This window comes from Microbacterium sp. (assembly GCF_035687345.1).
In the GTDB taxonomy this organism is placed as follows: domain Bacteria; phylum Actinomycetota; class Actinomycetes; order Actinomycetales; family Microbacteriaceae; genus Microbacterium.
This window is the reverse complement of record NZ_DASRXZ010000019.1, coordinates 1-57,671: the sequence shown is the minus strand read 5'-3', so window position 1 is coordinate 57,671 and position 57,671 is coordinate 1. Positions and strand designations below refer to the sequence as shown.

The 57,671-nt window shown below is 68.3% G+C and carries 43 protein-coding genes and 3 tRNA genes (1 of these 46 running past the window's edge); 21 read left to right on the top strand and 25 right to left on the bottom strand.

The features are described from left to right. The 3 genes from VFF97_RS02045 to VFF97_RS02035 form a co-directional block, all read right to left on the bottom strand. Window positions 1–482, bottom strand: the 5' portion of a protein-coding gene (locus VFF97_RS02045; protein WP_325031826.1) for a Na(+)/H(+) antiporter subunit C. The gene continues 61 nt to the left of window position 1, outside the view; the window shows 482 of its 543 coding nt (coding positions 1–482); it begins with the start codon at window positions 480–482; its stop codon lies off the left edge, out of view. Beyond that, window positions 479–3,406 (bottom strand): Na+/H+ antiporter subunit A, encoded by a 2,928-nt coding sequence (locus VFF97_RS02040; RefSeq protein ID WP_325031825.1) that lies wholly within the window; start codon window positions 3,404–3,406, stop codon window positions 479–481. The genes VFF97_RS02045 and VFF97_RS02040 overlap by 4 nt, the downstream gene beginning before the upstream one ends. 147 nt (window positions 3,407–3,553) lie before the next feature. Next, a complete protein-coding gene (locus VFF97_RS02035) occupies window positions 3,554–4,618 on the bottom strand; it encodes a LacI family DNA-binding transcriptional regulator (RefSeq protein WP_325031824.1) in 1,065 nt (354 codons plus the stop codon). A gap of 61 nt (window positions 4,619–4,679) precedes the next feature. Between VFF97_RS02035 and VFF97_RS02030 the strand changes: the two genes are divergently transcribed. The 6 genes from VFF97_RS02030 (at window position 4,680) to VFF97_RS02005 (ending at window position 11,743) form a co-directional block, all read left to right on the top strand. Then, entirely contained in the window at window positions 4,680–5,909 is a 1,230-nt protein-coding gene (locus tag VFF97_RS02030) for an MFS transporter (RefSeq protein ID WP_325031823.1), read from the top strand. A gap of 152 nt (window positions 5,910–6,061) precedes the next feature. Then, window positions 6,062–6,799: an alpha/beta hydrolase gene (locus VFF97_RS02025; RefSeq protein WP_325031822.1), complete on the top strand. Its 738-nt coding sequence runs from the start codon at window positions 6,062–6,064 to the stop codon at window positions 6,797–6,799. A 45-nt stretch (window positions 6,800–6,844) separates the two neighbouring features. Beyond that, entirely contained in the window at window positions 6,845–7,540 is a 696-nt protein-coding gene (gene nucS / locus VFF97_RS02020; protein WP_325031821.1) for an endonuclease NucS, read from the top strand. A 128-nt stretch (window positions 7,541–7,668) separates the two neighbouring features. Beyond that, a complete protein-coding gene (locus tag VFF97_RS02015; protein WP_325031820.1) occupies window positions 7,669–8,352 on the top strand; it encodes an HAD hydrolase-like protein in 684 nt (227 codons plus the stop codon). Continuing rightward, window positions 8,345–9,610: a hypothetical protein gene (locus VFF97_RS02010; RefSeq protein WP_325031819.1), complete on the top strand. Its 1,266-nt coding sequence runs from the start codon at window positions 8,345–8,347 to the stop codon at window positions 9,608–9,610. The genes VFF97_RS02015 and VFF97_RS02010 overlap by 8 nt, the downstream gene beginning before the upstream one ends. Window positions 9,611–9,670: 60 nt before the next feature. Continuing rightward, a complete protein-coding gene (locus VFF97_RS02005; protein WP_325031818.1) occupies window positions 9,671–11,743 on the top strand; it encodes a DUF2156 domain-containing protein in 2,073 nt (690 codons plus the stop codon). Between the two features lie 95 nt (window positions 11,744–11,838). Here VFF97_RS02005 and VFF97_RS02000 read toward each other — a convergent pair whose 3' ends face one another. Further along, window positions 11,839–12,045, bottom strand: coding sequence for a cold-shock protein (locus tag VFF97_RS02000; RefSeq protein WP_179487317.1), 207 nt, complete (start codon window positions 12,043–12,045; stop codon window positions 11,839–11,841). 336 nt (window positions 12,046–12,381) lie between these two features. On the opposite strand from VFF97_RS02000, the gene VFF97_RS01995 reads away from it, so the two are divergent. Further along, on the top strand, window positions 12,382–13,020 hold the full coding sequence (locus tag VFF97_RS01995; RefSeq protein ID WP_325031817.1) for a GntR family transcriptional regulator: 639 nt from the start codon (window positions 12,382–12,384) through the stop codon (window positions 13,018–13,020). Between the two features lie 40 nt (window positions 13,021–13,060). Further along, window positions 13,061–13,552 carry a GNAT family N-acetyltransferase gene (locus VFF97_RS01990; protein WP_325031816.1) on the top strand — a complete coding sequence of 164 codons (492 nt, stop codon included), beginning with the start codon at window positions 13,061–13,063 and terminating at the stop codon, window positions 13,550–13,552. A gap of 156 nt (window positions 13,553–13,708) precedes the next feature. Here VFF97_RS01990 and VFF97_RS01985 read toward each other — a convergent pair whose 3' ends face one another. Further along, on the bottom strand, window positions 13,709–14,350 hold the full coding sequence (locus tag VFF97_RS01985) for a class I SAM-dependent methyltransferase (RefSeq protein ID WP_325031815.1): 642 nt from the start codon (window positions 14,348–14,350) through the stop codon (window positions 13,709–13,711). Between the two features lie 285 nt (window positions 14,351–14,635). Here VFF97_RS01985 and VFF97_RS01980 point away from each other — a divergent pair, with 285 nt between their 5' ends. From VFF97_RS01980 to VFF97_RS01970, 3 genes are all read left to right on the top strand, one after another. Next, window positions 14,636–16,984, top strand: a complete 2,349-nt coding sequence (locus VFF97_RS01980; RefSeq protein WP_325031814.1) for a DUF262 domain-containing protein — start codon at window positions 14,636–14,638, stop codon at window positions 16,982–16,984. 177 nt (window positions 16,985–17,161) lie between these two features. Then, entirely contained in the window at window positions 17,162–18,313 is a 1,152-nt protein-coding gene (locus VFF97_RS01975) for an ATP/GTP-binding protein (protein WP_325031813.1), read from the top strand. A 560-nt stretch (window positions 18,314–18,873) separates the two neighbouring features. Then, entirely contained in the window at window positions 18,874–19,533 is a 660-nt protein-coding gene (locus VFF97_RS01970; protein WP_325031812.1) for a CFI-box-CTERM domain-containing protein, read from the top strand. Window positions 19,534–19,591: 58 nt separating this feature from the next. On the opposite strand, the gene VFF97_RS01965 is transcribed toward VFF97_RS01970, so the two are convergent. The 7 genes from VFF97_RS01965 to VFF97_RS01935 form a co-directional block, all read right to left on the bottom strand. Then, on the bottom strand, window positions 19,592–21,676 hold the full coding sequence (locus VFF97_RS01965; protein ID WP_325031811.1) for a DEAD/DEAH box helicase: 2,085 nt from the start codon (window positions 21,674–21,676) through the stop codon (window positions 19,592–19,594). Beyond that, window positions 21,669–22,976 carry a BREX system ATP-binding protein BrxD gene (gene brxD, locus VFF97_RS01960; protein WP_325031810.1) on the bottom strand — a complete coding sequence of 436 codons (1,308 nt, stop codon included), beginning with the start codon at window positions 22,974–22,976 and terminating at the stop codon, window positions 21,669–21,671. The genes VFF97_RS01965 and brxD overlap by 8 nt, the downstream gene beginning before the upstream one ends. After that, the gene (gene pglZ / locus VFF97_RS01955; RefSeq protein ID WP_325031809.1) at window positions 22,976–25,654 is read right to left on the bottom strand and encodes a BREX-2 system phosphatase PglZ; all 2,679 of its coding nucleotides are present in this window, start codon (window positions 25,652–25,654) and stop codon (window positions 22,976–22,978) included. The genes brxD and pglZ overlap by 1 nt, the downstream gene beginning before the upstream one ends. Further along, the gene (locus tag VFF97_RS01950; protein ID WP_325031808.1) at window positions 25,651–29,226 is read right to left on the bottom strand and encodes a hypothetical protein; all 3,576 of its coding nucleotides are present in this window, start codon (window positions 29,224–29,226) and stop codon (window positions 25,651–25,653) included. The genes pglZ and VFF97_RS01950 overlap by 4 nt, the downstream gene beginning before the upstream one ends. Beyond that, window positions 29,223–32,807: a BREX-2 system adenine-specific DNA-methyltransferase PglX gene (pglX, locus tag VFF97_RS01945; RefSeq protein WP_325031807.1), complete on the bottom strand. Its 3,585-nt coding sequence runs from the start codon at window positions 32,805–32,807 to the stop codon at window positions 29,223–29,225. The genes VFF97_RS01950 and pglX overlap by 4 nt, the downstream gene beginning before the upstream one ends. Continuing rightward, window positions 32,804–36,997 (bottom strand): protein kinase domain-containing protein, encoded by a 4,194-nt coding sequence (locus VFF97_RS01940; protein ID WP_325031806.1) that lies wholly within the window; start codon window positions 36,995–36,997, stop codon window positions 32,804–32,806. Before VFF97_RS01940 ends, pglX begins: the two co-directional genes overlap by 4 nt. A gap of 44 nt (window positions 36,998–37,041) precedes the next feature. Next, window positions 37,042–37,125 (bottom strand) — tRNA-Leu (locus VFF97_RS01935). A gap of 188 nt (window positions 37,126–37,313) precedes the next feature. Between VFF97_RS01935 and VFF97_RS01930 the strand changes: the two genes are divergently transcribed. The 7 genes from VFF97_RS01930 to pknB all read left to right on the top strand — a co-directional run bounded on the left by VFF97_RS01930 (window position 37,314) and on the right by pknB (window position 46,234). Continuing rightward, window positions 37,314–38,060 carry a DUF3662 and FHA domain-containing protein gene (locus tag VFF97_RS01930; RefSeq protein WP_325031805.1) on the top strand — a complete coding sequence of 249 codons (747 nt, stop codon included), beginning with the start codon at window positions 37,314–37,316 and terminating at the stop codon, window positions 38,058–38,060. After that, entirely contained in the window at window positions 38,057–38,584 is a 528-nt protein-coding gene (locus VFF97_RS01925) for an FHA domain-containing protein FhaB/FipA (RefSeq protein ID WP_325031804.1), read from the top strand. Before VFF97_RS01930 ends, VFF97_RS01925 begins: the two co-directional genes overlap by 4 nt. An 18-nt stretch (window positions 38,585–38,602) precedes the next feature. Next, window positions 38,603–39,844: a PP2C family serine/threonine-protein phosphatase gene (locus tag VFF97_RS01920; RefSeq protein WP_325031803.1), complete on the top strand. Its 1,242-nt coding sequence runs from the start codon at window positions 38,603–38,605 to the stop codon at window positions 39,842–39,844. Beyond that, complete coding sequence (locus VFF97_RS01915; RefSeq protein WP_325031802.1) at window positions 39,841–41,238, top strand: FtsW/RodA/SpoVE family cell cycle protein; 1,398 nt, start codon at window positions 39,841–39,843, stop codon at window positions 41,236–41,238. The genes VFF97_RS01920 and VFF97_RS01915 overlap by 4 nt, the downstream gene beginning before the upstream one ends. Next, window positions 41,235–42,692, top strand: a complete 1,458-nt coding sequence (locus tag VFF97_RS01910) for a penicillin-binding protein 2 (protein ID WP_325031801.1) — start codon at window positions 41,235–41,237, stop codon at window positions 42,690–42,692. The genes VFF97_RS01915 and VFF97_RS01910 overlap by 4 nt, the downstream gene beginning before the upstream one ends. Continuing rightward, the gene (locus VFF97_RS01905; RefSeq protein ID WP_325031800.1) at window positions 42,689–44,440 is read left to right on the top strand and encodes a serine/threonine-protein kinase; all 1,752 of its coding nucleotides are present in this window, start codon (window positions 42,689–42,691) and stop codon (window positions 44,438–44,440) included. Before VFF97_RS01910 ends, VFF97_RS01905 begins: the two co-directional genes overlap by 4 nt. 72 nt (window positions 44,441–44,512) lie before the next feature. Beyond that, the gene (pknB, locus tag VFF97_RS01900; protein WP_325031799.1) at window positions 44,513–46,234 is read left to right on the top strand and encodes a Stk1 family PASTA domain-containing Ser/Thr kinase; all 1,722 of its coding nucleotides are present in this window, start codon (window positions 44,513–44,515) and stop codon (window positions 46,232–46,234) included. A 37-nt stretch (window positions 46,235–46,271) separates the two neighbouring features. Here the strand turns inward: pknB and VFF97_RS01895 are convergent, their stop codons facing one another. From VFF97_RS01895 to VFF97_RS01885, 3 genes are read right to left on the bottom strand one after another with little or no spacing between them, the layout of a single operon-like run. Beyond that, window positions 46,272–46,919 (bottom strand): glutamine amidotransferase-related protein, encoded by a 648-nt coding sequence (locus tag VFF97_RS01895; RefSeq protein WP_325031798.1) that lies wholly within the window; start codon window positions 46,917–46,919, stop codon window positions 46,272–46,274. Continuing rightward, window positions 46,916–47,071: a hypothetical protein gene (locus VFF97_RS01890; RefSeq protein ID WP_325031797.1), complete on the bottom strand. Its 156-nt coding sequence runs from the start codon at window positions 47,069–47,071 to the stop codon at window positions 46,916–46,918. The genes VFF97_RS01895 and VFF97_RS01890 overlap by 4 nt, the downstream gene beginning before the upstream one ends. Continuing rightward, window positions 47,071–47,886, bottom strand: a complete 816-nt coding sequence (locus VFF97_RS01885; RefSeq protein WP_325031796.1) for a class E sortase — start codon at window positions 47,884–47,886, stop codon at window positions 47,071–47,073. Before VFF97_RS01885 ends, VFF97_RS01890 begins: the two co-directional genes overlap by 1 nt. A gap of 52 nt (window positions 47,887–47,938) precedes the next feature. Here VFF97_RS01885 and VFF97_RS01880 point away from each other — a divergent pair, with 52 nt between their 5' ends. Then, a complete protein-coding gene (locus tag VFF97_RS01880) occupies window positions 47,939–48,178 on the top strand; it encodes a cell division protein CrgA (RefSeq protein WP_325031795.1) in 240 nt (79 codons plus the stop codon). 143 nt (window positions 48,179–48,321) lie between these two features. Here the strand turns inward: VFF97_RS01880 and VFF97_RS01875 are convergent, their stop codons facing one another. Next, window positions 48,322–49,242, bottom strand: coding sequence for a rhomboid family intramembrane serine protease (locus VFF97_RS01875; protein ID WP_325031794.1), 921 nt, complete (start codon window positions 49,240–49,242; stop codon window positions 48,322–48,324). Between the two features lie 29 nt (window positions 49,243–49,271). Continuing rightward, window positions 49,272–49,829, bottom strand: coding sequence for a peptidylprolyl isomerase (locus tag VFF97_RS01870; RefSeq protein ID WP_325031793.1), 558 nt, complete (start codon window positions 49,827–49,829; stop codon window positions 49,272–49,274). Window positions 49,830–49,924: 95 nt separating this feature from the next. Here VFF97_RS01870 and VFF97_RS01865 point away from each other — a divergent pair, with 95 nt between their 5' ends. Then, the gene (locus VFF97_RS01865) at window positions 49,925–50,509 is read left to right on the top strand and encodes a DNA helicase (RefSeq protein WP_325031792.1); all 585 of its coding nucleotides are present in this window, start codon (window positions 49,925–49,927) and stop codon (window positions 50,507–50,509) included. Next, on the top strand, window positions 50,506–51,003 hold the full coding sequence (locus tag VFF97_RS01860) for a YbaK/EbsC family protein (protein WP_325031791.1): 498 nt from the start codon (window positions 50,506–50,508) through the stop codon (window positions 51,001–51,003). The genes VFF97_RS01865 and VFF97_RS01860 overlap by 4 nt, the downstream gene beginning before the upstream one ends. On the opposite strand, the gene VFF97_RS01855 is transcribed toward VFF97_RS01860, so the two are convergent. The 8 genes from VFF97_RS01855 to VFF97_RS01820 all read right to left on the bottom strand — a co-directional run. Next, window positions 51,000–51,425 carry an NUDIX hydrolase gene (locus tag VFF97_RS01855; protein WP_325031790.1) on the bottom strand — a complete coding sequence of 142 codons (426 nt, stop codon included), beginning with the start codon at window positions 51,423–51,425 and terminating at the stop codon, window positions 51,000–51,002. The genes VFF97_RS01860 and VFF97_RS01855 overlap by 4 nt on opposite strands. A gap of 111 nt (window positions 51,426–51,536) precedes the next feature. After that, the gene (locus VFF97_RS01850; protein ID WP_325031789.1) at window positions 51,537–52,835 is read right to left on the bottom strand and encodes a type II toxin-antitoxin system HipA family toxin; all 1,299 of its coding nucleotides are present in this window, start codon (window positions 52,833–52,835) and stop codon (window positions 51,537–51,539) included. Continuing rightward, window positions 52,832–53,104, bottom strand: coding sequence for a helix-turn-helix transcriptional regulator (locus VFF97_RS01845; RefSeq protein WP_325031788.1), 273 nt, complete (start codon window positions 53,102–53,104; stop codon window positions 52,832–52,834). The genes VFF97_RS01850 and VFF97_RS01845 overlap by 4 nt, the downstream gene beginning before the upstream one ends. A 163-nt stretch (window positions 53,105–53,267) precedes the next feature. Then, a tRNA-Ala gene (locus VFF97_RS01840) sits at window positions 53,268–53,343 on the bottom strand. An 11-nt stretch (window positions 53,344–53,354) separates the two neighbouring features. Next, window positions 53,355–53,431: transfer RNA gene (locus VFF97_RS01835), tRNA-Ile, on the bottom strand. Between the two features lie 83 nt (window positions 53,432–53,514). Continuing rightward, window positions 53,515–53,919, bottom strand: coding sequence for a DUF3566 domain-containing protein (locus VFF97_RS01830; RefSeq protein WP_325031787.1), 405 nt, complete (start codon window positions 53,917–53,919; stop codon window positions 53,515–53,517). Continuing rightward, window positions 53,916–56,576 carry a DNA gyrase subunit A gene (gyrA, locus tag VFF97_RS01825; RefSeq protein ID WP_325031786.1) on the bottom strand — a complete coding sequence of 887 codons (2,661 nt, stop codon included), beginning with the start codon at window positions 56,574–56,576 and terminating at the stop codon, window positions 53,916–53,918. Before gyrA ends, VFF97_RS01830 begins: the two co-directional genes overlap by 4 nt. 32 nt (window positions 56,577–56,608) lie before the next feature. Then, window positions 56,609–57,671 (bottom strand): toprim domain-containing protein (locus tag VFF97_RS01820; RefSeq protein WP_325031785.1); only part of this gene is annotated, 1,063 nt, incomplete at its 5' end.

Below are 57,671 nucleotides of genomic sequence, written 5' to 3'. Positions count from 1 at the left end.
TCGCGGATGCCCGAGACATCGCGGCTCTGCAGCACGACGATCGGCGAGGTCTCGACCCCGACGAAGTCGGTCGTCGCGTCGTCGTCGGCGTCTTCGATCTCGGTCTCGTCGTCCATCGCCTCTTCGGCACCGCGTCCGCGCACGGCGACGTCTTCGGCATCGTCCTCGACGGTGTCGGCCTGGCCGAGCTGCCATGAGCGGTAGATCAACGCGAGGAGGAACGCCGAGACCGCGAAGGTGATGACGATGGCCGTGAGGGTGAGCGCCTGCGGAAGCGGATCGGTCATCTCGTCGGTGGAGCCCGACCCGAAGAACGGGGCGATCCCCGGCTGACCGGCGACGATCAGCAGCAGCAGGTTGGTCGCGTTGCCGAGCAGGAGGAAGCCGATCAGGACTCGCGTGAGGCTCCGCTCGAGCATCGCGTAGACGCCGCACGCGAAGAGCACCGCCATGATGATGATGAGGACGAACGACACGCTCATGCGACGACCTCCGTCGAGCGTGTCTCGCCGGCCTGCCTGTCGACCTCGGCGCCGAGACTGCGGAGCACGTCGAGCACGAGCCCGATGACCACGAGGTAGACGCCGATGTCGAAGATCGTCGATGTGACGAACTCGAGGTGCCCGAGCACGGGCAGCTCGATCTCGAAGAACGCGCTCGTGAGCGGCGCCGCGCCGAAGAACACCGGCACGATCGCGCAGGCGACGGCGATCGTCATGCCCGCACCGAGCAGACGGCCGGCGTCGGTGGGTGCCGCGGCGCCCAGCTCGTAGCGTCCGCCCGCGATGTACCTCATGACGAGGGCCATGCCCGCGATGAGCCCGCCCGCGAAGCCGCCGCCGGGGAGGTTGTGCCCCGCGAACAGCACGTACAGCGACACGACGATGATCGTGTGGAAGAGGATCCGCACGATGACCTCGAGCATGAGCGAGCGGTTCTCGGGTCTCACGCGCTGACCGCCGACGAGCCACGCCATGCGGCCGCTGCCGCGCACGTCGCCGCGCTGCTGGAGCCCGTCGGAGGTCTCGACGAGCGGACGGAACGAGCGCGCCGCCACCTTCGGCAGGGGCGCGGTGAACGACAGGGTGTCGGCCCGGTGCGTGACGAACACGAGCGAGGCGACGCCGGTCGCCGCGAGGATCAGCACCGACAGCTCGCCCATCGTGTCCCAGCCGCGCAGGTCGACGAGTGCGACGTTGACGACGTTGCGCCCGTGGCCCAGCTCGTACGCGAGCTCGGGGAACGCCTCCGAGATCGGCTCCGCCACTCGCGACGCCGTTGCCACGATCGCGACGACCGCCATCATGGCGCCGACCATCGCACCGAGCACGGCTCGTGCGATCGGCGCGACGGACGCGTTGTGCTCGCCCAACCGCGAGGGCAGTCGCCGCAGCACGAGGGCGAAGGCGACGAGCGTCACCGTCTCGACGAGGATCTGTGTGAGTGCGAGGTCGGGCGCGCCGCTCGTCGCGAACAGCACGACCATCCCCATGCCCGTGACCGACACGAGCACGACGCCCGTGTAGCGCTTGCGCGCACGCACCGCGATGAGCCCCGCCGTGATCATGACCGGCGCGACCGCGAGCTGAACGGGTGTCTGATACGCGTCGAGCGCCGCGCGCCAGTCATGACCGGCGAAGAGCGCGGTGCCCTCGGCCGCGATGAACACGACGAAGATCGTGCCGACGTAGACGGGCAGCGACCCGCGCTGCGTGAGGCTCGTCGTGACGACCGACGCGCGCGCGATCGCCCGCAGGACGAGGTTGTACACGTCGGGGGCGGTGAACGGCAGCATCCGCTTCGTCCATCCGGTCGCGACCGTGAGCCAGAAGACGCCCGCGCCGACGACGAGTGTCGCGAGCGAGATCCAGAGGGCGGGCTCGAGCCCGTGCCACAGGGCGAGGTGGGCCGGATGCTCCGGCACCGCGACGCCCGTCGAAGACTCGGGTGCCGTGTCGGCGTACGGCGCGAGCACCTCGTCGACGAAGGTGACGGCGAGGCCGGCGACGACTCCGAACGACGACAGCACGACCGGAGCGGCGAGGAACCCTATGGGCGGGTCGGGCCACTCCGTCTCGGGGAGCGGGTTTCCTGCGGCGTCCTTCTTGGTCCAGAACGCGCCCCACAGGAAGCGGATGCCGTAGGCCGCGGTCAGCGCGGAGCCGAGGGCGATGCCCGCGACGGCGACGAGACCCCACACCGCGCCGTTCTCCGCCTCGTAGAGCAGCGACGCGAGCGCGCCCTCCTTCGCGACGAAGCCGATGGTGGGGATGATGCCCGCCATCGACGCGATCGCGAGGAACGAGAACGTCGCCATGACGGGCGCTTGGCGTCCGACCCCGCTGAGCTCGCCGATGTCGCGCGTGGACAACTGTCGGTCGATCACGCCGACGACGAGGAACAGCGCTGACTTGAACAGGGCATGGGCGATGAGCAGGGCGAGACCTGCGAGGGCGACATCACGGATGCCGTAGCCGAGCACCACCGTGAGCAGACCGAGCTGGCTGACCGTGCCGAACGCGAGGATGCGCTTGAGGTCGGCCTCGCGGAGCGCCTGGATGCCGCCGAGCAGCATCGTGAAGATGCCGAGCGAGATGACCACCGGCCTCCACACCGGCGAGGCTGCGAACACGGGCGCGAAGCGCGCGATGAGGTAGATGCCCGCCTTCACCATTGCCGCGGCGTGCAGGTAGGCGCTCACGGGAGTGGGCGCCGCCATGGCGCCGGGCAGCCAGAAGTGGAACGGGAAGATCGCGGACTTGCTCAGCGCGCCGACGAGGATGAGCACGAGCGCGGCGTCGACCACGGGACCGGTCGGCGCCTCGGCGAGGATCGTCGAGAGGCTCGACGTGCCGGCGTCGACCACGAGCAGCACGACGCCGATCAGCATGACGAGGCCGCCGAGCGTCGTCACGAGGAGCGCTTGGAGTGCCGCTCGTCGACTGGCGGCGCGTCGGTTGTAGTAGCCGATGAGCAGATACGACAGGACGCTCGTGACCTCCCAGAACATCACGAGCACGACGAGGTCGTCGGTGAGCACGAGCCCGTACATCGCGCCGGCGAACGCGAGGAGCACGGCGGAGAACTGCCCGAGGTTCTCGGTCTTGTCGCGGAAGTACCAGCGGCAGTAGAGCATCACGAGCGCGCCGACGCCCGTCACGATGAGGGCCATCACCCAGCCGAGGGTGTCCATCCGCATCGAGAGCTCGATGCCGAGCGGCCGGATCCAGCGATATGCCTCGAACGGAATGTCGCCCGCCAGGACCGCCGGCGTCAGGGCCGCGGCGTGCACGAACGCGGCTGCCGGGACGAGCGCCGACACGAAGAAGGCGCGAGCGCCGATGCGTGCGACCAGCCACGGCATCGCGAGGGGGAGAAGTGCGAACGCCGCGAGGAAGGCCAGCATCTAGGCCTCCTCGTGAGACATCGCGGCGCGACCGGAGTGAGCTGCGCGGGGCGGTCGGGGTGTCTCGAACATTCTACTGGGACGTCGAAACGCCCGATGACTGGGGAGGAGCGGATGGAAGGCGAAATCGCCGACTTCCGCCCCTCGTCAGTCCCCCCGTGCCGGCCCCGTGGTGTTGCCTTCGCGGAACTCGCACGTGAACCGGATCGACGCGGCGGCCTCGCCGCTGATCATCGCGGCGACGGCCGCACCCGCCGCCCGTCCCTTGTCTGTGGCGGGCTGCACGAGGGTCGTGAGCTCGTACGGCGCGAGCCCGTCGACGACGATTCCATCGAAGCCCGTGACGCTCACGTCCTCCGGGATGCGCAGTCCCGCCTCCCCCGCCGCCCGGACCACGCCCGCGGCGAGCAGGTCGCTCTGCGCGATGACGGCCGTGGGCCGGGTCGCGGGATCGGCGAACAGCTCGCGGCCGGCAGCCAGCCCCTCGTCGATGAAGCTGCCCGCGGCGGCGAAGGCCGGGGCATCCGGATACACGTCGCGAACACCCGCCAGCCGGTCGCGTGTGACCTCGATCGTGATGTCCTCCTCGTCGTCGGACGTGAGCCGTCCTCGGGCCCAGCCCGACCGCGGCGCGAGCGTCACGGTCGCGACGCGCGTGTGCCCGAGCATCCGCAGATGGCTCGCCGCCTGCCGCTGCGCCTCACGATTGTCGAGCTCGATGCGCGGGATGCCCTCGCCCGCGTCTCCCTCGACGACCACCACCGGGATGCCCCGCGCGCGGACGACGTCGAGCGACTCGCGCAGCAGTCCGCTGCATCCGATGAGCACCGCGGCGTCGATCGGCGCGGTCGTGAGCGACGGCGCGGCGCCTTCCCTGCTCCACGAATCGCGGTCGCGCAGCAGGAGCAGCCCCGCGCCGATCGGAGCGACAGCATCGGCGAGGCCGTCCATCATGAGCGTCTTGACGGGGTCGAGGAACGCGGTGCCGAGATGCTCCTCGAACACCACCCCGACGATGCCCGAGCGTCCGAGTCGCAGCGACGCGGCCCGCGGGTCGGGTCCGGTGTAGCCGAGGGCGGATGCCGCGGCCAGCACGCGCTTGCGCGTGGCATCCGACACCGGGGTCTTGCCGCTGAACACGACCGAGGCCGTCGACGGCGAGACCCCTGCCTCGCGCGCGACGTCGGCGATCGTTGCCCGGCGCGTACTCATCTTCCGTCGATCGTACTCTGCCCGGTGCATCCGGATCGAATCGATTCGGTAGACTCCACGCATGGAGTCGACGCTCACCCGGTCGCAGCTCGTCCGCTGGCGCACCGCGATCTTCGCGATCTTCCTGGCGAGCGGTCTGAGCATCGCCACCTGGGCGGCGCGTGTGCCCGCGATCAAAGACGCGGTCGGCGTCGACCGCACGCAGCTCGGCCTCATGCTCTTCATCGGCGGCGTCGCGTCGATCGTAGGCCTCTCGGTGAGTTCCGTCGTGCTCGCGCGCTGGGGAGCGCGGCGCGGAATGCTCGTGATGATGATCGTCTTCGCCGCGGGCGTCGCGATCATCGGCCTCGGCTCCGACGCACTGCACTCCGCGCCCGTGGTCGTGCTCGGACTGGTCCTGTGGGGATTCGGCAACGGATGCCTCGACGTCATGATGAACGTCGAAGGGGCCGCGATCGAGAAGCACGTCGGCAAGACGATCCTCCCGCTGTTCCACGCGTTCTTCAGCTTCGGCACCGTGATCGGCGCGGGCTTCGGCGTACTCGCGATCGCGTGGGGCGCCAACGTTCTCACGCACCTCGCGATCGTCGCGGTGCTCATCGTCGTCGTGGCGATCGTCAGCATCGCGAACGTCCCGGCCCGGGAGGCCACGATGGACCCCGAGACCCCGGCCGAGAGGGCGGGTTGGCGCGAGCGTCTGCGCGTCGCCCTGTCGGCCTGGAAGGAACCGCGCACGTACGCGCTCGGCGTGGTGATGCTGGGCATGGCGTTCGCCGAAGGCGGCGCGAACGACTGGCTCGCGCTCGGCGTCGTCGAGGGCCACGGCGCCGACGAAGCGCTCGGGGCGGCCGCCCTCGCGGTCTTCTCCGTGTGCATGACCGTCGTGCGCGTGTTCGGCGGACCGCTCGTCGACCGCTTCGGTCGCGTCGCGACGCTGCGCGTGCTCGCCGTCACCGCCACGGTCGGACTGCTGCTGTTCATCCTCGCGCCGTCGATCCCGCTCGTGTTCGTGGGTGCGGCGCTGTGGGGCGCGGGTGTCTCGCTCGGGTTCCCGCTCGGCATGTCCGCCGCGGCCGACGAACCCGCGAAGGCCGCCGCGCGCGTGAGCGCCGCAGCCACGATCGGCTACGTCGCGTTCCTCGCGGGTCCTCCCGCGCTGGGCTTCATCAGCGAGCAGATCGGTCTGCTGAACACGCTCTACATCATCGTGGCACTCATCGTGGCATCCGGTCTCGCCTCTCCCGCGGCGAAGCCGCTGCCCGGTTCGAAGGTCGGCGCAGGGCACCACTGAACCTGCCTCTGCTACCGTGCTCTGAGCCGTGCAGCAGCGTGAGGAGGTGGTACCCGTGAACGAATCGACGTGGGTGCTCCTCGCAGGAGCCACGGTCGGGCGGTAGGTCGTCCGGGAGCGCCATCTCTCAACCGCTCCCGAAAGGCACGACCGTGCACTTCACCTCTGAACGCCGCAACGGCGACCTCATCGAACGCCAGTTCGTCCTGGGCGAGATCCCCGGCATGCTGTGGACTCCCGCCCGCGCCGCCTCGCCTGTTCCCCTCATCCTCCTCGGCCATCCGGGCGGGCTGAACCGGATGCTGCCGCGACTCGCCGCCCGCGCCGAGCCCGCCGCGGCACAGGGCTTCGCGTCCGTCGCCATCGAGCTTCCCGGCGCCGGCGACCGACCCGCTTCCGCCTCCGCCGCGGATGCGCGCGCCGCCCTGCAGCGGGCGATCGCGGCCGGTGAGCGGCCGAGTGAGGAGGTCATCGACCGCCTCATCCTCCCGCTCGTCGAGCAGGCGGTGCCGGAGTGGCGGGCCACCATGGATGCGCTCCTCGAACTGCCCGAGATCGGAGGCCCCGTCGGCATCTCGGGCGGGGTCATCGCGATCGGGGTGCGGCTGGCTCACGTCGAACCGCGGATCGCTGCGGCCGTCCTCTTCGCGGGCAGCTACGTGCCGCGCTCCATCATCGAAGAGGCCCGGCGGGTCACGATCCCGCTGCATGTCCTCCTGCAGTGGGACGACGAGGGCAACGACCGGCAGCTCGCACTCGAGGTGTTCGACGCTTTCGGGTCGACGGAGAAGCAGCTCATCGCCAACATGGGCGGCCACACCGGGGTCCCGCACCACGCGGGGGAGAACGCGAGCGGCTTCTTCGCGCGGCACCTCGTCGGGGTGCGGTGAGTCGGACGGCGAATCCGACGCGCCGGTCGCGGGTAGGCTCGTGGCGTGCGTCTCGTCATCGCCCGCTGCTCGGTCGACTACACCGGACGCCTCACGGCGCACCTCCCGCTCGCGACGCGCCTGCTCGTGCACAAGGGCGACGGGAGCCTGCTCGTCCACTCCGACGGGGGCTCGTACAAGCCCCTGAACTGGATGTCGCCGCCGTGCACGCTGACGGTCGAAGTTCCGGATGCGGCATCCGCCGCCGAAGGCGTCATCGAGCAGTGGCGCGTGATCCACGCGAAGACGGGCGACGCACTGCTCGTGCGCATCCACGAGCTGCTGCACGACTCGTCGCACGACCTCGGGATCGACCCGGGTCTGGTCAAGGACGGCGTCGAGGCCGATCTGCAGCGGCTGCTCGCCGAGCAGGTCGACGTGATCGGCGAGGGGCTCACGCTCGTGCGGCGGGAGTTCCCGACCGCGATCGGTCCGGTCGACCTGCTGCTGCGCGATCCCGCCGGCGGGACGATCGCCGTCGAGGTCAAGCGTCGCGGAGACATCGATGGTGTCGAGCAGCTCACCCGCTATCTCGAGCTGCTCGGGCGCGACCCGCACCTCGCTCCCGTGAAGGGCGTCTTCGCGGCGCAGGAGATCAAGCCGCAGGCGAAGGTGCTCGCGACCGACCGCGGCATCCGGTGCGTCACCCTCGACTACGAGGGCATGAAGGGTATCGAGTCCGGGGCGCCCCGCCTCTTCTGAGTCCCCGCATCTCGCACCCCCCAGGGCCGAGTGCACGACTTCGCGTCGAGTGCACGACGTGCCGACGCACGCGACCCGTGCTGTGGACGGGAAGTCGTGCATCCGCCGGTGACGCCTAGGCTGGAGGCATGCCGACCCGACCTCGCTGGACCTGTGTGCTGTGGGATGTCGACGGCACGATCGTCGACGCATCCGAGGGCATTCTGCGCCGGCTCACGGTCACGCTCACGCATTTCGGCAAGCCCACCCCGACCCGCGCGGAGCTCGTGCACTGGATCGGCCCGCCCATGTACGACTCGTTCCAGGTGAACGTCGGGATGACTCCGGCGGAGGCATCCGAAGCCGTCACGTTCTATCGGACGCTCGGCGCGTCCGAGGGGTACACGGCCGGCGCGCAGCTCATCGACGGCATCGGCGAGCTCATCGCCGAGCTCGCCGCGAACGGCGTGACGCAGGCGACCGCGAGCTCCAAGCCCGAGCGACAGGTCGACGCGCTCATGGAGCACTTCGGTCTCGCGCCGTACTTCGCGACGATCGTGGGCGCGAGCGACGACGAGCGCACGCTGAGCTCGAAGTCCGAGGTCATCGGCGAAGCGCTGCGCCGGCTCGAGGAGCTCGAGGTCGACACGAGCCGCACGGTGCTCGTGGGCGACCGTCACCACGACATCGACGGCGCGGCCGACCACGACATCCCCGTCGTGTTCGTGCGCTGGGGATTCAGCTGGCCGCACGAGTCCGAGGGCGCGCAGGCCACGGTCGACACGGTCGCCGAGCTGCGCGAGATCCTGCTGGTGGCCGATGCCGATGGGTGAGATCGTCGCGGCCCTGCTCGGGTGGCTGATCCCGGCGCTCGTGGTGTTCGGCATCACGGCGATCGCCATCGCGGTGCTGGCGTGGGGCATCCGTCGCGCCCGTCGTTCGCCGCGCGCCCGGGCCGCGGCAGAAGAGGTGCGCGCCCGGGCGGGCGCAGCGCTGGTCCGGCTCGACGACGCCGTGAACGAGCTGGACCTCGAGGTCGGCCTGTCCGGCGCGCTGTACGGGGGCGACGCCCCGACGTCGCTGCGGCGAGCGCGCCTGACCGCCCAACACGTGCGGGACGAGTCGTTCGAGGAGTTCCAGGAGATCTCGAAGCCGGATGCCTCGCCCGTCGACATCCGTCGTGTGTCGTCGCGCATCGAGCGCCGCGCGGACGCCGCGATGGCGGGCATCGACCGCGCTCGCACCGACCATCGCGCGTGGATGGCCGCGAACGTCACGGCGGCGTCGCAGGTCGCCGGCGCGCAGTCCCGCCTCGAGGCGCTTCGCGCGTCGATGGGCGATCCCGCCGCGCTCGTCGCGGAGCTGTCGGACCGCTTCGCCGAAGACGAGTGGCGCGAGGCAGCGCGGGCCGCGCGCGCGGCGGTCGCAGCGGTCGAACAGTCCGAGGCGCTGCTGGCCGAGGCATCCGAGCACGCTGCCGACCCGACGCGGTCGGCGCTTCCCGATCTCGCCCGGGCCGAGCGTGCGCTGCGCACCGCCGAGACCGAGTCGCGCATCCTCGAGGAGAACCACCGCCTCGTCACGCAGGCGGCCCAGGCCCTCGCCGGCGAGTTCGCCTCGGCACGGTCGGCGCTGCGGCTGGCGTTCATCACGCGAGACAACCTCGAACCGCCCGACGCCGAACGGCTCGGTCGCGAGTTGAGGGCGATCGAGGAGGAGCTGACGAAGCTCGAGCCGGATGCCGCACGCCGCCCCACCCGCACGATCGACGCGATCGCCCGCCTGCGCGACCGGCTCGACCTCTCCCTCGGCGACGCCCGCACGGCTCAGCAGCGCCTGCGCGGCGCGCGCACGGCGCTCCCCGGCACGCTCGCAGCCGCGCGTGGAGCGATCGCCCAGGCCGAGGCCGCGATCGCTCACGCGCACGCCGGAGCCGACGCCCGATCGCGGCTTCTGTCGGCCCAGCGGGAGCTCGCTGCGGCGCGTCAGTCGCACGATCCGGTCGAGGCTCTCGACGCCGCGCGCCGGGCGATGCGCGACGCCGAAGACGCGAAGGCCCTCGCCGATTACGCGCGCCTGAGCCGCTCGTAAAGTCCTGCCACGGGAGCGGGGTCTCCCGCGCATCCGGCGGATCTCACCATAATGAGGGGCATGACGGATGCCTCGCCCCGTCCGAATCGCCTGGTCACCGCTCTTTCCCGGCTGCCGGCGACGCTGTCTCTCGTGGCCGCGATCGTCGTCGTCGGGGTCGTCAGCGCGGGGTTCTGGTCACCGTTCGAGGACAGTCCGGCGTACGAGGTCGTCGCATACGGACTGCCCGCGCTCGAGGCCGGACGCTGGTGGACTCCGGTCACGGGCACGTTCTTCGCGAACCAGCCGTGGGTCTACGTCTTCACGATCTCCGGCTTCGCGGGCATGGCCTACCTCGAGTGGCGGCGCGGGTGGCGCGCAGCGCTCGGCTACTTCTGGGTCGGCCAGCTGTTCGCGGTGTTCGCCGGTGCACTCGTGCTCTGGCTGCTCGCGTTCCTGCCGTGGGAGTGGGCGCAGACCGAGGCGGCGTCGCTCGATGTCGGGCCGTCGGGCGGGACGATGGCGTGCATCGCGGCGGCCGTCGGCCTCTTCGTGCAGCCGTGGCGCGTGCGGGCGTGGCTCGTGCTCCTCGCGTTCGTCTTCATCGCGATGCTCTTCTGGGGCGAGCTCGCCGACGTCGAACACCTGCTCGCCGTGCTCCTGGTGCTCGCGGTCGACCGCTCGCTGCGGGTGCAGCGCACGACGACGCGCGAACAGCGGCTCATAGCGTTCGTCTCGATGCTCGTGCTCGGCGCGATCCAGGTCATCGCGGTGCTCGTTCCGACGAATGGGCCGTTCGGTCCGACCGCGCCGGTGAGCGGCGGCTTCCTCGACGCCGCGTTCGACGGCCTCGTGATCCTTCTCGTCGCGAACGGTCTCCGGCGCGGGCGCCGCTGGGCGTGGGTCCTGTCGATCGTCCTCGCGGGCATCAACATCGCGATCGGCCTGCTCATCGCGGTGGCGATCGTGGTTTCGAGCGAGGCGCAGGTCGAGGTCGTGATCGACGGCGAGACCGAGCTCGCGCTCGCGGCCGGAATCATGTGGCTTCTGCTGCTCGCCTATCTCATCGCCGTGCGGCACGCGTTCCGCGCGGGGCGCCGATCCGAGCTCGGGCTTCGGCCGGCGCCCGACGTCGACGACGTGAAGGAGATGCTCCGCGCGCACGGCGGCGGAACCCTCTCGTGGATGACGACGTGGGAGGGCAACTCCTACGCCCGCACGACCCACGGCATCGTCGCGTACCAGCGCCGCGCGGGGATCGCTCTCGCCCTCGCCGATCCGCTCGGGCCCGCCGAGTCCCGAGCGGAGTCCGTGCAGGAGTTCATCCGCATGGCGGAGTCCGCGGGGCTCGTGCCCTGCTTCTTCAGCGCCGACGAGGCGACGCGCGATGCGGTGCCGGCGACGTGGCGCAGTCTCGTCGTCGCGGACGACACGATCGTGGACCTGCCGGGGCTCGAGTTCACCGGCAAGCGCTGGAACTCCGTGCGGTCGTCGCTCAACCGTGCGGGACGGGAGGAGATGACCTTCCGGATGACGCGGCTCGCCGACGAGCCCTGGGGCATCCAGGCGCAGCTGCGCGCGATCTCGGAGATGTGGGTGGGCGACAAGGGGCTGCCCGAGATGGGTTTCACCTTGGGGACGCTCGTCGAGGCCGAGGACCCCGAGGTGCGTCTCGCGCTGGCGATCTCGCCGCACGGAGACGTCGACGGATTCCTGTCATGGCTGCCGGTCTACGGCGAAGGCGGGATCGTCCGGGGATGGACCCTCGACCTCATGCGCCGACGCGAAGGCGGCTTCGGCCCCGTGATGGAGTTCCTCATCGGGTCATCGGCGCGCGTCTTCTCGGACGAGGGCGCCGAGATCATGTCGCTGTCGGGTGCGCCGCTCGCGCACGACTATCCGCCCGACGCAGGCATGCTCGCCACACTGAGCGACAAGCTCGCCGAGATGCTCGAGCCGGTCTACGGCTTCCGGTCGCTGCACCGCTTCAAGCAGAAGTTCCACCCGCGGTACGAGACGATGTATCTGCTCTTCCGCGACGAGAGCGACCTCACCCGCATCGGCGCGGGTCTCACCCGGGCATTCCTGCCCGACGCGACGCTGCGTCAGTTCGCCGGCGCGGGCATGGAGCTCGTCCGCGGCGGTCGCGACTGAACCGCGACCGCTGCCGCCGGATGCCGCGCGATGCGCACGGCGAAAGGCGGCGGCATCCGCTCACAAGGATCGGATGCCGCACGCCGGCCCGTCACTCAGATTGGACGGATGTTCTCTGCCTGGAGACCCTTCGGCCCCTGTGCGATCTCGAACTCGACGCGCTGGTTCTCTTCGAGAGAGCGGTAGCCGCTCGCCTGGATCGCGCTGTAGTGCGCGAAGACGTCGGCTCCTCCTTCATCGGGCGCGATGAAGCCGAATCCCTTCTCGGAGTTGAACCACTTGACGGTGCCCTGCGTGCTCATGAAATGCCGTTCTTTGCTTGCCCGCGCCTCCTGCACGAGTCCGATGCCCACGCTATCGATCGGCAGGGGTGCGCGGGAGGTGCGTGACGGATGGTGACACAAACGTTGCAAGAGCAGACGAGGGGGGAGGAACGGATGCCCCGCCGGCGCACGCGGGCCCATCGTACGCCCGGGCCGAGCGAACTCAAGGCCCGGGCGTCGACGGATCCCCCCGGATAGGCCACGCCCACGCGTGACAGCGTCACTCTACCGATATATCGGCGCAACTGCGAGTTCGGCATCGGTCTGTGGAAAGCTCGGCCCGGGGTTGCGGCATCCGTCTACACTGGTCGCGGCATGCCCGCGTCCCCCGATCCTCGCCAGAACAGCGGCACCGCCCTCGGAGATGAGGTGTACTCGGTGCTCGGTGAGGCGATCCTCGAAGGCCGCCTCGCTCCCGGTGAGCGGTTGCGCGACCACGAGCTCGCCCAGCGACTCGGCGTGTCCCGCACGCCCGTGCGCGAGGCCCTCCAGCGGCTCGAGGTGATCGGCCTCGTCGAGGTCTCGCCCAACCGCTACACCCGCGTCTCGACGCCGACGGCTCGCTCGCAGCAGTACACGCAGGAGTTCGTCACGCTCCTGATGGGCAACGCCGCACTCCTCGCACTCCCGCGGTGCGACGACGAGGCACTCGAGAGCCTGGTGGCGCAGGCCGACGAGATCGTCGAGGCTTCGCGCAGCGACGACCCGGCGCGCATCCTCGCCGCGAGCGCTCACTTCTTCCCGGCGCTCACGCACGCGACGGGCAATCCCGCCTTCGTGCGGGTCCTCCGCGAGGCGGAGTTCGCGCTGCGCCGCAACCTCGTCGGCTGGAGTCCGCCGATCGCGGACGAACCGACCCGCACCGCTCTGTACATGGAGTTCCGCGACGCGATCGCGGCGCGCGACGGAGCGGCGGCCGAGGTCGTGCTGCGGCGACTGCATCCCCTCGCCTGACGACTCTCACGCGGGGTGTCCCTCGCCTATGTTGTAGATCGTGGGCCATATCGAACTGCGCGACGTGCACGACGACGACCTCGACGCGATCTTCGAGATGATGCGCGATCCCGAGGCCGTCGCGCTGGCCGCCTTCACGGCCGCCGACCCGGACGACCGCGAGGCCTTCGACGCGTGGATGAGCCGGAATCTCTCGTCGCCCGACACCTCGGTGTTCGTCATCACCGAGAACAGCGGGTTCGCCGGCTCGATCTCCGCGTTCACGATCGAGGGCGAGCGCGAGGTCAGCTTCTGGCTTCCGCGCCTCGCGTGGGGTCGCGGCATCGCCACCGAAGCTCTGCGACAGCTCATCTCGCGCGAGCCGATCCGCCCGCTCTTCGCACGCGTCGCCGCCCACAACCACGGCTCGATCGCGGTGCTGCGGAACGCCGGTTTCGCGGAGGTCTCGCGCAACACCGCGTACGCGCCGGGCCTCGGGCGTGAGACCGAGGAGATCGTGTTCGCGCTGATGCCCGCCGTCGACGGGGTCTGACGCACGTCCGGTCGCGGGCGCGGCCCGAGATTGCACAATTCACTTTGCGTCGGCGCCTTCGGTCGTCGTTCGGGCGATCTCGACGGCGGAGGCCAATCGCAGCGACGTCGGAAAGTGACCGAGATTGCGGGTATCGCCACCGGACGCCGCGTCCGATCATCGTTCGCGCAATTTCGACAGATGCGCCGCAGAACGCCCAGGGCTTCCGCAATCGGGGGAGCCCTTCTCAACGTGCGGGTATGTACGACGCGAGGACCGACCAACCCGGACTTGGTGGACGGTCATCTCGGTTGCCGCGGCGAGTGAGGCCTCTGTGATCCGCGGATCCAGGTCATTCGTAGGTGGCGCCTTGCCGTCGGCGAAGTGCATCACGACGGCTCCCCGCTTTCCGCGTGCGGCGAGCTCCTGCAGTTCAGCCAGGGACAGGTACGAAGCTGAGCCGCCGAGCGACACAACGCTGTCGAACCGTGCCCCGCGCAGGACCCGCTCTTCCTGAGCTGCGGCCTGAGTCATGGGGTGGAGCCCGGCGACGATGGGATGCTTCGCCACGAGCGCGTTCAACATCGCCGTCGACGGATCGATGCCGACGTACCGGGCCGGGTCGATCAGTCCGCGCGTCACCGGCCAGCCAGTACCGCAGCCAATGTCGACTGTGCGCCATACTTGCTCGCCGAATATCGCCCTGATGAGAGCCGTGGTCTGGGAACATTTCCTCCAGTGCTTCCAGCCCATGGGGGTGCGCAGGTAGATGCGGGTCCGTTTGTGGAACTTCATCGACTCAACGAATGTCTGGATCACATGCGCTGCGCGTACAAAGTCAGCGGGCTCGAGTCCGGGCGTGCGAGGCGAAGCGAACGTATTCGTGCGGTGCGCTGTCGGCGTAGGTGGTGGCGAACTGCCAGTCGAGTTCCGGCTCGAGATCAAGCCACCAGTTGAGGCCTGCGCGAGTTATCACCATCGTCCCCGGGTTCCACGGCCCACGGAGTCCGTGCCCCCGCCATCCTCGACGGCGCCTCCGCCATGGAGCCGTCGGCGCGAGGGAGGTGCGTGCGATCTGTCCCCTGCTCATGGAATCCTGTCGACATGATCGACGGGATCTCCGGCGACGACGCAGCCGTCTCTGCATCCGTCGGTGAATTGGTCACCCGCCGATTGAGTCAGACCGACCGATGGAACCTCGCGCTGGTGCAGCGTGACGAAGTGTGGGATGAGCTCCGGATGCGGCACCTCCTGGATTCGCTTCTCGCCGATTATCCGATCGGCGCGATATTGCTGAGCACAGTTCGAGACCACACGCGCGAGCTCATCGTTCGACCGGACGGGTCGCGTGCGGAGTCGGATGCCGAGTCGGGATCGTGGCAAGTCCTCGACGGCCAGCAGCGGATCAATGCGATGTTCTCGATCTTCACGGACCAAGGGAACTACGGGCATTTCCTCCTCGACATGCTGATGGAGCGTCCTTCTCCCGCCCCGGCGCAGGGAAGAGGCGCCAAGGAGCGAGCCATCCCCCACATCCGTCACCTCCGCGATCCGGATCAAGAGTTGGAATCGCGGGGCCGATTTGTGGACCTTTCACGTTGGGCCGACTGGGCCGGACAGCGCAATTTCCCAACGATGCAGGTCGACGAATCGACCATAGGGGAGCTTCTCCACGGCCTCGACCCGCGCTTCGATCGAGAGGTCCCCGCCGAGGAGCGGTCGATCGCGGTTCGCAATCTCAACCGACTCATCCGCGCGTGGACCAGACGGTCGGTGCCGATACTCCGTGCCCGAATGGACACTCCCCTCGACGTTCTGGAGGTCTTCAGCAGGATCAATCTGGGCGGTGTGAATGTAGCGGGAGCAGACGTCTACTTCGCCGGCGTGAAGACCTTCTGGCGTGACGCCGAGGCCAGGCTGGACGAGGCGCTGAGAGAGGCGCCGATGCTGAGAACCCGGCTTGGCGCGCTGCGTTTCCTGTCGAGGCTGGCCAGCCGCGCAATCGGACACGGTGACGTTCTGCCGCTCACCGTCGACCGGTTGACCGGTAAGAAGGGCGACCTCCTCCACGCCGCTCTGGCAGAAATCACCGAGCCTGGCTCGGTCGTCCGGGCAAGACTGGCATCCTTCGCATCGTGGTACGCCGAGGAGTCGAGCCTCGGATACGTTCTGCACCAAGTCACACCAGACCTTTGGGATGACGTACTCGCGTGGGCGGTGGCATTTCCAGGATCCGACGCTGAGTTGTACCGCGCGAGCCTCGACGCTCTGGATGCCTATCTTCTGGGAGCGACGATGTTCCGGTACCGCTCCGTGATGGGAGACACGTTCCGGCGAATCGCGTTTCATGAGGCGCTTGATGCAGGGAGTGCCGGCTTGCATTTCCCGCTGGCAGAGATCGTCTCCGTCGTGCGTGCGAAGACACGGTTGCGAGGCTCGCGCGGGCGCGCCGTGGCCGGCACCGAGTCACAAGAAGAGTTGGCGAACCTCGCGAGCCGCAACGGATGGATCCTCACCGCGCTCGCTCAGCGAATACCGTACCGTTCCCAGCCCGACGACGACTTCGACTGGGACCACATCTTCCCGCAGGCGCAGGCTCACCGCATGTGGGCCCCCGGGCGGGGAGGTCGCCGGCGCCACCATCCCGACCGGCATCTCATCAACTCGACCGGCAACTTCTGGGCACTGAACAGCTCAGCCAACCGAAGCCTTCAGGACATCTCCGGCCGAAAGAAGTTCGATCTGCTGCTCTCGTGGTTGCAGGACGGAGAAGCGTGGCGGGTCTGGGAGCCGGACCGCTGGTCGATCAGCGCCGAGGAGATCGAGGACTTCATCCGCGTCGACGAAAAGCTCAACGGAGATCCCGCCAGCATCGATGAGGCGATGGTCATCTTCAAGGCGACTGTGATCGGGAGGTCGCGACGACTCCTCGATGAAGCGCTCGCGCGATTCCCCCTCGTGCGGACCATGGCGGACGACCCGCAGGCACCCATGCATGACCCTGGACCGAAGCAGCGTGACTACCGTGATGCGCTCGGCCTGTCCGTGGGAGACCTCACCTTGGTGACGCTGGATCGCACCGAAGCACGGGCACGCCTACGTGAGCGCGCACGCCACCTCGGGAAGTTGATCGAAGCCGACTTGCGGGTACTGGGCCTGCTTAGGCAGTCGTGGCCCTGGGAGCCGAAGGGCGGCGGCGCTAGTGAGATGGCATTCGCAGCCTTCGAACTCGTGGGTGGCAACTGCATCGAGTTGATGCTCAAATGGGACGCAACCTCAGGGGCGCGTTTCGAACTCAAGGCGTACCCGAGCAGGGGACGACCGAGCAGACCGCACCTCTATGCGGAATTCGCTGAGATCCCACTCGAATCGCAATGGACATCAGATGACCACGTCGTCGTCGATGAGTTCCTGCGCTCGGTGCGCCGACTTCAGGAGATCCACCCACGCTAGCGGCGCCGCACCGCCTCGGGGGAAGAGACATGCCCCTGCCCAGTAGCCCTAGCCGGAGCCTCCTACTCGGCCTGTCCTGCAAGATGTTGCCTACCGGGAGCTACGGTGACGGGCCGACCGGCGGGCCTCTCGGTAGCGATTGCAGGAAACGCCCGCGCGGTGCCCTACCTTGTTCTAATGCAGGCAAAGAAGTCGTCCCTCGAGCAACACATCGCAGTGTTCGGCGAGAGCGGAAGCGGGAAGACAGTACTGGTGTCGTCGTTCTACGGCGCCGCGCAGGAAGCTTCGTTCCGCAGGCAGAGCCTCTATCAGGTGGTTGCGGATGACATCGGGCAGGGGGCTCGTCTCAACCGCAACTACCTCGGCATGCGAGACATGAACGTAGCGCCGATCCAGACAATTGCGGCCGGGGCCTCGTATGCGTTCTCCATGAAGCTCAAGGAGCCAACGAATTCCAAAGCGGCGAAGGCACACCCGTTCCACGCGCTCCGGCTGGTCTGGCACGACTACCCGGGTGAGTGGTTCGAGCAGGGCGTCAGCGGCACGGAGGAAGCACAACGTCGTGTCGACACGTTCCGGTCACTGCTCGGCTCCGACGTCGCACTGCTCCTCGTCGACGCGCAGCGCCTACTCGATCACGCCGGCGAGGAGGAACGCTACCTGAAGTCGCTGTTCAGTAACTTCTCGAACGGGCTTCTCGCACTCAAAGACAAGTTGCTCGAAACAGGGGAACCGCTCGTCAGATTCCCCCGGATCTGGATCATGGCGCTCTCCAAGGCAGATCTCATGCCGGAGATCGACGCGTACAAGTTCAGGGACCTGCTGGACTTGAAGGCAGCCGACGACGTCGATGAGTTCCGAAAAGTGCTTGCCGGATTCGTCCAGGACCCGAGCGCGATGTCGGTCGCTGAGGACTACCTACTACTCTCGTCCGCCAAGTTCGAACCCGGCCGCATTGAGGTCGCCGATCGAATCGGTCTCGACCTCGTCCTCCCCGTCGCTGCAGTCCTCCCGCTGGAGCGACACGCACGTTGGGCGGAGCTCCAGAAATTCCCCGGTAAGGTCGCCGAGGCCCTCTTCGACGGAGGTGCTCGTCTCCTCGCAGCCGCGCTGGCCAATAAGTCGAGAGATGGAATTCTGGGCACGATCCTCAACGTCATCGGAAAGGATGTTGTGGAGGAGGCCGTCGAGCTGGCGGGCGACACGCTCCGAGAGGTCAACCGGACAGCGCTCGCCAAGCAAAATTACCTCACAGCCACGCTGACGCAGTTCCGAATGGATCTGAACCGGGGCGAGGAGGAACACACTCTGCTGCGGAGCATCAAATGACGTTGGAGCCCGGCTCCTACATCTGGGCAACCCGCGGCCACTCCTGGGGGTTCCGATTCGTCCGCGATGGCGGATTCCCGGACCCTCTACCGATCTACGAAGCTGCCTTCGCGGGCGTGACTGAGCAACGCGAGGTCCGCAAACGGGTCGGCGACGCACTGGTCCTCAGGTTCCCGGACCCGAAAGGCCGCCTAGACAGAGCACGGCGACCGATCCTGCATGACTTCGTGATTCAGGCACCCAGATCGGGCGAACTGCCTCCGCTCACCGACGCGGTTCGCGTCGCGTGGGAGACCGTAGCTCCGGACTACGAACGGCTGTGGGGCATGGAAGACCCGCCACGCACTCTCAGTCCTGACAACTGAGGAACCGGCGGACAATCTGCGGGCGCTACGCGGTGTGTCAGGTCGGAGCAGAAACTCTACGCGCCTTGAAACCAATGAACCGCTTCTCGGCGCCCGCTCCACGAAACATATCGCGACGAGTCCTCGCGCCGCGCCCACGCCTGTGACGGCGGAGTTCTGCGAAATTCACCGCTCCGGGAGCAGTACTGTAAGCGGATGGACTTCTATCAAGTAATGGCGGAATGCGCCACTACGGCCGGACTATTGGATCGGCTGGAAGCACTCGAACAGAAAACGCTCGACGCGTACAGCGAGGGCGACAAGCGGATGTTCCATGTCTGGGGAAACGAAGCGAAACCCGTGTGGGACCGCGTCCAACAATCGCTAGAAACTATCGGCTACTCGATGGTAGCGAGTGGCATGCGGACGATGACGCACGACGAGGTGGAGACAGTCACGCAAATGCATGAAGAACTGACGCAACGGTTCGTGCAGTACACCACACGCCTGCATGAGCTGATGATGAAGGTGAACCGTGAGAACCCCCAGTTCCTCGTACCGGAGGCGCCAAAGGCAGCTGCGGGAGGGTGCTACATCGCAACTGCCGTCTACGGGTCGTATAACGCGGCGGAGGTCATTACGCTTCGCAAGTTCAGAGATCACACGCTGCTCACAAATCCCGTGGGCAGGGTGTTCGTTCGCGTGTACTATGCGACAAGTCCTCCGCTGGCCAAGCGGCTAGCGAATTCAAAGCTGACGAATCATATGGTCCGGCGGTTGTTGGATCGTTTCGTTCGATTCCTCGAGTTGCGTCAGCGCCCTCTGCGGAGGACACACGAAACGGATGGGCACCGTACGCCGCCGGCCCGGGTTTAAGTGCAGTTCAGGAGGAAGCTCGATATGACTGCAGCACTGACAGGGGTTTTCTCTCGATTCAGGGCGCTCGTTCCTCGTTGAACGTGCGCACGATCACCGCGCTCCGGGCAATCTCAGTTCCTCCTGCCCGGTCCACGAACCGCTCCGCGAGTGTCGCGCGCGCGAGGTCAGGCGGGAGCGCCGCGGAGAACTTCAGCCCCTCGACAGCCTCCCGAGGCACGTGCGGCAGAACCTCGCTGAGGTCGAGTCGAGAGAGGAGCCCCGCGGAAAGGGCGGAGGCGAGATGGATCGCCTCATTCGTACAGCGAGCCTCGTACTCAACGGGAAGTGCGGCCGCAAGAGTCTCGTTGGCCCGAAGCCCGGCGAACGTCCAGAGCGTAACGCCCCTGTCACTGCGTTCGTGTACGATCCCATCGGGATCGACCCTGTTGGACCACGCTTCGCGGAGCTGGGGCAGCAGCGCCTTCGCGCGTTGTGAGAGAGTCACGTCGGGCTCAGCGCCCAAGAGGACATCTCGGCGCGCTCGCACCATCTCGAATGCCTCGGGCATGGGCGACGACGACCACCGCGTCTTGCCGCGAGCCGAGTCCTCCTCGACGTCCACGACGTGGCGCTCCCAGTCCACGCTTCTCACACGCCAGGCGCGACCCGCAAGGAGCAGCGGCTTCTCTCCCCGCAGAACCTCCCGTGTGAGCGAGATGGGTTCGATCGAACCGATCTGCTTGCGCCCGTTCTGCACCGAGAGCTCGAGGCCCGCCACGAACGTGCTCAGCAGGTCGAGGAAGTTCCGCCCACCGAACACCTTCTCCGCGGTCGGGCCGATGAAGAGCCACCCGCCGTCCTCCACGAGGAACTCCGCCTCGACGAGGAAGGCGAGCACCGCGTCCCCATCCGTCATGACCGGACTGCTCGCCCACCACTCGCGCCAGGCCGTACGGGTGAACCGGGACTCCTGCAGCGCGAGGGCGAGGAGCTGCTGGGCCGCGATGTGCCGCGGGGAAGGGGGAGGGGTGATCGGCTCGACGAATCCCGCCGCCCAGCGGTGGAGCAGGCCCGCGGCGCGCAGGAACGTCTCGTGCTCGGTAGCGAGAAACAGCGCGTTGCGCGAAGTCCCGGCACGACGACCTGTCCGTCCCAGTCGCTGGAGGAAGGAGCTGACAGAGCGCGGCGCGTCGATCTGAATCATCCGATCCAGGTCGCCGATGTCGATGCCGAGTTCGAGCGTCGATGTTGCGACGATGACGCAGTCCCGCGCCTCCGCGAAGGCGCGTTCCGCCTGCCGGCGCTCATCGAGCGACAGCGACGAATGAGAGACGAAGACCGTGACGCCGTGCTCGCGCAGATCAAACGCGAGTTGCTCGGCCTGGGCGCGTGACTCGCAGAACACCAGTCGCTTCTCACCGTGGTGCAGTGACGACAGGACGATCGCCGCGTTCGTGATCGATCCGACGTAGTCGAGGGTGATCTCAGGGGGCGCTGGCGCGTCTCCCGCGGTAACGACCTTCCCGGTGCCCGTGCCGGCGTTCGACCCCTGATACCAGGCGAGCACCTCGTCGGGGTTTCCCAGCGTCGCCGACAGACCGACGCGCTGGATGCGGCCCGCGGCGAGTCGCTGCAGTCTCTCGAGAACGGCGACGAGGTGCCATCCGCGATCGGCTGCCGCGAATGCATGGATCTCGTCGGCGATGACCGCGCGAAGTCCGCCGAAGAGCAGCCGATGGTCGACGCGCCGCGACACCAACATCGCTTCGAGCGACTCCGGGGTGGTGAGGAGGATGTCCGGAGGGTCGTTCAGGATGCTGCGGCGAGCGCCGTCGCCCACGTCACCGTGCCAGAGCGCGACCCGCCGGCCGAGCCAGCCCGTGTACTGCTCCAGGCGGGGGAGCAGGTTGTTGAGCAGCGCCTTGAGGGGGGCCACGTAGATGACGCTGAGCCCGGTCCACCCTTCATCGACCATGCGGGTGAGCATCGGGAATGTCGCCGCCTCCGTCTTGCCGCCGGCGGTGGGGGCGATCAGGAGGCAGTCCGCACCGGAGAGCACGGGGCCGATCGCTTCGCGCTGCAGGGGCCTGAGGTCCTGCCAACCGAGCGTGTTGGCGACGTGGTACTCGAGTGCGGGGCTGAGGCTCGCCTCGTCAGACATCGAGTGCGATCCCGTCGACTCCGGCCGCGGCACGTTCGTCCGCGGTCAGTTCGGCCGCGGCCACGGCGATTCGCGTCGCGTCTTCGGGGGCATAGTCGGGGAACTGCTCGATCCTGTCGAGGATGTCGATGAGCTTCCGCAGGTACAGGCGCGGTGCGATGCCGACCTTGCCCCCGAGCCTGCCGGCGACGGTGTCCGCGAGAGCGCCCAGGTAGCGGTCGTCGACCAGCGCATGAACGCGATCGGACGCGGGGCTCCCGGTGGCGTAGATGTCCCTGATTCGCCGGCCCAGTTCGATAAGGCTGTCGCGCTGGAACCCGAGGAGACGCACCTGCGGCGCCCGCGGGTTGTCCCAGCGCGGGTCTCCGCTGAAGTCGACGCTGATGCGGGCGGCGAGCGGGGGGAGCCTCTGCACGCCCTGAGTTCCGTCGAAGAAGGCAGGCGTGCCGGTGATGAGGACGTAGAGTCCGGGGAAGCGGCCCGCGTCGACTTCATCGAGCAGTTGCCGCAGCGCGTTGAGCGACTTCTCGCGCACGTCGCTGCGCACCCGCTGAAGCGTTTCGACTTCGTCGAGCACGAGGACGAGGCCTCGGTAGTCCGAGTCCCGCAGAACCGCGAGGAGACCCTGGAGAAACCCGAAGGCGCCGAAGTGGTCGAGTTCGCCGCGGATGCCCGCGGAGCGGCGCACGGGCGCGGCGACGTGCGGCTGTCCGCCCAGCCACGCGGCCAGCCCATCCGCTGTCTCGATGTCGCCTGCCAGGGTCGCCGCGTGATAACCCCGAAGGGCAGCCGCGAACGCCGGCGCGGTGCGGGAGACGACCGCAAGGCGCTGCTCGAGAAGGGCGGCCGAGCGGCGGGCTACTTCGGCGTGGTCGCCGGGGTCGACTCCCGCGGCGATCACATCCTCGTCGAGGATGCGCAGCCATCCATCGATGACCTCCCGAAATGCGCTGGGCGGCGTCGACTCGGTGGCCAGACTCTCCGTGAGGCGGCGGTACACCGTCTCCAGCCTGTGGAGCGGTGTCTCCGTCTCCGAGATCTGCACCTCGGCTGTAGCGAAGCCTCGCTGCTTCGCCGTCTCTGTGAGCCAGCGGGCGAAGAACGTCTTTCCGGCGCCATACTCGCCGCGAACGGCTTTGAACACCGCCCCGCCGTCGGCCACGACGTCCAGTTCGGCCAGCAGCGCGGTCTCGAAGCGCTCCAGCCCCACCGCCATGACGTCGAGTCCTCGCTGGGGCACGGTCCCGCGGCGCAGCGCGTCGATGATCTCGCGTCTCCTTCGGGGGCTGACCGCGACCATCACGCCTCCCCCAGTGCGAACTGCTCGCGCAGCAGCTCGCGGTCGAGGACGACCGTGACACCGTCCGCGTCGAACTCGATGACGGGATACCCGTCGACGTTCAGCACTCGCCGCAGAGACGCCAGCAGCCCCGCGAAGGTGCCCACGGCGACACCGACGGCGGCGGCGAGCGTGTCCCGATGTGCGCGCCCGTTCCCGGCATCGAGGGAGGCGATGATCGTGGTCGTGAGACGGTCGTCGATCGGGTGACGCCCGGCGATGGTGCGCCGCGCACGGTAGGTGGGGCTCGCCGTGAGCAGTTCCGCGAGCGCCCTCGGGCCCGAGGGCCCCTCGGAATCGGCGAGCGGTTCCGGGTCGAAGAGGGTCGGGATGCCGGGGTCCGGGGTGTTCGCGGTCTTGGCCCGGGCCGGCTTCGTCTTCGGCTTCTCCTGCGGCTCCTCGAATGCGGCGGCGCGGCGCGGCTCGTTCCACCAGGAGGGTTCCTGCGGAGGTGCCTCGATCCAGCCTCGCGGGTCGTCTGCGCCTGGAGGCTTGAGCACCAGGACCGGGATGGCCAGCTCGGCGAGGGAGGCGCCGCCGTGGTATCCGGCCTTCTTCGAGGTGTACCGGATGCCGTCCGAGACGGCGAGGACTGCTTCGCCGCCCGGGGCGAGCACGCGCGGCCCCGAGACGATGACCTCATCGGCCTGCACGGGGCCCGACCCGACCGGGCGCCAACGAGCGGAGGCGTTGGCCACTGAGCGCAACTCGCCGCCGCGTTCGACGACATGGCCGTGATCGGAGGTCAGGATCACGATGCGACCCGCCGCCTCCGCCGCGGCCAGTAGCGCCTCCAGGTGCGCAACGGACCGCAGCGACCAGTGGAGCGCGTCGACGTCGGCGCTCGCGAGTGCGTCATCGATCGTGTTGAGAACGGCGCCGACGATCTTGCGCGTCGGGTCGGCTATCGCTTCTGTGACTGCCGGGGGAAGGGCGTGTCCCGCCTCGGACCGCAGGTCGTCCTTGTGGAAGACGAGTCCGTTGGCCACGGTTGCGAAGCGGGACTTCTCGACCTGCTGACTGCCGGCCAGCAGTTCGCCGGCGAACAGCGACGTACGAGAGTACTGGGTGATCGTCGGCAGCGCGGCGATCGCGAAGCGTCGGCGACTGCTGTTCTCAGGCACCAGCTCGGTCCAGCCCGTCGCCGCCAGTTCGCTTGCGAGCTCTACGGCGGTGGGGATGCTCATTCCGTCGAGCACGATGAGCAGAACGCGCTGTGCGGCCGACAGCGGCACAACGGTGTCGGCGAGCAGCCGCTCCACCGGAACCGTGTCCGTACCGACCAGGGGAGCCCCGCTGAGGTGGGATGCAGCGGCCTCGCTCTCCCGTCGGAGCGCCTGCTGCACGGCGAGCGCGAGGGTCTTGTACGCGGCCGCGAGAGCACGATCCGTGTCCCCGCTCCAGAGGTCGCCGAGTGCGCGCTCCGCCCACGCGCTGTCCTGACCGTAGTGCTGGATCGCGCCGTCCAGGGACGGCGCCGCGTCGTGCGTGGCCGTGAGCCACCGGGTGAGACGCGCCGCCATATGGGCGGTGTCCAGTGATCGCTGGAACAGCGGTCGAGCGCTGTGGGCTTCGACCGCCTTCAGCGCCTCGTCCACGGCACGCGAGGCGATCTCGCTGGGCGCGGCGGCAGCCCCTTCGACCGCGGTCGCGAACTGCCGGGTACGGGCGCGGAGGCCTGCGGGGAGGAAGGTCGAGGCGGCGGCGCCCTCGGCCCAGCTGATGTCCGCACAGATGGCTTCAGCCTGGTCGAAGACGTCGCGCGCGTGGTGGTCGCCGCTCGCAAGCCACCGGCGCGTGATCAACTGGGCGGCTGCTCCGTATCGCGCTGCGGCCGGCGCACTGGGAGCATGGCCGATGTACTGCTCCACGCGAACGCGGGCGGCGGCAGTTGCCGGGTCCGGCGCCACGGCCCCCGCCGACCAGAGTTCGGCGACGACGAGACCGACCGCGACAACGGAGATGGGTCCCGAGGCGGTTGCCACCCGAAGAGCCATGGCGAGGTGCTGGTCGATGTACGTTCCGGCCGCCCTGACCAGGCCATCACGGGCATCGTCGTCGAGATCGGTGAGGCGGGCGCGCACGCCGGGGTCGTCGAGCGGGGTGAGCGCGTCGGCGATGTCGAGATGCTCGGGTCGCTCCAAGCCCAGGAGGGCGAGGAGGATCGACCGGACGACGTGCTCGGCGGTGAGGAGACCGCCGGGAGCGGGCAGGTATCCGCGCTCGCGTCGCAGCTGGCCCAGGAGCCGGGGCACCCACCGACCGAGTTCCCGCACGGGGCGCGGAACGATGCTGTCGCGAGCGCCGAACATGCCCGGGACGGCGTTCCACTCGTCGAGGTCGGTGAGCTTCTGGTGCTCGGCGTCGAGGACGACGGCGGTGCCCAGGTGAGCCTCATCGAGGTCGGTGAGTACCGCGACGAACTCGCTCGCGGGTGCGGACCGCATCGCGTCGAGCGCTGCCAGTCCGGAGAACCCCTCGACGATGCGCACGGTGTGGCCCTCGATGGCCAGCGTGTCCGGTCCCGACCACGCCGGCTGGGCGCGGACGAGGATGGTGCGCGCGCGGCGCCGCGGCGCGCCGAGCCACGCTGCGAGGTGGTCTCGCAGCGCGGATTCCGTCGCCTTCGGTGCCGTCACTGGTCATCGACCTGCCAGGTGATGGTCACGGTGTCGGACTCCCCGACTTCTGCGGTGATCTCCTCGTGAAGCTGCCTCAGCACGTCGTCCAGGTCGGCGACCTGGGCCTTGCGGGTGTGCGTCGTCGACGGCTTGGGCGCAGGCGGCGGTGGCGACGGCTGCACGATGAGCTCACGCGCCTTCGCTGCGGCGGCCTTCAGTCGCGGCTCAAGAGGCATCACGGATTCATCGAGCGCCGCGGCTTCACGCAGCGAAGTGAGCACGTGGCCGAAGGCATCATCCCCGCGTGTGCGCGCGGCCTCGAGGATGCCCCAGTCCAGCCCTGTGAGCTCCTGGGCGAGCCTCTCCGCATTGCCGTGCGTGCTCCCGTGCGCCGAGAGTTCGTCGGGGAGGTCGAAGGTGGCCAGCGTCTCCACGAGTGTCTTGTCATCGGGCGTGCTGAGGATCGCCTTCACGACGTCAGCGACCCGCCGCGCAGTCGCGAGGCGGCCCGTCGCCGCGGTCCGATCGAGCTGCAGCACGTCAGCGTGGTCCAGCAGAGCAGCGGCGAGGTCGGATGCCTTCGAGCTCCGCGCCTGGTTGCGCAGGGCGCCCGCCCAGCGGGCGACGGCGCGCGGGGTCAGATGCGGCTCGGGCGCGACGCCGAAGATCGCGCCCGCCCGGGCCTTCGCCGCCGCCCAGTCCGCATCACTGGGCAGGTTCGCCCGCCGCAGGACCGCGCCGTCGGGGATGCTCCCGACCTGCGGCACGACTCCACCACCGAACTCGCGATTGTCGAGGATCGACCAGACAAGGAGGATGGCGTCCTGCATCGCCGCGGTCATACCCCACGGCGCGAGCTTGGCGCGGAGCGCTCCGACGGTGCAGCCGGAGCCGAGCTCCCCGTCCCACCGTGCGAGGTGCGCCCCCCACGTGAAGTGCGCGCTGTCGACGACGAGCACGTTCTCGTTGACAGCGCCGAGGCCGAGCGGGCTGATCACCTCTCGCGCAAGCCTCTGCTCGTGTGCGCTCAGCCCCTGGCGCCGGCCGCCCGCCTCCACGGTCTGGGTCGCGAGCGCGACGGCCTCACTGAGCCGTGCCGAGCGCACTTCGTCCGCGCCGAGATCGGGATGGTCGGGGAACTCGTGCGCCCAGGCGGTTTCCAGTGCGTGACGGAACCCGGTGAGCAGGGTGCCGGTCGCCGGCGGTGGGATGGTGAGACCTTCGGCGAGGGTGCTGAAGATCTCGTGACCGGCGAGGTCGCTCCCGACGTTCGTCTCGTCCGGGGCGTTGACGCCGTAGGCCTGACGGAGTGCGGTCGTCAACACCTCCCGCAGGGTGCGGCGGCGCGACTCGAGGGTCTGTCGGGCAGGACCGCGATCGGCGAGCGGAAGGTGGTCCGCATTCTGATCGAATCGGCTGCCGGTGAGGAGGTACTCGAGGATGACGAGGTCGCCGAGATCCTTCTGCCGGGCGTCGGAGAGGAAGTTGGGGATCCAGGTGATCGTGTTGGCCGAGCGCCCGCTCTCCCGCAGTTTGCGAAGCCGCGCCACGTCGTCTGCGGGGCTGTGGTTGTCGGCGTCGTAGGGGAAGTCGATGATCGCCCGCCACTCCGGATCGCTGTGGATGAGATCGCTGTCGAGGACGTCGGACTCGTCGCGGACGTTCCCGAACTTGACGGTCACCGGGCGCTTGTGCCCGCGCCAGACGTGCTCCAGAGTGCGTCCGACGAGATTGTCCGGGGGCAGCCCGAGTTCGTCGGCGATGAGCTTGCGGATCAGTTCACGTCGGGTCTGCTGGTTGTCCTCGGTCCGCACCCGGTCGAGGATCCCGTCGTAGTCCACCCCGCTCAGCGTCGCGGTGATGATCGGGTCTGCCCCGTCGCCGATGGTGATCTCGCCGAATTCCGCGGCCCAGGCGCGGGCGCGGGCGAGGACGTCTTCGGCTTCGCTCCCGGGGATGAAGGCGTCGATCGTTCCCCAGTTCAGCGCCGCGAGCTTCGCCGCGGTGAGGTTCGAGAGCGACTTGGCCTCCGGTGCGAGCGCCGCGATGAGGACGGTCTTGGCAAGCCGGTCCTCGGTCACGTAGGGGTGGTTGCGCGGGAGGGTCGCGACCTGCTCCTCGGTCACCCCGTGCTTGCGCAGCAGGTACGGCTGCATCTTCGTCCGGTAGAAGCGGGCCGAGATGGCGAAGTGCTTCTTCATGTCGTCGGTGAGCGGCTGAGACCCACCGAGCACGACGGGCTCGTACAGGTCGCCGACGGGGATCACGTCGCGCGCGAGCAGGGTGTCGCGACCCTCGCTGAGGAGTTCCGCCATGAGCTTCAGCGCTGTGCGCTCGCGCTGCATGAGGCTCGAGAGCGCGACCATGGTGTCGACGAGAGCGGGCGAGAACGGGTACACGTTGGCGAACGCGTTCTCGTCGGAGTTGGCCTCATCTGAGAGCAGGTATCCCCAGGCGGCGTAGTCGCGCTTGACCTCGGCGACGGCCTTCGCCAACGTGTCTGCGGCCTCGATCGAGACCGGGCGAAGGAGTCGCTGCTTCACGATCTTCGGCAGATCGGCGGCCTGAAGCCGGATCTTCGAGAAGCGGTCCTCCCAGTACTGGAAGAGCTGCCCTTGGGCGACGCGCTGGGCGCCGGCGACGTGAGTCCCGAGGAAATCGCTGAGCGCACGCTGGCGCGCGAGGAACGAGGTGATCGGGATCGGCAGGTTCGCCGCGGCGTTCTCTCCGAGCTGCACGACCTTCTCGATCTCGTTCTGCACCCAGCTCTGGTCGCCGAGGTGCTGACCGAGCCAGAGCACGACCTCGTCGATGAGGAACACGAGCCCCTGATATCCGAGTGACTTCGCGTGGCCGGTGAGCGCCCGCAGCCCGTCCTTCATGGGCAGCCATTCCGACGAACGGATGGCGGCTTGGAAGTAGGCGTCCCGCAGGTCGGCGACGAGGCGATCACGATCGGGATGCCCCGGGGATTCCGCCGCCGCGGCCTCGAAGGATGCGGCATCCCACCCGCCGTCGAGGTCGCCCCAGCCGCTGTCTCCGCCGCCGAGGCCGTCGAAGAAGGCGTCGTCCCCGATGCGGGCCCGGAGGGATCGTGCATCGGCGATGAGCGCGTCACTGGCGTGGAGGACGGGCGCGGCGGTGTCGGGGTGATTCTGCGCCACCCAGTCGAGGTAGCCGCCGAAGATGGCGTCTTCGAACGACCTGGCGCCCAGGAGGTTGAAGTCGAGCACGAGCAGCTTCTGGTCGAGCGTGCTTGTCCGAGCGGCGACCACGGCTTCGAGCCCGGGAATCTGGCGTGCGGTGACGTTCCCCGAGAGCAGCAGGTGCAGCACCGCCATGTAGTGGGACTTGCCAGAGCCGAACGAGCCGTCGATGAAGGCGCCCTGCGACTTCTGTCCCTTCAGCGAGCTGCCGACGAGGTCGAGGCCCTCGGCGACGGCCTTGGCGATCGCGTCGGTGACGACGTAGTCCCGGATGGTCTGCTCGTGGCGGGCGACGCCTTCGTCGAGCTTGATGACGAAGTCGGCCGCTTCGACTCGTTCGGGGATGTGGATGAGTTCGCGCAGCGGCGTGTTCAGGTCGGTCATGATGCGCTCCTCCTCCCACGGGTGGGTGCCGGCGGCCGCCAGGCGGCGACCTGGTCCCGTCCGATACCGAGACGGGCGAGCAGGGATGTGATCAGGCCCGAGATGGCCTGCGCCGGGCTGACACCCGAGCGGGCGTCGATCTCATCGTGCCATTGCTTCAACCAGGGTTCGAGTTCGAGCAGCACCCCCACCAGCGGAATCACCTGCTCATCGGGCGCGCCCGCACGGCTGAGGTCGTTCGCCAGCCGCGCGACCGCCTGAGCACGCTCCGCGTGGTCCCACCCCGCCCAGCCATACAACTCGGTGGAGTCCTCCGGCAGCCGGGCGCCAGGGAAGGACACGAATCGCTCCTTCGGCACGTCCAGCTTGCCGCGCGCGGACCAGTACGACGGCTTGACGAAGTCCGCCGGCTTGTACTTCGGCGGCACCGGCACCTCCACCCGCTCACCCCGGTCCTCCGCGCGCTGCAACTCCCACGTGCGCTCCCACTCCCGGAACTTCTCCATCCCGGATTCCTTGTACCGCAGAGCCGCCAACCCCGGGACCGCCTCCCCGGCAAGCAGCCTGCCGACCTCCGCCGTCAAGTCATAGTCCTGAGTGCCGAGGTGGATGATCATCAACTCACGGAACGCCTCATCGCGACGCAGATCGTCCGCAACCTGGGCCGCCGACCGGACCAACGGGCGCCCAGAACCATCCCGCCACAGCTCCGGCGCCTCCAGACGATCCAAAAGAGCCTCAACCGCAGCCTCCGCTACAAGCTGCTCCCACGAAGGTCCAGCCCACCGCCGCTTGTACTCCGGACGCTCCAACATTCTGATGAAGCCGGATTCCGCCGCGTCATACCGCGCCTGCCACAGATCACGCCACGCCTGCGAACCCTTCTCCGGCGTCTCCGTCAACGGCGTCCGACCATGACGGTCAAACCACGCGGACTGCTCGCGGCCTTTGGCCACGGCGCGCGCGAGCCGCACTTCGAATGGCCGCTCATTCGGCTCAATCGGCACAATCTCCGGATCGGAAGGCGCAAGCGACGCGTCGACAAGGCCGTACGCCGCATACACCTGCCAATCAAGTTCTTCTTGGAGGGCAACCATTGCGCGACGGGACTTGTCCCACTGGAGGCGAGCAGCGCTGAGCGCTGCTCGCCCGCCGTTGATTGCTTGCCGCGGCGAACTCACTTCAAGACGGTGCGCCTCCTCGTCGATGCGGATCGCGAGATCGCGCGGCAATCGCGCGGGCAGCGGAAATGCCTCGAGCTTGGTGCCTGTGAACTCGTACCGGTCACTCCAAGGCTGTTGACTTAGGCGTGCTCCGTCCTGTCCCATGGGGTCACCACCCTTGGGATAGCTGACCTGCTTGAGCCAGAAGCAGGCCGTGGACGAGTTGAGCACCCCGAGCAGATCGAAATGCTCGTCCTCCGTCGCGCCCTCCGGCAGCTTGATCACCGGTGCGGAACGGTTGAACACCTTCCCACCCCGGTCGAGCACGAAGTGGTTATGCGTCGCCACAAACGCGAAAGTGATTGTGTGCTCTGCGGCACCCTCGTCTCGAGGGAGTTGATGCCACTCATACCAAGGACGTCCATCGCTGAAGTAGGTGCCGCCCGTGAAGGTGGCGCGGTTCCCAAGTTCCGTTCGCACCCGCCACATCCATCGCGACTGACGTGGATACACCTCGAGAGGGCGTAGGTTGTGAAAGCGGTCATAAGGGAAGAACGTCGGTAGCGCTTCGCCAATCGTCCAGTCCCGAACTAGGTCCCCCACAACGAGCGGCCGAAACGCGTCAGGCTCATTTCGGCGGCGTGCCTCAGCGGCCGGCACCATGAACGCATCGTCGGCTCCTTGAATCCCAAAAACGCCGACCCGATAAGCGACGCTCCCGAGGCGGCTTTCGCTGCGCTGCTCGAGATGAGCGTGGAGGTCTCCAGCGCCGCCGCCGGACAGAGACCACGGAAATCGCGCGAACGCCGCACGTGGCATTTCGGCAACCGAAACGAATTCGCCATCGTAGTGGGCGCGATCGATATGTGCGACCACTTCACACCACACCTTGCCCTGCGACGGGTCAGCGGGCTGGCTCGGTTCCCCTCGGACTCCGAGTACGGCGCGCAGGGTCTCGCTTGACGGCGCCCGGCGCCGGCCGGTGAGGATAACCGTGGGGGTTCCGTGGCCGGGAATGTACGCGCCGGAGGTGTCGATGATGTGTGTCAGGTCCACGCGCGTGTTCAGGTCCGCTCCAGACAAGAACTGCTCGATGAGCTTCTTCCCGAACTCGCGTTTCATGAACGAGTTCGAGGTGATCTGACCCACGAAACCTGCGGGACCTCCGCCCTCGGGTTTCCGTGCGAGCTTGAAGAAGAGCTCCATGAACGGCACCGAAAGCGCGTACTTTCCTGCGCATGTCGAGTAGAGGTCCCGGTACCGCTGATTCAGAACCCGGTCCTTGACCGTGATGTAGGGCGGGTTGCCGACGACGACGTGGTACTGCCCGGGACGAAGGATGTCGGCGTGCTGCTGCAGATCCTCGACGGAGTACTCGAACACTTCCCCGTCGCCGAAGTCGAACCCCAACTGCACAGCCTGACCGCCGAGCAGCGAGTCCCCGATCGCGAGGTGATACCGGAACGCGGGAGCCGCGACAAGCGTCCGGATGCCCGCCGCTTTGATCGCCGCGACCGTGAGGCGGAAGCGTGCGATCGCCACCGCGAACGGGTTGAGGTCAACCCCGTGGATCGAATCGAGCGCGCGCTGCACCCGTTCCCCGAGTTCCACGTTCGGGGCGGCGGCCGCCCATGCGTTCACCAACCGGTCGAACGCGCCGAGGAGGAAGTGGCCCGAACCGCAGGTCGGGTCGATGAGCTTAAACCCCGAGAGCCCGAACTCCGTGATCGCCGGCTCCAGAGTCAGGTCGAGGATGAACTCCTCGACGAACACCGGGGTCTGCAGCAGCGCATACGTCTTCTTCGCATACTCCGACAGGTCCTGATACAGGTCCCCCAGGAACCGCGTATCCAACTCCGGGTCACGGAAGTCATGGACAAGGTCGCCACCCGGCGTCGTGCGGCGAAAGAACGCGAGCAGCGCATCCGACGCCCCCGCCGAGATCGGCGCGTGCCACACCGGCGAGTGATCCGGATCGACCAGGGGCCTCCCCGCGGGAAGAGCCGCGAGAGTGCGGAACGCCTGCTGCAGCCAATCCCGACTCGTCATCGTCGGAGACGCCGCATAGAACGCGGCCTCATTCTCCACCGCGCGCTCAAGTCCATCACCGGGTCCGGCGATCCACGGCTGCGGAACCCGCCGGCCATCCAACTCGGCACCGGCCAGCAGGCCGTTGTCCTCCGCGAACCGGATGAACACCGACGCGATGATCCACGCGACCGCGGCCTGCGAGACCTCACCATCGCGCCACTCGATCCACGGCAGACCCGTGCGTTCCTTCGCCGTCGCCCGATCGAACTCCGCACGAAGTCGCTGCCCCCACTCCGAGGCTTCATCCTCAGCCCGAACCCGCAGGTCCGTCTCCAACGACCGCAGAACCTGCTTCAGATCCTTCAGCAGTGCAACGGAATCGATCACAGCAAGGGCGCCTTCCGAACCAAGGACTCGTCAACCACAGCCGTTCTCCCCTGATCACCGCCACCGGCAGCCGGCGGGACCTCAAGACTCAACTCGAGCCACCCATCCGCGCCGAACGGCATCGGCACCCCGTCCAGGTGAGGGGTGCTGCCCGACAACGGGCGAGGGAGCAGGAACCACCGCGCGGCAGCTCGGGGCCTCCCCAGATCCGTGACGCCGGCGATGAGGTCCTCGAGCCCGAAGCGCGCCAGAACGGCCGCGTTGAGAAGGAGCAGGGGCTCGGCCCTCTGCATGAGTTCGGCCCACTCCGGCGTGATCGCCGCCCGCGCGAGCCGCGCGAGGTTCCGGCGACCGCGCGAGCCCACCGGCTCCCCGTCCGCTCGCAGAACGGTCAGCCAATCGACGTTCTTCGCCGCCGCCGCCGACTTCAGCGCGGTAAGCGCCACGTCGGCGAGATCCACGACGGTCAGACCGTACTGATTCGCCAGGCGAGTCGCCGTGACGTGCAGACTCTGCCGCCGCGAAACAACCAGGGTGAGCGGGGCTCTATCGCGAATCGAGGCCTTGAGCTTCGCCACGATCGCCGGGTCTTCGGCAGAGTGCCCCCATGCCGTGGCCGAGTTCGTAGACGCGAGCGAGAGGGTCTCGACAGCGCGCGTAACGTACTTGCCCGCGTCGTCGAGCCACTCCAGGTGCGGCATCGCTGCCTTCACCGGTACGTCGAGCGCCGGGCGCCCGGGAATGGCCTCGATCTCCGGGAAGCGCGCGCGCACACGCTGCTCGATGGTCTGAATCGCGAGTTCGCGCGTGGGCGCTCCGCGAAGCGCGAGTTCCACGGCCTTCGCGGGGGTGAAATCCGCTCGATACACCTCTCCCATCGAGGAGAGGCGACCGCGCGCAGACAGGCTGACCGCAAGCTGCACGAGCCTCGTGTCCGGGATGCGAAGGGGCCGGATCCCGTCACCGAGGAGCGCTTCGCGCACCTGCGGCGCGGAGATGAGCTCCTGCTGGTCGAGCAGCTGATCGACGACCGAAGCGGAATGAAGAAGCGTCTCCAGATGCTCTTCCGCTTCATCCAGAGTGAGTCCCGAACCATCCTCCGGTGCATACGCGACCGCGATCTTCGCCCGATCCCGCGTCATCTGGATGACGAACAGCGGCTCCCTGGAGCGGGTGTCCAGCTCGATCGCAGCGCGTGTCACCGCAACCGCAGCCGTTGTGCGCTGCGGGTCCGTCAACGTCGACCCGTACTCACGCAGCAGGCGGCGGGAGAGTTCGTCCAGCGTGGCGAGGTTGCCGAGCTCCCGGACCCAGCGCGCCACATCCTCCGTGACCGTCTTCAGCGTCTGGTTCCTCTTCAGCCGCTTGTAGCGGTCTTCGGACGTCTCGTCCGGCTTCACGGAGATCGTCGAGATGAACTTCTCCACCGCGCGGCGGCCCGGAGCCTCGGGAACCACGTCGTGAACGGTGGTGGGCGACGCGAGGCGGTGACGCCACTCACGGATCCGTCCCTGAATCTCTCGGCGCACCTGCTCACCGAGCCCGCGAAGCTGGTTGATCTGCATCGGCGGGACACCGAGCAGCTCCCCGACGGTTGCGACATCGAGTCGCGCCAGGGCGGAGAGCGCCCGCGCGCTGAGTCCCGCCTCATCGAGAGGGGTCGACTCGGCAGCGGCTGCAGCCTTCGCGTCGTTGGCCGCCGCATCCTCTTCACCGACCGCAGCGCCCGCGAGCGCGGCGATCCACGCCGTGCGCATCGAATCGAGGCTGGCGTGCCGCTCCGCCGCATTCGGCGCGAGTGCTGTGCGGAAGAAGGCGACGAGGCCGTCAGCGATCGCCGGATCGAACATCGTCGCCTGCACGATCGGCGCATCCGTCGGGCTTGACGGCGCATCGCCCTGCTCCCACCAGATCGGGTCTCCCGCCGCGAGCTCGAACAGCGTCGCCGCGATCGCGAACCGCTCCGCCGCGCTGTCGTACTGGGGGCGAGTCGGTCCGAGGTAGGGGTCGAGATATGGCTTCGATCCGGAGCGGATGTTCGTCAACGGCTCTTCCGCGAGCGAGAAGTCGAAGAGAGTCACATGGGGCTTGCGCGTCCCCGGGTCGGGCTTGACGGCGAGGTTCGAGGGCTTGATGTCGCGATGGAAGACGCCCTTCGACTCCAGATGGGCCACCGCATCGAAGAGGTCGAGCGCGTAGCGTTCCAACTGCTCGATCGTGGCCTTGCCCTCGAGCCGGATGCGGTCCGCAAGCGTCTCGACACCGGCGTCCGAAAGAAGGAGTCCCTGCCGGGTGCCCACCGTGAGCGGGCCGTCCAGCCTTTTGACGATGCGCGGATGGTCCAGCCGGTCGAGCACCTGCGCCTCGACCGCGAGGCGAGCGGCGGCCGCGTCATCCTTCGCGAGTTTGAGGATGACGTGTTCGAAGTCCCGGTCGTAGTCGGTGACCTCGAGCGCGACACCGGTCGAACCCGAGCCGCGTCGCTTGAGGATCTCGAACCGCTCGCCGACGATGTCGCCGACGGCAGCGTCGAGCGGATCGATCGTCGTGTACTCCGGCTCCGGGTGCACAGCGGCGCGCACCGTGGAACGCGCGTGCTCGAACTCGTCGACGAACTGGGCGATGTCGATCGTCCGGTGCGCCTCGTCGAACGCCGTGGCGTCGATGATGACCTGCGCGTACTCGTCCGGCAGTTCCTGCATCTGCGCGCGCGGATCGATGCCTTTCGCGCCGCTGGCCATGAGCTCTTGGAGGGCGAGGATGTTCGCCGCCGGCGGCTTGCCGGTCAGGATCAGCGCCGTCAACGCGCCGACACCGTAGACGTCGAGCGTCTGAGGCGAGGCCGCCGTCTGCCCTCGGAGTGTCTCCGGGGCGAGGTAGAGAACCGCTTCCTGATCGACCTGCGCCATGAGGTCGGTCGCGCCGCGTGAGATCTCCGTCGACGTCGAAGTGCCGTCGTCGGGTCGCCGGGCGAGGTCCCAGTCTCGGATGTGAATGCTGCCCGTCGCGCCGGGCGAGACCTTCACCCGCACGCTCACCGGCGAAAGCGCGCGGTGGGTCAGTCGCTGGCTGTGCGCGAAACGGACAAGCTCCACGAGATCTTGGACCAGGCGCTCCCGCTCTTCGAACGTCAGCGTGTCGGCGCGAGCCTCCAGATAGGCGGCAAGGCTCATCTCATCGGGGTCGTAGGCGAACAGGAGAGCGGGACCCTCATCCGTCGTCAGCAGCTCCGCGGGGCCGATGATGCCGGGGTGGTTGACACCGAAGGTGAGCTGGAACTCGCGACGAGCTCGAAGATCGATCGCATGCTGGATGTCGCGGCCCGCGCCCTTCGGATACGGGAAGAGGCGGATGCGGCGCTTCACCTTCGCCTGCGGGTGAGAGACGAGGAAGTCCTGCCATCCCGGCCCCTCACCAAGCGGCTCGCTGGACTCGAGCGGGTACTGACCGATCATGCGCTGCCGCGGGCGGGGAATGAGGCCCGCGGCATCCATCAGCTTGTCGATGACGTTGGCGCGCGCTTTGTCCACGTTGCTCGGGCCGGGGTCGCGGAGCAGATCGCTGACGGTGCGGCCGGGGCCGAGACCCTGCACATTGAATCCGTCGAGAGCCCACACCGACTCCGCCCCGTACTGGTCGAGCCGGAGCTTCGACCCGCGGCCGTGCATGACGATGGCCTCACCGATGTACGGAACAACGTCGGCGGGCGCGCGGACGGTATGCGCGAGATCCTTCAGCACACTCGCCAGTCGCTTCGCCTTGGTGTTCGCGAGAAGCCGAGGGTTCTTCTCGGTGCGACCAGCGTGGTACCACGTCGTCTGATTGCCCGTGATCTCACCGCGCCAGCCCTTGAGCTCGACGACGAACAGCCCCGCCTTTGTCAGGACGAGGGCGTCTACTTCATTAAGGCGGCCATTCGAGTCGGTAAACGTCAGGTTCGTCCACGCGCGTGCGATGCCGTCGTCAGGAAGGAGATCGCGGAGCTTCTCGAGCGCCTCTGCCTCCTGCGCCTGCGCCGGCTCCCCAAGGACACGCCACAAAGGCGAGTCGGATCGCATCGCGCCTCCCACCACTCGACGGGCTGCTTGCCCACCACCCCCGCAGCAGAGCGTCGGGACGTGAAGCCGCGGGTGGAGCCAGCCTAATAGCGAGACTTCAGGATGACGCGGCACGCCAGCCAGCCGCGTCATGAGAAGCGAGAGGCCCCCATCGCTAGGGGCCTCTCGTCGATCTGTGCGCGAGGGGGGAGTTGAACCCCCACGCCCTTTCGGGCACTGGCACCTGAAGCCAGCGCGTCTGCCTATTCCGCCACTCGCGCGAGTCGCCGCAACGGATGCCGCGAACTCAACTTCCCGAGGATATCACGCACCGCCGCGCGGGCCGAACGGAGGCGACTCCTCCCCAGGCGACCTCGTGGGAACGTTCTCCCGAATCCACAGGGCTTCAATGGTCAATTCAGCCGGGGCAACTAGCATGTACCCACCGGTCGCCTGCCTGAGGAGACGTGTGGGACTACTTGACAGCTTCGAGAAGGGTCTCGAGCGCGCCGTGAACAGCGCGTTCGCGAAGACCTTCCGCAGCGGCATCCAACCCGTCGAGATCGCATCCGCGCTGCGGAGTGAACTCGACAAGAAGGCCGCGGTCGTGAGCCGCGACAGGATCCTCGCCCCGAATTCGTTCACGGTGAGGCTGTCGCCCACCGACGACGACCACATGCGCGCCATCGGCCCCGCGCTCGAGGAGGAGCTCGACGGGATCGTCCAGAAGCACGCCAAGTCACAGGGGTACTCGTTCGCGGGTCCCGTGACAATCTCGCTCGTACGCGACGAAGAGCTCTCGACGGGCACGCTGCGCGTCGACTCGTCGACCGCGCAGGGCCGTGTGTCGTGGCGCGGCGTCGTCGAGGTCGAGGGCAAGCGGCATCCGCTCGTCAAGGCCCGCACCGTGATCGGCCGCGGCAGCGACGCCGACATCACGATCTCCGACGCCGGCACGAGCCGCAAGCACGTCGAGATCCTGTGGGACGGCGAGCGCGCGATGGTCCGCGACATGAACTCGACGAACGGCACGCAGCTCAACGGCCGCAAGGTCACCGAGGCCGCGCTGCCGCCCGACTCGACGATCCGCATCGGTCGCACCGACATCGTCTTCCGGGTGATCGCCCAGGCGTCGCCCACGGCACCCCCGCGTCCGCCGCTGCCCGACGATCGCACGCGCGCCTTCGGTCTACCCGACGGAGGCCCCCAGGCATGAGCGAGCTGACCCTCCTGCTGCTGCGCATCGGGTTCCTGCTGCTGCTGTGGTTCTTCGTGTTCGCGGTGGTGTACTCGCTGCGCGCCGATCTGTTCGGCGTCAAGGTGAGACGGATGCCCGAGCCCGCGCCCGCGGCCGCGCCGGCTCCTCGGGCCGACGCGAACTCGACCCGCCCCGCGGCGCCCGCCGCGCCGAGCTCGCCGTCCGGGCCGAAGGTCCCCGCGACCACGTCGAATGTGTCGCGCATCGTCATCACGAGCGGTCCGAAGGCGGGGCTCGAGCTTCCGCTCGGCAACGAGCCGCTGACCATCGGCCGATCGAGCGAGTCGGGCCTCGTCATCCGCGACGACTACACCTCGAGCCACCACGCGCGACTCGTGCTGTGGGGCGATCAGTGGATGATCCAGGACCTCGACTCGACGAACGGCACGTGGCACGACGGCGTCCGCGTCGCAACGCCCGTGCCGGTTCTCGTGGGCGCTCCGATCAAGGTCGGAGCGACGACCTTCGAGCTGCGGAAGTAGCGGGGAGAACCACGACGCATGGTCTTCGAGGGCTCGAGTGCCGCCATCTCGCACACCGGGAAGGTCCGGTCCAACAACCAGGACTCCGGTTACGCGGGCTCGAACCTCTTCGTCGTCGCCGACGGCATGGGCGGTCACGCGGGCGGTGACGTCGCGTCGAGCATGGCGATCAACCGCCTGGCAGAGCTCGACCGCCCGTTCGAATCGACCGCCGAAGCCGAGCGCGCCCTGCGCGAGGCGATCACCGAGACGGCGGGCGACCTCATCGACACCGTCCGCGCGCGCCCCGAGCTCGCCGGCATGGGCACCACGGTCAGCGCGCTCATCATGGTCGACGACTACGCCGTCATCGCGCACATCGGCGACTCGCGCGTGTACCTCTATCGCGACGGCGCGCTCACCCAGATCACGACCGACCACACGTTCGTGCAGCGCCTCGTGGACTCCGGCCGCATCACGCCCGAGGAGGCCCGCTTCCACCCCCGGCGATCGGTGCTCATGCGCGTGCTCGGCGACATGGACGCCGACCCCGAGCTCGACACGTTCATCATGCCGACGCAGCCCGGCGACCGGTGGCTCATCTGCTCCGACGGGCTCTCGGGCGTCGTCGACGACATCCACACCGCGCGGGCGCTCGGGCAGGGCATGGCGCCCGGCCGCACCGCCGACAACCTGCTCAAGCAAGCGCTCGACGGAGGCGCCCCCGACAACGTGACGATCGTGATCGTCGACGTCGGCGGACAGCATCCGATCTTCTCCGGAACCCCCACGATCGTCGGCTCGGCCTCGAACCCCGAGGGCGTCGAGGTGCCGGCCGCTCGCCCGAGCCGCGGCGGCTGGCTGCATCCGGTCCGTCAGGCGGCGAACGAGCCGACGCACTTCGAACCCGCTCCCGAGTACCTCGAAGAGCTCATCGAAGAGGATCGCCGACGTGCGCGGCGGCGCCGTATCGGGTGGACGATCGGACTCGTGCTCGTCCTTCTCATGCTGGCGGGCGCGGCGTTCGGGGCGTATCAGTGGACGCAGACCCGCTACTTCGTCGGCGCCGATGAGGACACCGTGGTGATCTACCGCGGCATCCAGCAGGACATCGGGCCGATCAGCCTGTCGACGCCGTACATCGACACGGGGATCTCGCTCGAAGACCTCACGCTGTTCGACCGTGTCACCATCGAGAACACGATCACCGCACGGTCGCTCGCCGACGCCGAGGCGATCGTCGACAGGATTCGAGACAGAGCGGAGGTGAACAGCAGATGACATCGACCCAGCCGTCGTCGCCCACCGAGGCGATCAACGCCGACACCACCGTGCTCCGCGCTCTGCGCCGCCTGCGCGTGCCGCAGACCCACCGCAACCGCGAGCTGTTCCTCCTGCTGTTCGCCTTCGTGCTGACGGGCGGCGCGATCACCCTCGTGCAGCTCGGGGCGCGCGGCGCGATCGACGTGTCGTTCCTGATGCTGTGCGGCGGGCTGATGGTGCTCGTCATCGTGCTGCACATCGTGCTGCGGCTGCGGGCGCGTGACGCCGACCCGTTCGTCGTGCCCATCGCGACCCTGCTCACCGGCATAGGCCTCGCGATGATCTACCGCCTCGACCTCGCACGCAATCGCGAGGGGTGGGAGTCGTACTCCATCCGGCAGCTCGCGTGGGCGGCGATCGCGCTCGCGCTCGCGATCGCGGTCGTGATCGCGCTGCGCAACTATCGGGTGCTCTTCCGCTACACGTATGTGTTCGGATTCCTCGGCGTCGTGCTGCTGATCCTCCCGATCATCCCGGGGCTGGGCACCGACGCGAACGCCGACGTGTGGGTGTCGCTCGGCTTCTTCAGCTTCCAGCCTGGCGAGCTCGCCAAGATCGCGCTCGGCATCTTCTTCGCCGGATACCTCGTGCGCACGCGCGAGAGCCTCACGTCCGTCGGCACGAGGTTCCTCGGCATCACGTGGCCGCGTGCCCGCGAACTCGGCCCGCTACTCGTGTTCTGGCTGCTGTCGCTCGGGATCATCGTGCTGCAGCGCGATCTGGGCACCGGCCTGCTCATCTTCGGCATGTTCGTCGCGATGCTGTACGTCGCCACCGGCAAGACGAGCTGGGTCCTCATCGGTGTCGTGCTCGCCGCGGCGGGTGCGTTCTTCGCGTCGCGCGTGCTGCCGTACGTCGGCGGCCGCTTCACGAACTGGCTCGACGCCTTCAACCCCGACCTCATGGACGGCAGCAGCTTCCAGCTCGTCAACGGCATCTTCGGGCTCGCGCACGGGGGCCTGATCGGCACCGGACTGGGCCAGGGCCGCCCCGAGCTGACGCCCGTCGCAGAGAGCGACTACATCTTCCCCGCGCTCGGCGAGGAGCTCGGTCTCGTCGGCGTGTTCGCGCTGCTGTGCCTCTACATGGTGTTCGCGAGTCGCGGCATCCGCATCGGCCTCGCCGGCCAGGACGACTTCGGCAAGCTGCTCGCGACCGGCGTGTCGTTCACGCTCGCGCTGCAGGTGTTCATCATGGTGGGCGGCGTGACCCGCCTCATCCCGCTCACGGGTCTCACGACGCCGTTCCTCGCGGCGGGCGGCTCGTCGCTCGTCGCGAACTGGATCATCGTCGCTCTTCTGCTGCGGATCTCGGATGCCGTGCGCCAGCAGCCCCGGGTGGTGATCGGATGACCAAGGAACTGCGCCGCTTGAGCATCCTCATGCTCATCATGTTCCTCGCGCTGTTCGCGTCGACGAGCTGGATCCAGGTGGTCGAAGCCGACGCGCTCACGGCCAACCCCGCGAACCGTCGCGCGCTGTACGACTCGTACGAGGTGCAGCGCGGCTCGATCATCGCGAGCGGCATCCCGATCGCGAGCTCCGTGCCGTCCGATGACGTCTACTCGTGGCAGCGCCAGTACCCCGACGCGCCGATGTGGGCGCACGTGACCGGATGGATCAACCCCGCGCTCGGCTCGTCGACGGGCATCGAGCAGGCGATGAACCAGGCGCTCAGCGGCACCTCCGGATCCCAGTTCTTCTCGCGCATCGAGCGGATCATCACGGGCCAGCCCCCGCGCGGGTCGAACGTCGTGCTGTCGCTCGACGCGAACGCGCAGCGCGCGGCGTACGAGGCGCTCGGCACGCTCCAGGGCGCGGTCATCGCGATCGAGCCGGCGACCGGCCGCATCCTCGCGATGGTCTCGAGTCCGTCCTTCGACACCAACGTGCTGGCACAGCATGATCCGGATGCCGCGCTGGCCGCCTATGACGCGCTCGACGCGGAGCCCACGCATCCGCTCTACGACCGCTCCATCGGCGGCGACCTGAACCCGCCGGGTTCGACCTTCAAGCTCGTCGTCGCGAGCGCGGCGCTCGCGTCGGGCGACTACACGCCCGAGTCGCAGTTGCCGAACCTCGCGGTGTACCGCCTGCCGCAGTCGAGTGCGGTCGTATACAACGCCGGCGGCGGCACGTGCGGAGGCGGCGCGACGGTCTCGATCGCGGATGCCCTGCGGCTGAGCTGCAACATCCCGTTCGCACAGCTCGCGGTGGAGCTGGGCGACAACGCCATCCGCGAAGAGGCGGAGAAGTACGGATTCAACATGTCGTTCGACGTCCCGATGACGTCGACGCCGTCGAGCTACCCGCGGGCGCTCGACGACCCGCAGACGGCGCTGACCGGATTCGGCCAGGGTCAGGTCACGGCGACGCCGCTGCAGATGGCGATGGTGTCGGCGGGGATCGCGAACCGCGGGATCGTCATGAGCCCACGGTTGGTCGACCGCGTGATCGGATCGGACCTTTCGGTGCAGGAGACGTTCGACGATGTCGAGTTCGGGCGGGCGCTCGAAGACGACCTGGCCGCGGAGATGATCGCGATGATGGTCGCCAATGTCAATGAGGGCGCCGCGTCGGGTGCAAGAATAGACGGGGTCGACGTGGGCGGGAAGACCGGCACCGCGGAGAACGGACCCGGCAGACCCTACACGTTGTGGTTCACCGGGTTCGCGCCTGCGGACAACCCGCGGGTGGCTGTCGCCGTCGTCGTGGAAGACGGCGGAGGACAGGGTCAGTCGGGGAGCGGCAACACGATCGCGGCGCCTATCGCGAAGAGGGTCATGGAGGCGGTGCTGGGCAGATGAGACCGACGCAGGGTGTGACCTTCGGCGGCCGTTACGAGCTGGATTCTCGGATCGCCATCGGCGGGATGGGCGAGGTATGGGAGGCGACCGACCACGTCATCGGCCGCACCGTGGCCATCAAGATCCTCAAAGACGAGTACATGGGCGACCCGGGCTTCCTCGAGCGGTTCCGCGCCGAGGCCCGCCACGCCGCGCTCGTCAACCACGAGGGCATCGCGAGCGTCTTCGATTACGGCGAGGAGAACGGCTCCGCCTTCCTCGTGATGGAGCTCGTCCCGGGTGAGGCGCTCTCTACGATCCTCGAGCGCGACGGCTCGCTGTCGACGGACAAGACGCTCGACATCGTCGCGCAGACCTCCGCCGCGCTGCAGGCCGCGCATGCGGCGGGCCTCGTCCACCGCGACATCAAGCCCGGCAACCTCCTGATCACCCCCGACGGGCGCGTCAAGATCACCGACTTCGGCATCGCGCGCATCGCCGACCAGGTGCCGCTGACCGCGACCGGCCAGGTCATGGGCACGGTGCAGTACCTCTCGCCGGAGCAGGCATCGGGGCATCCGGCGTCACCCGCCACCGACATCTACTCGCTCGGCATCGTCGCGTACGAGTGCCTCGCCGGCAAGCGTCCGTTCACGGGCGAATCGCAGGTCGCGATCGCGATGGCGCAGATCAACGAGCAGCCTCCGCCGCTGCCGCCGACCGTCGCCGCGCCGGTGCAGAACTTCGTGATGGCGATGATCGCGAAGAAGCCGGAGGATCGTCCGGCGTCGGCCGCCGCCGTCGCCCGCGCGGCGACCGCGCTTCGTCGCGGTGACGTCGCGGCGGCCGCCGCCGCTGTCCCGGCGATCGCCGGGGCCGCCGCAGCCGCGGGCGCCGACGACGTGACGATGCTGCTCACGCCCGGGGGCGACCCCGGTTCGACGCAGCTGCTGACCTCCGCTTCTCCCGCCCCGGTCGAAGGGGAGGAGGAGCCGCAGAAGAAGAAGCGCAGCCCGTGGACGTGGCCGCTCATCGCGCTGATCGTGCTGCTCCTGCTCGTGCTCGGTGGCACCATCTGGGCGCTGTTCGCCAACCAGGGCGGCGACCCCGACCCGACGCCGTCGTCGCCGACCAGTACCTCGACCCCGACACCGACGCCGACCGAGACCGAAGACACGCGCGTCAACCTCGACGCGCTCGCCCTCGTCGGCATGAACTGCGACGACGCGCTGGTCACGGCGACCGAGGCGGGCCTGCGCCCCACTCGCGCCGCGGGCTCGGCGGCCCCCACCGCCGCGCAGGTCAACACCGTCGAGGCGACGGATCCGGCGGGCGGCAACGTCGACCGGGGTTCGGCGCTCAGCGTGATCTGCTTCGGCGAGCAGACGAGCATTCCCGCCCCGCAGGCGGGCCCGACGATCAACAACGGCGCGCAGCCCGTGCAGGGCACGACGGTGCCGGTGACGTGGCAGTCGGCATCGTGCCCGGCGGGCACCGGCAGCCTGAGCAGCTTCACCGTGACGATCACGGGCGCCACCTTCGTGCAGGGCGGCTCGACGTCGCGCGACTTCGGTCCGAGCGAGCTGTCCGCCGACATCGTGGTCGTCAACCAGCCGAACGCCCAGGTCACCGCGACGTACGTGTACACGTGCAGCGGCGGATCGGGCGGCGAGCAGAGGTCGTCGGCGCCGTCGCCGACGACGAGCACGACCACCCTGCCGACGCCCGACCAAGGCGGCGAACCCGACCCCGAGCCGACCGAGGGCTGACGCGTCGATCGACGCGCGGCGGACACCCCGCGGTCGGTTAGGCTGACTCTGTTTCGATCCCAGGGAGTGACCGTGATTGCTGAGACGCGCGTGCTTTCGGGGCGCTACCGCGTCGACGAGCAGATCGGTCGGGGCGGGATGGCGACCGTGTACCGCGGCTACGACCTGACGCTCGGGCGCCAGGTCGCGATCAAGATCCTCGATCGCGAGCTCGCCGGCGACAACGCCTTCCGCACGCGGTTCAGGCTCGAGGCGCAGGCCGCCTCTCGCATGGCGCATCCCACGATCGTGCGCGTGTTCGACGCGGGCGAGGACTCCGAGACGGCGCCGGACGGCAGCATCCGCTCTGTCCCCTACATCGTCATGGAGCTCGTGAACGGGTCGCTCCTCAAGGACATCATCGCCCAGGGTCCCGTGCCGGTCGCCGACGCCGTGCGTTACGTCGACGGCATCCTCGAGGCGCTCGAGTACTCCCACCGCGCGGGGGTCGTCCACCGCGACATCAAGCCCGGCAACGTCATGGTGACCCCGGCAGGCCAGGTCAAGGTCATGGACTTCGGCATCGCGCGAGCGGTGTCCGACAGCTCGTCGACGGTCGCCGAGACGACGCAGATTCTCGGCACGGCCGCGTACTTCTCGCCCGAGCAGGCCAAGGGCGAGCCTGTCGACGCCCGCGCCGACCTCTACTCGACCGGCGTCGTGCTGTACGAGCTGCTCACCGGGCGGCCGCCGTTCCGCGGCGAGAGTCCGGTCGCCGTGGCGTACCAGCACGTGAGCGAGGCGCCCACCGCGCCGTCCGAGGTCAACGAGACGGTCCCACGAGCGCTCGACGCGGTCGTGCTGCGGGCCCTCGCGAAGGATCCGTTCCAGCGCTATCAGGACGCAGCGACGTTCCGCGAGGCGCTCGACGCGACGATCGGCGGGCGCAATCCGTCACGTCGTCAGGTCGGGGCGCTGACGAGCGAGCTGTATGGGCCCAATCCGCGGCAGGCCGCAGAGACCGCCCGCTCCCTCCGCCAGCTCAGCACCGACTCGACGATGAAGCGCACGCAGGCCGGCCCTCCGGTCGCATGGATCTGGGCGGGTGTCGCGGTGCTCGCGGTGCTCCTCATCTCGGTGCTCTTCTGGGTGCTCACAATCCGCCCGGGCGGCGACGTCCCGGCATCCGCACGCATCGTTCCCGACGTGACCGGCATGACCTACGAACGCGCCACCGTCGAACTCGGCGAGGAAGACCTCATCGCACGACGCATCGATGAGCCCAGCACCGAGGTCGCCGCGGGCATCGTCATCCGCACCGATCCGGAGGCGGATGTCTCGGTCGCGGTCGGCCAGGAGATCCGCGTCTACGTGTCGAGCGGGCAGGAGACTACTACCGTCCCCGTGCTCGAGGGACTCGGTCGCGACGCGGCGAGCGACGCGCTCACGGCGGCTGGGCTCACTCTAGGCACCGTCACGAGCCGGAACGATCCCGATCTCGCCCAGGGCATGGTGATCTCGTCCGATCCCGCGACCGGCGCGGAAGTCGCGAAGGGATCGGCGGTGAATCTCGTTGTCGCATCCGGACAGGTGACGATCCTCGACTATCGCGGCTACACGGTCGAAGCCGCCCGAACGGCGCTCGAGGCGCCCGACATCAGACTCACGGTCGACACGCTGGAAGATCCGACGTGTCCTGCCGTCGACCCGCCGATCGTGTCGCAGCAGTCACTTCCACCCGGCGACGTGCCCGTCCACTCGACGATCACGCTCACGTACTGCACGGGTGCGGCGGGCGGAGAGCCGGAGGAGTAGCGCGTCCCGCGCACTCCGAGCGATCCGTCAGAGCAGATCAGCGACGCGGATGCAGCGCGGCGCCGCGGGCCGCGGCATCCGTGAATCCCACCGACGCCAGCCAGTTGCCGAGCAATCGGTACCCACCCTCGGTGAGCACGCTCTCGGGGTGGAACTGCACGCCCTCGATCGGAGCGTCGCGGTGTCGCACGCCCATGATGACGCCGCTGTCGGTGCTGCTCGTGACCTCGAGCTCGTCGGGAAGGGTCTCGGGCACGATCGCCAGCGAGTGGTAGCGCGTCGCCACGAACGGGTCGGGCAGGCCGCCGTACAGCGGGTGGCCGCCGTGGTGCACGAGCGAGGTCATGCCGTGCATGAGCTCGGGCGCATGATCGACGCGGGCGCCGAACGCCTCGCCGATCGCCTGGTGCCCGAGGCACACGCCGAGAAGGGGCACCTCCCGTGAAGCCGCCTCGCGCACGACGGCGATCGAGGCGCCGGCGCGCGCGGGCGTTCCCGGTCCCGGCGAGACGAGCACGGCGCGGTACCCGTCGATCGCACCGGCCGCTTCGCCCTCGTGGATCGCGTCCGCCTCGATGAGGTCGGTGTCGGCTCCCAGTTCGTGCAGGTAGCCCACGAGCGTGTGGACGAAGCTGTCCTGGTTGTCGACGACGAGGACACGCTCGCCGCGCTGATCGTCGCTCATTCGACCGTGACTTCCTGCGGGATGATGAACTGACTCACCCACGGGAAGACGTAGTAGAAGAGTCCGAAGAGCACAGCCGCGAGCAGCACGAGCAGGATGATCACCCTCACCCAGGCAGGACCGGGGAGGATGCGCCACAGGGCTGCGTACATCAGGCCGCTCCTTCGGTGAGCGAGGCGGGCGGGCCGGCCGAGCGTGGCGTGAACGACTCGAACACGCTGTACGCCACGATCCGCTCGGCGAGCCCGAACATGGGGCTGCAGCTCGTCATCGTCATGTACGCCGTCGTCGCCTCCACGATGTCGGGCCTCTGCGGCACCGGCAGCAGCACGTCGACCTCGTCGGGTCGCACGTACTCGAGCGTGCGGAAGCGGTAGGTGTACCAGCCGTCGGGCGTCTCGATGACGATCGCGTCACCGACGCGGAGCTCCGCGATGCGGTTGAACGGCTTGCCCCACGTCGTGCGGTGCGCGGCGACGGCGAAGTTGCCCGGCTCGCCCGGCATCTGCGTGCCGGGATAGTGTCCGATGCCGATCGTGTCGAGCGTCCGCGCGCGGCTGACGCCCCCCGCCATCTCGACCGCGTAGTCCGGCCCGAAGCGCGGCACGCGCATGACGGCGAAGACTTCGGCGTCGGCGGGCTCGGGAAGGATGATCGGATCCGCGGTGGTCGGCGTCTCGCCCGAGGCATCCGGTTCTGTGGTCGGCAAAGGGTCGGGGTCGGATGCCTCGTAGCTCTCCTGCCACTCAACGGACCGCTCCTGGCCGGCCGCGTTGCGCTCGGCACCGAAGATCCAGTCACCGATCCACATCTGCCACGCGACGTAGAGCAGCACGACCACGCCGACGGTGATGAGGATCTCGCCGAGGACGCCGATGACGGATGCCCGAGGCCGATCGGGACGGCGTCGATCGGCCGCACGTGCACGCTGCGCGTCGGCCGACTCGACGGGTGCGTCGTCGTCCACAGGTGGATTCTATTGATCGGTGCTGGAGCCGCGCTGACAGTAGACTGTCGGCATGGCACGTGCAGGCAAAGACGACGACGCCCTCGTCGAACGCGGCGAAGGCGACGCCGCCCCCAACCCGGTGTGGTTCAAGCCCATCATGATCGGGCTCATGCTCGTCGGGCTCGTGTGGGTGCTGGTCTTCTACCTGAGCGGCAACAACTACCCGATCCCCGGCATCGAGGGCTGGAACCTCGTGATCGGCTTCGGCATCGCGTTCATCGGCTTCCTCATGACCACGCGCTGGCGCTAGCCGCGGCATCCGACTCTTCGAAAGCACCGTCTTCGGGCGGTGCTTTCTCTTATCCACCGATGTGTCCACATGTGGGTAATTACATCGGTGTGATTCATCCCCACGTGTGGATGAACCTGTGGATAACTATGCGCGTGAACGCATCACAGGTAGAAGACAGCGGGGATCACGAGCAGTGCGAGGAGCACCACGGTGAGGCCGACGAGGAGTCCGACCTGGAGCGGGCGCTGGCGCAGCTGACGGGTGCGCGCGTAGATGAATCCGACGAGGGCGCCGGCGATGAGCCCGCCGAGGTGCGCCTGCCACGAGATGCGGATCGCGCTCAGCGCCATCGCGAACGACCCGCTGCCGATCGCGCCGATGAGCGCGAACACGAAGGGCAGCGCGAGGTTGATGCCGATGATGATCGCGATGCCGCGCATGTTCGCGCCGATGTGGCGCCCGATCACGAGCAGGGCTCCGAACAGGCCGAAAACGGCACCGGATGCCCCGACCACCCAGGTGAAGGGAGCGAGGAGCGCCACGGCGACGGATCCGCCGAGCCCGCTGATGAGGTAGAGCGCCAGGAAGCGCCATCGCCCGACGAGAGGCTCGAGGCTTCGGCCGATCATCCACAGCGCGAGCATGTTGAGCCCGACGTGCCAGAACCCGTCATGGACGAGCAGCACCGTGAACAGTCGCCACGGCTGGAAGGGAACACCGCTCGCGGGAAGCACGAACGCGCTGTTGTATGCGAGCCAGGCCTCGGCGTTCAGCCCCGGGATGAGGGTGACGATGTACGCGACCACCGTGATCCCGATGATCGCGTACGTCACGAGCGGCCGCGTGTCGACCGGCACCGCCACGGGCCGCGCCGTCGCCCAGCGACGCTCGGCCTTTCGCTGCGCAGGGCTCTGCGCGCCCTGCTGCTCGCGAAGGCACTCCGGGCAGATCACGCCCACGGGCGCCTGGGTCTGGCACTCGGGGCAGATCGTGCGCAGGCACCGCTGGCAGAGCACGAAGCTCTGCCGGTCCGGGTGCCGGTAGCAGTAGTCGTCGCTGTTGCGAGGCTCGGCCGAGGTCACGGGTGGTCGCGATCGGTCTCAGGCGTCGGTCAGACCGCGACGACGTCGATCGAGGAGATGACGACCGGGTCGACCGGGCGGTCGCCTGCGGCGGTGGGGACACGGGCGATCTCATCGACGACCGAGCGCGAGTCGTCGTCGGCGACCTCGCCGAAGATCGTGTGCTTGCCCTGCAGCCACGGGGTCGGGTCGGTGGTGATGAAGAACTGCGAGCCGTTGGTGCCCTCGACCGCGCCGGTGATCGCGTTGCGGCGCAGACCGGCGTTCGCCATCGCGAGCAGGTACGGCTTCTGGAAGGTGAGCTCGGGGTGGATCTCGTCGTTGAACGTGTAACCCGGACCGCCGACGCCCTGACCGAGCGGGTCGCCGCCCTGGATCATGAAGCCGGGGATGATGCGGTGGAAGATGACGTCCTGATAGAGCGGGCCCTCGCCCTTCTGCCCCGTCGCCGGGTGCGTCCACTCCTGCGAGCCGTCGGCGAGACCGATGAAGTTCTGCACGGTGCGAGGTGCGTGGTCTCCGTACAGGTTGACGACGATGTCGCCGTGGTTGGTGTGAATGGTGGCGACGGCGGTGTGCTGAGGCATGCGTACATTCTCTCAGAGTTCTCCGCAAGCCCTTCCGCCTCGATCCAGGTCTGGCAAGATGGGAGACCGACACGCCCATGCGTAGGGAGGGCCCCGTGAGCAAGAGCCGCAAGCGCAAGAAGGAACTCCGCAGACTCCAGAACCAGGCGAACAACCTGTGGGAGTCGCAGCAGGTACTGTTGGCCGAGGCGGCCACTGTGGCGAAGGAAGCCGGCCGCCAGCTCGGCAACTACGGCCGCGACGAGCTCGTGCCGACGGTGAAGCAGAAGTACGACCGCTACGCCGCGCCTTATGTCGACAAGGGCATGAAGTTCTCGAAGACCGTGCTGACCGACAAGGTGGTCCCCACCGCCGGTGCCGTCGTGGGCGCTGGACTCTCGGTGTGGGACGCCGCCAACGACACGCGCGCGCGCCTTGCGGCCGGACGCGGGTTCGGCGGACTCGACGCGAAGAAGTACGCCAAGAAGGCCGACGCGTACGGCAAGAGCGCGACCAAGGCCCTCGCCGCGAAGCTCGCGCCCGCACCGCCCAAGAAGAGCGGACTCGGTGCGAGCGGGATCATTGCGATCCTCATCGGGGTGGCCGCCGCCATCGGCGTCTTCTACGCCGCGTGGCAGACGCTCCGCGCCGACGATGAGCTCTGGGTCGCGGACGACCCGCTTCGCGCGCCGGACGCGTGAGTCAGGGCGACGCCGATCCGCTCGAGCGGGCGAGGTCCGCGGCATCCGCTCTCGGCCTCGAAGTCGAGTTCCGCGAACGTCCCGTCGCGAAGAGCCTGCCCGAAGCGGCTGAGCTCTTGGGCATCGCGCCGGCCGGCATCGTGAAGACGCTGGTCGTCAAGCGCAGCGACGACACGTACCTGTTCGCGCTGGTACCGGGTGACCGCGCGATCTCGTGGCCTAAGCTGCGTGCGGTCGTGGGTGTGAACCGCCTGCAGCTGCCGGATCCCGAGCGCGCGTTCGAGGCCACGGGCTACGAGCGGGGCACCATCGTTCCGATCGGGAGCACGCACGCGTGGCCCGTGTACGCCGACGAGCGCATCACCGGGCAGCGCATCGCGATGGGCGCGGGTGCGCACGGGTACAGCATGTTCGTCGACGCGGATGCGCTCATCGAGGCGCTCGGCGCGACCGTCGCCGACATCTCGCAGGTCGCGGGGGAGCCGGCCGCCTAGGCGAGCCCGGCCATGCCGAGCGCGACGTCCACGACCTCGACGCGCTTGAGCTCAGGGATCGTTTCGAGCGGGAACCACTCGGCGCGGTCGGTCGAGCCGTCGAGCTCGAAACGCAGATCGCCACTGACGACCGACGCCCGGTACACGATGCGAAGTGCGTGGAGCGGACCGACAGCGCCCGCCGAGATGCGCCGCGCCGCGGGGATCACGCGTGAGTGGATGCCGAGCAGCGCATCGACGCGCACGGAGTAGCCGGTCTCTTCGAGCACTTCGCGCAAGACGGCGTCGGCCGGATCCTCGCCCGGATCGAGGCCGCCGCCGGGGAGAGTCCACGCCGCATGATTCGGGTCGTTCCAATGCGCGAGCAGCACGCGCTGGTCGTCGTCGGTGATGACCGCGTAGGCGGCGACGCGCAGATCCACGCGACCACCCTACTCATCCGACTCGCCACGACGGCGGAGCCGTGATCACGGAGCCACTTCCTCGTCGGCCAGACCGTCGACCCGGGCTTCGGAGCGTGACCGAGGTCGGGATCACAAGGGGCGCGCGAGCTGGCGGATCAGCGAATCCGAGCGCTCGCCGGCCTTCTCGACGAGCGTGCCCGCGAAAGCGGCGTCGTCGCCCGTGAGATCAGCCTCCCGCGCCGCTTCGCTCAGCGCATCCGGCAACCCGGTGACGATGTGCCTCGCGCGGTCGATCACCCAGTCTTCCGCCAGCCCGATTCCCGCCGCCTCGCGGACGATGTGCCTCGGCTCGATCTCGAATGTCCGATAGTGCCCCGAGTACGACATCGCGAGCTTCGCCTTGCGGTTGTTGATCTCGGGGTACGCGAGGGCCGAGCCGAGGTCGTACAGCGGCGCGAGTCGCGGCGGAGCTGTTCGACTGGGGGGGTACAGCAGCGCGTAGTTCTTCGAGTGCGCGTCGGTTCCGAGGGCGGCCCAGTTGAAAAGGGTCGCCTCGAAGAAGCGCTCCACGCTTCGCGCCGCCGCCGAGCCGAGGTACTCCCGCATCATGGTGCCGATCTCGGCGATGCCGGGACCGCCCTCGTTCTGGTACTTCGCGGATGGATGCGTTCCCGTCGCCTGTGCGAAGTCTTCCTGGTGCAAGCGTATGATCTCGCCCTCGGCTGGGCGGATCCGATCGAATCGCTTCACCACGATCGCGGTCTCTCCGTCGAATCGCATGACACGACTCTCCGCCACTTGGAGACCGAGGAGATGCGCAGCGCGCAGGGAGAGGTGCTCGTTGAGATCGCTCCGTTCGAGACCCTGCACCCCGGGTTTCACGATGTGCGTGGATGCCATGCGACCGGCCGGGAGCCCCCATGATCCGTCGGCGGCGCGAAAGAGCGTGAACTTCGATTGAGCACCTGCCAGGGAGAAGTACCCGGCGTCATCGTCCGAGGTGACCCATGCCGACGGGTCCTTCCGCAGTTCACGCAGGTGCGCGGCGATCCCCGCATCGTCGATGGGCTCCACGCCGCTCTCTCCCGTGAGCACGGCTTCGTCATAATCGTCGCTCGGCACCAGTTGCACCGCGCCCGCGGTGTCCATGCCGACATGGCCGAGCACCGCGAGGGGGTTGCGGGGCGATACGCCGAACCGCCTGCCCCAGCGCTCGAGGACCTCGTCACTATCGGGCAGCAGATTCCACAAGTAGTTGCCCGGCGCCGTCCCCACATGGCGAACGCGACTCTTCGGCAGCGACAGCGACAGCTCGATGCGGCCCGCCGAGCGTTGCCAGGCTGCGTCGTACTCCAGCGTGATCTGGCCCCCGTCGCGCTGCTCGAACCATCCGACACGGGTCCCGCGGAGGTAGACGGTCAACCTCATAGCTCGCTCGCACCCGATGCGTCGGGCTCGCTGAGAAACATGGGGTCCGGGTCCTCCTCTATCGCATCGACTTCCACGTAGAGGTCCAGCGCGTCCAGCAGTCTGATCAGGTCGGCGATGCTCGCGCTGCCGGCGTGGCCGGACTCGAAGCGGACGACCCACTGTCGCGCGCGACCGACGCGCTCGGCGAGTTCCTGCTGAGTCATTCCGAGCTCGACACGGCGATCGCGTACGATGTTGCCCCAGTCTCGTGCGGTCGCGACGAACATGTGGACTCCGGGCGGTGCGGTCGTGTACGAAATCTACGACATGAATGGTGATGTACGAGAATTCTGACATCTCATATCACGTACGTCAATTCGTACATGCTTGAACCCCGGCGGCGGGTGAGAAGACAAGAAGACGGATGCCGCAGCATCCGTCTTCTGTGCGTGGTGGAGCCTAGGAGATTCGAACTCCTGACATCCTGCTTGCAAAGCAGGCGCTCTACCAACTGAGCTAAGGCCCCGGGGCTTGGGATGGTGGGGCTACCAGGACTTGAACCTGGGACCTCTTCATTATCAGTGAAGCGCTCTAACCGCCTGAGCTATAGCCCCGTTTCGGAAGGCGACGCGTGCGTCGCAACCTCCAAGACTTTACCCGACCCGAGACGAATTTCCGAATCGGAGCGGGCGCAGCATCAGTTCGACGTGAAGCCGACGAGCAGCCCCCCGGTGATCTTCACGGCGAGGTTGTAGATGCCGGCGATCACGGCACCCATCACCGTCACGACGACGAGGTTCAGGATCGCGACGATCGACGCGAACGCCATGACCTGCGGCAGGCCGATGAAGGTCGTGAGCGACACTCCGCCGTCAGACAGGCTCTGGAAGAACTCGTCCACCGTCCCGATGAGGCCCGTCGTCTGCACGACGAGGAACATCAGGAAGAACGCCACCACCGTGACGATCGCGATGGCGACGGCGGCGAGGAAGGAGAGCTTCACCGCCGACCAGAAGTCGATGTAGACGAGGCGCAGGCGCACCTGCTTGGCGGTCGTCTTGTGACTGGACTTGCGGGCGAGCTTGTCGGCGACAGTGGTCATGCTTCAGGACTCTCTTCGGGGGTCTCGGGGGAGGACCCTTCACGGGATTCGGGAGCCGGGTTCACGTCGGCGTCCGCGGGGGCGGTGGTGGTGGCATCCGCCGTCTCGGTGAGTCCGCGTTCGCCGTTGCGCGCGATCGCGATGATGCGGTCGTCGTCGTCAGGGCGGGCGAACACGACACCCATGGTGTCACGGCCCTTGGCGGGCACCTCGGCCACGGCAGAGCGTACCACCTTGCCGCTGGCAAGAACCACCAAGACCTCGTCGTCCTCACTGACGATGAGACCGCCCGCGAGGTCGCCGCGGTCCTCGTTCAGCTTGGCGACCTTGATGCCCAGACCGCCGCGTCCTTGCGGGCGATACTGCTCGACCGCGGTGCGCTTGGCGTAGCCGCCTTCGGTGACGACGAACACGTATCCATCGTCCGAAACGACGGATGCCGACAGCACGCTGTCGCCGTCGCGGAACGACATTCCCTTGACGCCGCCGGTCGCGCGGCCCATCGGGCGCAGCGTCTCGTCGGTGGCGGCGAAGCGCAACGACATGCCATGGCGGCTGATGAGGAGGATCTCGTCGTCCTCGTTCACGAGCATCGCGCTCACGACCTCGTCGCCGTTCTGCTCGTCGCCGATCGCCTCGTCGCCCTCGTCGACGTCGCCCGCGCCGCCGCGGAGCTTGATCGCGATGACGCCGCCCTGGCGGTTCGTGTCGTACTCGGTGAGTCGCGTCTTCTTGACGAGACCGTTGCGCGTGGCGAGTACGAGGTACGTCGCGACGTTGTAATCGCGGATGTCGAGGATCTGCGCGATCTCCTCGCCCGGCTGAAGCGCGAGCAGGTTCGCGACGTGCTGGCCCTTCGCGTCGCGGCCCGCCTCCGGCACTTCGTACGCCTTGGCGCGGTACACGCGGCCCTTCGTCGTGAAGAAGAGGAGCCAGTGGTGGGTCGTCGTCACGAAGAAGTGCTCGACGACGTCGTCGGCGCGAAGCTGCGCACCCTTGACGCCCTTACCGCCGCGGTGCTGCGACCGGTAGTTGTCGCTGCGCGTGCGCTTGATGTAGCCCTCGCGTGTGACCGTGACCACCATCTCCTCTTCGGGGATGAGGTCTTCGATCGACATGTCGCCGTCGAACCCGGGAAGGATCTGCGTGCGGCGCTCGTCGCCGTACTTGTCGACGATCTCGCTGAGCTCGTCGCGGATGATGGAGCGCTGGCGGATCGGGTCGGCGAGGATCGCCTGGAAGTCGGCGATCTGCGCCTCGAGCTCGGTCGCCTCGTCGACGATCTTCTGACGCTCGAGGGCAGCGAGGCGGCGCAGCTGCATCTGCAGGATCGCGTCGGCCTGGATGTCGTCGATGTCGAGGAGCTGCTTCAGGCCCTCACGCGCATCGTCGACCGTGGGCGACCGGCGGATGAGCGCGATGACCTCGTCGAGCGCATCGAGAGCCTTGAGGTAGCCGCGCAAGATGTGCATGCGCTCCTCGGCCTTGCGCAGACGGAAGCGCGTGCGGCGCACGATGACCTCGATCTGATGATCGATCCAGTGCGCGACGAAGCCGTCGAGCGCCAGCGTGCGCGGCACGCCGTCGACGATCGCGAGCATGTTCGCGCCGAAGTTCTCCTGCAGCTGCGTGTGCTTGTACAGGTTGTTCAGCACGACCTTCGCGACTGCGTCACGCTTGAGCACGATCACGAGGCGCTGACCAGTGCGGTCACTCGTCTCATCGCGGATGTCGGCGATGCCGGTGATGCGGCCGTCACGCGCGAGGTCGCGGATCTTGACCGCGACGTTGTCGGGGTTCACCTGGTACGGCAGCTCGGTGACGACGAGGCACGTGCGGCCCTGGATCTCCTCGACGTTGACGACGGCGCGCATCGTGATCGACCCGCGGCCGGTGCGGTACGCGTCGCGGATGCCGCGCGTACCGAGGATCTGCGCCGCGGTCGGGAAGTCGGGGCCGTGGATGCGCGACATGAGAGCCTCGAGGAGCTCTTCGCGCGTGGCATCCGGATGCTCCAGAGCCCACAGTGCGCCGTCGGCGACCTCGCGCAGGTTGTGCGGCGGGATGTTCGTCGCCATGCCGACCGCGATGCCGACCGACCCGTTGACGAGCAGGTTCGGGAAACGCGCCGGCAGCACCGTCGGCTCCTGCGTGTGGCCGTCGTAGTTGTCCTCGAAGTCGACGGTCTCCTCGTCGATGTCGCGGACCATCTCCATCGCGAGCGGCGCCATCTTGGTCTCGGTGTACCGCGGGGCGGCGGCCCCCTGGTTGCCGGGCGAGCCGAAGTTGCCCTGGCCGGCCGCGAGCGGGTAGCGCATCGACCACGGCTGCACGAGACGGACGAGAGCGTCGTAGATCGCGGCGTCGCCGTGCGGGTGGTACTGACCCATGACCTCGCCCACGACGCGCGCGCACTTGGAGAACGCCTTGTCAGGGCGGTACCCGCCGTCGTACATGCCATAGATCACGCGGCGGTGCACCGGCTTCAGGCCGTCGCGCACGTCGGGCAACGCGCGCCCGACGATCACGCTCATCGCGTAGTCGAGGTAGCTGCGCTGCATCTCCAGCTGCAGGTCGACCTGGTCGATGTTGCCGTGGTTGTGACCGGAGTCCTCGGCGCCCCCGGTCATCGAGCCCGTCGAAATGTCGTCAGTCATTCGCTCTCAGTTCCGTATCGTTCGCACTCGACTCAGATGTCGAGGAAGCGCACGTCCTTCGCGTTTCGCTGGATGAAGCCGCGGCGCGACTCGACGTCTTCGCCCATGAGGATCGAGAAGATCTCGTCGGCGGCGGCCGCGTCGTCGATCGTGACCTGAAGGAGCGTGCGGGTCTCGGGATCCATCGTGGTCTCCCACAGCTCCTTCGGGTTCATCTCGCCGAGACCCTTGTAGCGCTGGATGCCGTTGTCCTTCGGGATGCGCTTGCCGGCCGCGATGCCCGCCTCCAGCAGCGCGTCGCGCTCGCGGTCGCTGTACACGTATTCGTGCTCGGCGTTCGACCACTTGAGCCGATAGAGCGGCGGCTGCGCGAGATACACGTAGCCGGCCTCGATGAGCCCGCGCATGTAGCGGAACAGGAGAGTGAGCAGCAGTGTCGTGATGTGCTGGCCATCGACGTCGGCATCCGCCATCAGGACGATCTTGTGATACCGCGCCTTCGAGACGTCGAAGTCCTCGCCGATGCCCGTGCCGAACGCCGAGATCATCGCCTGGATCTCGTTGTTGCCGAGCGCGCGGTCGAGCCGGGCCTTCTCGACATTCAGGATCTTGCCGCGCAGCGACAGGATCGCCTGCGTTTCGGGGTTGCGGCCGCGCACGGCCGAGCCGCCGGCCGAGTCGCCCTCGACGAGGAAGATCTCGCTGATCGACGGGTCCTTGCTCGTGCAGTCCTTCAGCTTGTCGGGCATCGACGCCGACTCGAAGACGCTCTTGCGGCGGGCCGTCTCGCGCGCCTTGCGTGCCGCGAGGCGCGCGGTCGCGGCGTCGATCGCCTTGCGCACGACGTTCTTCGCCTGCTGCGGGTTGCGGTCGAACCAGTCGCCGAGGCGGTCGCCGACGACCTTCTGCACGAAGGCCTTCGCCTCGGTGTTGCCGAGCTTCGTCTTGGTCTGGCCCTCGAACTGCGGCTCGGAGAGCTTGACCGAGATGACGGCGGTGAGACCCTCGCGCACGTCCTCGCCGGAGAGGTTCTCGTCCTTGTCCTTCAGCAGGCCCTGCGCACGGGCGTACCGGTTGACCAGCGCGGTGAGCGCG

What these genes read in the sequence shown, in the direction of transcription:
- VFF97_RS02040 (WP_325031825.1), bottom strand. Translation starts at nt 3,406, where the DNA reads ATGCTGGCCTTCCTCGCGGCGTTCGCACTTCTCCCCCTCGCGATGCCG.
- VFF97_RS02035 (WP_325031824.1), bottom strand. Translation starts at nt 4,618, where the DNA reads ATGAGTACGCGCCGGGCAACGATCGCCGACGTCGCGCGCGAGGCAGGG.
- VFF97_RS02030 (WP_325031823.1), top strand. Translation starts at nt 4,680, where the DNA reads ATGGAGTCGACGCTCACCCGGTCGCAGCTCGTCCGCTGGCGCACCGCG.
- VFF97_RS02015 (WP_325031820.1), top strand. Translation starts at nt 7,669, where the DNA reads ATGCCGACCCGACCTCGCTGGACCTGTGTGCTGTGGGATGTCGACGGC.
- VFF97_RS02010 (WP_325031819.1), top strand. Translation starts at nt 8,345, where the DNA reads ATGGGTGAGATCGTCGCGGCCCTGCTCGGGTGGCTGATCCCGGCGCTC.
- VFF97_RS02005 (WP_325031818.1), top strand. Translation starts at nt 9,671, where the DNA reads ATGACGGATGCCTCGCCCCGTCCGAATCGCCTGGTCACCGCTCTTTCC.
- VFF97_RS02000 (WP_179487317.1), bottom strand. Translation starts at nt 12,045, where the DNA reads ATGAGCACGCAGGGCACCGTCAAGTGGTTCAACTCCGAGAAGGGATTC.
- VFF97_RS01995 (WP_325031817.1), top strand. Translation starts at nt 12,382, where the DNA reads ATGCCCGCGTCCCCCGATCCTCGCCAGAACAGCGGCACCGCCCTCGGA.
- VFF97_RS01980 (WP_325031814.1), top strand. Translation starts at nt 14,636, where the DNA reads ATGATCGACGGGATCTCCGGCGACGACGCAGCCGTCTCTGCATCCGTC.
- VFF97_RS01975 (WP_325031813.1), top strand. Translation starts at nt 17,162, where the DNA reads ATGCAGGCAAAGAAGTCGTCCCTCGAGCAACACATCGCAGTGTTCGGC.
- VFF97_RS01970 (WP_325031812.1), top strand. Translation starts at nt 18,874, where the DNA reads ATGGACTTCTATCAAGTAATGGCGGAATGCGCCACTACGGCCGGACTA.
- VFF97_RS01965 (WP_325031811.1), bottom strand. Translation starts at nt 21,676, where the DNA reads ATGTCTGACGAGGCGAGCCTCAGCCCCGCACTCGAGTACCACGTCGCC.
- brxD (WP_325031810.1), bottom strand. Translation starts at nt 22,976, where the DNA reads ATGGTCGCGGTCAGCCCCCGAAGGAGACGCGAGATCATCGACGCGCTG.
- VFF97_RS01950 (WP_325031808.1), bottom strand. Translation starts at nt 29,226, where the DNA reads ATGACCGACCTGAACACGCCGCTGCGCGAACTCATCCACATCCCCGAA.
- VFF97_RS01940 (WP_325031806.1), bottom strand. Translation starts at nt 36,997, where the DNA reads ATGACGCGGCTGGCTGGCGTGCCGCGTCATCCTGAAGTCTCGCTATTA.
- VFF97_RS01925 (WP_325031804.1), top strand. Translation starts at nt 38,057, where the DNA reads ATGAGCGAGCTGACCCTCCTGCTGCTGCGCATCGGGTTCCTGCTGCTG.
- VFF97_RS01920 (WP_325031803.1), top strand. Translation starts at nt 38,603, where the DNA reads ATGGTCTTCGAGGGCTCGAGTGCCGCCATCTCGCACACCGGGAAGGTC.
- VFF97_RS01915 (WP_325031802.1), top strand. Translation starts at nt 39,841, where the DNA reads ATGACATCGACCCAGCCGTCGTCGCCCACCGAGGCGATCAACGCCGAC.
- VFF97_RS01910 (WP_325031801.1), top strand. Translation starts at nt 41,235, where the DNA reads ATGACCAAGGAACTGCGCCGCTTGAGCATCCTCATGCTCATCATGTTC.
- VFF97_RS01905 (WP_325031800.1), top strand. Translation starts at nt 42,689, where the DNA reads ATGAGACCGACGCAGGGTGTGACCTTCGGCGGCCGTTACGAGCTGGAT.
- VFF97_RS01895 (WP_325031798.1), bottom strand. Translation starts at nt 46,919, where the DNA reads ATGAGCGACGATCAGCGCGGCGAGCGTGTCCTCGTCGTCGACAACCAG.
- VFF97_RS01890 (WP_325031797.1), bottom strand. Translation starts at nt 47,071, where the DNA reads ATGTACGCAGCCCTGTGGCGCATCCTCCCCGGTCCTGCCTGGGTGAGG.
- VFF97_RS01880 (WP_325031795.1), top strand. Translation starts at nt 47,939, where the DNA reads ATGGCACGTGCAGGCAAAGACGACGACGCCCTCGTCGAACGCGGCGAA.
- VFF97_RS01870 (WP_325031793.1), bottom strand. Translation starts at nt 49,829, where the DNA reads ATGCCTCAGCACACCGCCGTCGCCACCATTCACACCAACCACGGCGAC.
- VFF97_RS01850 (WP_325031789.1), bottom strand. Translation starts at nt 52,835, where the DNA reads ATGAGGTTGACCGTCTACCTCCGCGGGACCCGTGTCGGATGGTTCGAG.
- VFF97_RS01845 (WP_325031788.1), bottom strand. Translation starts at nt 53,104, where the DNA reads ATGTTCGTCGCGACCGCACGAGACTGGGGCAACATCGTACGCGATCGC.
- VFF97_RS01830 (WP_325031787.1), bottom strand. Translation starts at nt 53,919, where the DNA reads ATGACCACTGTCGCCGACAAGCTCGCCCGCAAGTCCAGTCACAAGACG.
- gyrA (WP_325031786.1), bottom strand. Translation starts at nt 56,576, where the DNA reads ATGACTGACGACATTTCGACGGGCTCGATGACCGGGGGCGCCGAGGAC.